The 56,947-nt window shown below is 36.0% G+C and carries 65 protein-coding genes, 1 pseudogene, 1 riboswitch and 2 other annotated features (2 of these 69 only partly in view); of the genes and pseudogenes, 18 read left to right on the top strand and 48 right to left on the bottom strand.

From position 1 onward, the window contains the following. Positions 1-386: the 3' portion of a VanZ family protein gene (locus tag MKX31_RS26130; RefSeq protein WP_340981696.1), read on the top strand. Its footprint begins 343 nt before the window's first position; only the last 386 of its 729 coding nucleotides appear in the window; the start codon falls outside the window, past its left edge; it ends in the stop codon at positions 384-386. Positions 387-630: 244 nt separating this feature from the next. Here MKX31_RS26130 and sufB read toward each other — a convergent pair whose 3' ends face one another. From sufB to MKX31_RS26045, 17 genes and pseudogenes are all read right to left on the bottom strand, one after another. Continuing rightward, entirely contained in the window at positions 631-2,028 is a 1,398-nt protein-coding gene (sufB, locus tag MKX31_RS26125; protein WP_088098276.1) for a Fe-S cluster assembly protein SufB, read from the bottom strand. Positions 2,029-2,076: 48 nt separating this feature from the next. Further along, positions 2,077-2,508, bottom strand: a complete 432-nt coding sequence (sufU, locus tag MKX31_RS26120; protein ID WP_000009525.1) for a Fe-S cluster assembly sulfur transfer protein SufU — start codon at positions 2,506-2,508, stop codon at positions 2,077-2,079. Further along, positions 2,498-3,718, bottom strand: coding sequence for a cysteine desulfurase SufS (sufS, locus tag MKX31_RS26115; protein ID WP_001020765.1), 1,221 nt, complete (start codon positions 3,716-3,718; stop codon positions 2,498-2,500). The genes sufU and sufS overlap by 11 nt, the downstream gene beginning before the upstream one ends. Continuing rightward, on the bottom strand, positions 3,718-5,010 hold the full coding sequence (gene sufD, locus MKX31_RS26110) for a Fe-S cluster assembly protein SufD (protein WP_000152177.1): 1,293 nt from the start codon (positions 5,008-5,010) through the stop codon (positions 3,718-3,720). Before sufD ends, sufS begins: the two co-directional genes overlap by 1 nt. 15 nt (positions 5,011-5,025) lie before the next feature. Continuing rightward, positions 5,026-5,811, bottom strand: a complete 786-nt coding sequence (sufC, locus tag MKX31_RS26105) for a Fe-S cluster assembly ATPase SufC (RefSeq protein WP_000929161.1) — start codon at positions 5,809-5,811, stop codon at positions 5,026-5,028. A gap of 238 nt (positions 5,812-6,049) precedes the next feature. After that, positions 6,050-6,856, bottom strand: a complete 807-nt coding sequence (gene metQ, locus MKX31_RS26100) for a methionine ABC transporter substrate-binding lipoprotein MetQ (RefSeq protein WP_087986017.1) — start codon at positions 6,854-6,856, stop codon at positions 6,050-6,052. Positions 6,857-6,928: 72 nt separating this feature from the next. Beyond that, positions 6,929-7,741 (bottom strand): methionine ABC transporter substrate-binding lipoprotein MetQ, encoded by an 813-nt coding sequence (gene metQ, locus MKX31_RS26095; RefSeq protein WP_340981694.1) that lies wholly within the window; start codon positions 7,739-7,741, stop codon positions 6,929-6,931. Between the two features lie 23 nt (positions 7,742-7,764). After that, positions 7,765-8,430 carry a methionine ABC transporter permease gene (locus MKX31_RS26090; RefSeq protein ID WP_000359328.1) on the bottom strand — a complete coding sequence of 222 codons (666 nt, stop codon included), beginning with the start codon at positions 8,428-8,430 and terminating at the stop codon, positions 7,765-7,767. Further along, positions 8,423-9,448 carry a methionine ABC transporter ATP-binding protein gene (locus MKX31_RS26085; protein WP_000601755.1) on the bottom strand — a complete coding sequence of 342 codons (1,026 nt, stop codon included), beginning with the start codon at positions 9,446-9,448 and terminating at the stop codon, positions 8,423-8,425. The genes MKX31_RS26090 and MKX31_RS26085 overlap by 8 nt, the downstream gene beginning before the upstream one ends. Positions 9,449-9,649: 201 nt before the next feature. Continuing rightward, a riboswitch (SAM riboswitch) is annotated at positions 9,650-9,757 on the bottom strand. Between the two features lie 125 nt (positions 9,758-9,882). After that, on the bottom strand, positions 9,883-10,227 hold the full coding sequence (locus tag MKX31_RS26080; RefSeq protein WP_064476281.1) for a hypothetical protein: 345 nt from the start codon (positions 10,225-10,227) through the stop codon (positions 9,883-9,885). Positions 10,228-10,381: 154 nt separating this feature from the next. Next, positions 10,382-10,690, bottom strand: a complete 309-nt coding sequence (locus tag MKX31_RS26075) for a thioredoxin family protein (RefSeq protein ID WP_081257354.1) — start codon at positions 10,688-10,690, stop codon at positions 10,382-10,384. 3 nt (positions 10,691-10,693) lie between these two features. Further along, complete coding sequence (locus MKX31_RS26070) at positions 10,694-11,038, bottom strand: toprim domain-containing protein (RefSeq protein WP_000640866.1); 345 nt, start codon at positions 11,036-11,038, stop codon at positions 10,694-10,696. Positions 11,039-11,294: 256 nt separating this feature from the next. Beyond that, a complete protein-coding gene (gcvH, locus tag MKX31_RS26065) occupies positions 11,295-11,678 on the bottom strand; it encodes a glycine cleavage system protein GcvH (RefSeq protein ID WP_088046856.1) in 384 nt (127 codons plus the stop codon). A 41-nt stretch (positions 11,679-11,719) separates the two neighbouring features. Next, a complete protein-coding gene (locus tag MKX31_RS26060; RefSeq protein WP_002129756.1) occupies positions 11,720-12,085 on the bottom strand; it encodes an arsenate reductase family protein in 366 nt (121 codons plus the stop codon). Positions 12,086-12,613: 528 nt separating this feature from the next. Then, positions 12,614-12,856, bottom strand: coding sequence for a DUF3937 family protein (locus MKX31_RS26055; RefSeq protein ID WP_141525236.1), 243 nt, complete (start codon positions 12,854-12,856; stop codon positions 12,614-12,616). Between the two features lie 120 nt (positions 12,857-12,976). Then, positions 12,977-13,186, bottom strand: a pseudogene (locus MKX31_RS26050) (hypothetical protein); the annotation flags it as partial. A 290-nt stretch (positions 13,187-13,476) separates the two neighbouring features. Beyond that, on the bottom strand, positions 13,477-13,866 hold the full coding sequence (locus MKX31_RS26045; RefSeq protein WP_141530027.1) for a hypothetical protein: 390 nt from the start codon (positions 13,864-13,866) through the stop codon (positions 13,477-13,479). Between the two features lie 152 nt (positions 13,867-14,018). On the opposite strand from MKX31_RS26045, the gene MKX31_RS26040 reads away from it, so the two are divergent. Then, positions 14,019-14,408 carry a hypothetical protein gene (locus tag MKX31_RS26040; protein ID WP_340981693.1) on the top strand — a complete coding sequence of 130 codons (390 nt, stop codon included), beginning with the start codon at positions 14,019-14,021 and terminating at the stop codon, positions 14,406-14,408. Positions 14,409-14,681: 273 nt separating this feature from the next. On the opposite strand, the gene MKX31_RS26035 is transcribed toward MKX31_RS26040, so the two are convergent. Both MKX31_RS26035 and MKX31_RS26030 read right to left on the bottom strand, forming a co-directional pair. Beyond that, entirely contained in the window at positions 14,682-14,834 is a 153-nt protein-coding gene (locus MKX31_RS26035) for a hypothetical protein (RefSeq protein ID WP_002034624.1), read from the bottom strand. Between the two features lie 55 nt (positions 14,835-14,889). Then, positions 14,890-15,417 (bottom strand): hypothetical protein, encoded by a 528-nt coding sequence (locus MKX31_RS26030; RefSeq protein WP_064476276.1) that lies wholly within the window; start codon positions 15,415-15,417, stop codon positions 14,890-14,892. A gap of 143 nt (positions 15,418-15,560) precedes the next feature. Here MKX31_RS26030 and MKX31_RS26025 point away from each other — a divergent pair, with 143 nt between their 5' ends. Then, a complete protein-coding gene (locus tag MKX31_RS26025; protein WP_064476275.1) occupies positions 15,561-16,208 on the top strand; it encodes a phosphatase PAP2 family protein in 648 nt (215 codons plus the stop codon). A 43-nt stretch (positions 16,209-16,251) separates the two neighbouring features. Here the strand turns inward: MKX31_RS26025 and MKX31_RS26020 are convergent, their stop codons facing one another. From MKX31_RS26020 to MKX31_RS25965, 12 genes are all read right to left on the bottom strand, one after another. Beyond that, positions 16,252-17,265: a PTS transporter subunit IIC gene (locus MKX31_RS26020; protein WP_064476274.1), complete on the bottom strand. Its 1,014-nt coding sequence runs from the start codon at positions 17,263-17,265 to the stop codon at positions 16,252-16,254. A 22-nt stretch (positions 17,266-17,287) separates the two neighbouring features. Beyond that, complete coding sequence (locus MKX31_RS26015; protein WP_064476273.1) at positions 17,288-18,238, bottom strand: L-lactate dehydrogenase; 951 nt, start codon at positions 18,236-18,238, stop codon at positions 17,288-17,290. A gap of 292 nt (positions 18,239-18,530) precedes the next feature. Continuing rightward, positions 18,531-18,779, bottom strand: a complete 249-nt coding sequence (locus MKX31_RS26010) for a spore coat protein (protein ID WP_001002991.1) — start codon at positions 18,777-18,779, stop codon at positions 18,531-18,533. A gap of 13 nt (positions 18,780-18,792) precedes the next feature. Then, positions 18,793-18,978: a hypothetical protein gene (locus MKX31_RS26005; RefSeq protein ID WP_001180550.1), complete on the bottom strand. Its 186-nt coding sequence runs from the start codon at positions 18,976-18,978 to the stop codon at positions 18,793-18,795. Positions 18,979-19,124: 146 nt separating this feature from the next. Beyond that, entirely contained in the window at positions 19,125-19,838 is a 714-nt protein-coding gene (locus MKX31_RS26000) for a CPBP family intramembrane glutamic endopeptidase (RefSeq protein WP_103655021.1), read from the bottom strand. Positions 19,839-20,255: 417 nt separating this feature from the next. Further along, complete coding sequence (locus MKX31_RS25995) at positions 20,256-20,543, bottom strand: DUF2178 domain-containing protein (RefSeq protein WP_064476271.1); 288 nt, start codon at positions 20,541-20,543, stop codon at positions 20,256-20,258. Beyond that, a complete protein-coding gene (locus tag MKX31_RS25990; RefSeq protein ID WP_064476270.1) occupies positions 20,540-20,767 on the bottom strand; it encodes a helix-turn-helix transcriptional regulator in 228 nt (75 codons plus the stop codon). Before MKX31_RS25990 ends, MKX31_RS25995 begins: the two co-directional genes overlap by 4 nt. Before the next feature lie 175 nt (positions 20,768-20,942). Then, positions 20,943-21,500, bottom strand: a complete 558-nt coding sequence (locus tag MKX31_RS25985; RefSeq protein ID WP_064476269.1) for a TetR/AcrR family transcriptional regulator — start codon at positions 21,498-21,500, stop codon at positions 20,943-20,945. A gap of 3 nt (positions 21,501-21,503) precedes the next feature. Next, the gene (locus tag MKX31_RS25980; RefSeq protein WP_064476268.1) at positions 21,504-22,226 is read right to left on the bottom strand and encodes an MBL fold metallo-hydrolase; all 723 of its coding nucleotides are present in this window, start codon (positions 22,224-22,226) and stop codon (positions 21,504-21,506) included. A 146-nt stretch (positions 22,227-22,372) separates the two neighbouring features. Next, the gene (locus MKX31_RS25975; protein ID WP_000416287.1) at positions 22,373-24,157 is read right to left on the bottom strand and encodes an acyl-CoA dehydrogenase family protein; all 1,785 of its coding nucleotides are present in this window, start codon (positions 24,155-24,157) and stop codon (positions 22,373-22,375) included. 217 nt (positions 24,158-24,374) lie between these two features. Then, a complete protein-coding gene (locus tag MKX31_RS25970; protein ID WP_064476267.1) occupies positions 24,375-25,547 on the bottom strand; it encodes an acetyl-CoA C-acetyltransferase in 1,173 nt (390 codons plus the stop codon). A 21-nt stretch (positions 25,548-25,568) separates the two neighbouring features. Further along, positions 25,569-27,950, bottom strand: coding sequence for a 3-hydroxyacyl-CoA dehydrogenase/enoyl-CoA hydratase family protein (locus MKX31_RS25965; protein ID WP_064476266.1), 2,382 nt, complete (start codon positions 27,948-27,950; stop codon positions 25,569-25,571). Between the two features lie 237 nt (positions 27,951-28,187). On the opposite strand from MKX31_RS25965, the gene MKX31_RS25960 reads away from it, so the two are divergent. Next, positions 28,188-28,334 (top strand): YuzL family protein, encoded by a 147-nt coding sequence (locus tag MKX31_RS25960; RefSeq protein WP_001096344.1) that lies wholly within the window; start codon positions 28,188-28,190, stop codon positions 28,332-28,334. A gap of 97 nt (positions 28,335-28,431) precedes the next feature. After that, positions 28,432-29,271 carry a D-alanyl-D-alanine carboxypeptidase family protein gene (locus tag MKX31_RS25955; RefSeq protein WP_064476265.1) on the top strand — a complete coding sequence of 280 codons (840 nt, stop codon included), beginning with the start codon at positions 28,432-28,434 and terminating at the stop codon, positions 29,269-29,271. 22 nt (positions 29,272-29,293) lie between these two features. Here MKX31_RS25955 and MKX31_RS25950 read toward each other — a convergent pair whose 3' ends face one another. The 4 genes from MKX31_RS25950 to MKX31_RS25935 all read right to left on the bottom strand — a co-directional run bounded on the left by MKX31_RS25950 (position 29,294) and on the right by MKX31_RS25935 (position 33,196). After that, entirely contained in the window at positions 29,294-30,211 is a 918-nt protein-coding gene (locus tag MKX31_RS25950; protein WP_000436767.1) for a proline dehydrogenase family protein, read from the bottom strand. 310 nt (positions 30,212-30,521) lie between these two features. Continuing rightward, positions 30,522-30,767, bottom strand: coding sequence for a YusU family protein (locus tag MKX31_RS25945; protein ID WP_001290592.1), 246 nt, complete (start codon positions 30,765-30,767; stop codon positions 30,522-30,524). Between the two features lie 48 nt (positions 30,768-30,815). Next, positions 30,816-31,118, bottom strand: a complete 303-nt coding sequence (locus MKX31_RS25940; RefSeq protein ID WP_001018862.1) for an MTH1187 family thiamine-binding protein — start codon at positions 31,116-31,118, stop codon at positions 30,816-30,818. Positions 31,119-31,195: 77 nt separating this feature from the next. Beyond that, entirely contained in the window at positions 31,196-33,196 is a 2,001-nt protein-coding gene (locus MKX31_RS25935) for a methyl-accepting chemotaxis protein (protein WP_103655026.1), read from the bottom strand. A 188-nt stretch (positions 33,197-33,384) separates the two neighbouring features. Between MKX31_RS25935 and MKX31_RS25930 the strand changes: the two genes are divergently transcribed. Beyond that, positions 33,385-34,143: a TrmB family transcriptional regulator gene (locus MKX31_RS25930; RefSeq protein WP_097817422.1), complete on the top strand. Its 759-nt coding sequence runs from the start codon at positions 33,385-33,387 to the stop codon at positions 34,141-34,143. Between the two features lie 27 nt (positions 34,144-34,170). Here MKX31_RS25930 and MKX31_RS25925 read toward each other — a convergent pair whose 3' ends face one another. The 3 genes from MKX31_RS25925 to MKX31_RS25915 form a co-directional block, all read right to left on the bottom strand. Beyond that, entirely contained in the window at positions 34,171-34,353 is a 183-nt protein-coding gene (locus MKX31_RS25925) for a hypothetical protein (RefSeq protein WP_340981691.1), read from the bottom strand. A gap of 82 nt (positions 34,354-34,435) precedes the next feature. Beyond that, entirely contained in the window at positions 34,436-35,620 is a 1,185-nt protein-coding gene (locus MKX31_RS25920) for an MFS transporter (RefSeq protein WP_098103575.1), read from the bottom strand. A 105-nt stretch (positions 35,621-35,725) separates the two neighbouring features. After that, positions 35,726-37,042, bottom strand: a complete 1,317-nt coding sequence (locus MKX31_RS25915; protein WP_098103571.1) for an APC family permease — start codon at positions 37,040-37,042, stop codon at positions 35,726-35,728. A 65-nt stretch (positions 37,043-37,107) separates the two neighbouring features. Then, positions 37,108-37,344: a binding site (T-box leader), on the bottom strand. Between the two features lie 166 nt (positions 37,345-37,510). Here MKX31_RS25915 and MKX31_RS25910 point away from each other — a divergent pair. Next, positions 37,511-37,738 carry a hypothetical protein gene (locus tag MKX31_RS25910; protein ID WP_064476261.1) on the top strand — a complete coding sequence of 76 codons (228 nt, stop codon included), beginning with the start codon at positions 37,511-37,513 and terminating at the stop codon, positions 37,736-37,738. Positions 37,739-37,819: 81 nt separating this feature from the next. Here MKX31_RS25910 and MKX31_RS25905 read toward each other — a convergent pair whose 3' ends face one another. The 3 genes from MKX31_RS25905 to MKX31_RS25895 all read right to left on the bottom strand — a co-directional run bounded on the left by MKX31_RS25905 (position 37,820) and on the right by MKX31_RS25895 (position 39,860). Further along, the gene (locus MKX31_RS25905) at positions 37,820-38,635 is read right to left on the bottom strand and encodes a hypothetical protein (protein WP_088047830.1); all 816 of its coding nucleotides are present in this window, start codon (positions 38,633-38,635) and stop codon (positions 37,820-37,822) included. Positions 38,636-38,764: 129 nt separating this feature from the next. Continuing rightward, positions 38,765-39,547: a membrane protein insertase YidC gene (yidC, locus tag MKX31_RS25900; protein WP_064476259.1), complete on the bottom strand. Its 783-nt coding sequence runs from the start codon at positions 39,545-39,547 to the stop codon at positions 38,765-38,767. A 28-nt stretch (positions 39,548-39,575) separates the two neighbouring features. Continuing rightward, positions 39,576-39,860: a hypothetical protein gene (locus tag MKX31_RS25895; RefSeq protein WP_000394931.1), complete on the bottom strand. Its 285-nt coding sequence runs from the start codon at positions 39,858-39,860 to the stop codon at positions 39,576-39,578. A gap of 276 nt (positions 39,861-40,136) precedes the next feature. Here MKX31_RS25895 and MKX31_RS25890 point away from each other — a divergent pair, with 276 nt between their 5' ends. Further along, the gene (locus tag MKX31_RS25890; protein WP_000530035.1) at positions 40,137-41,030 is read left to right on the top strand and encodes a YitT family protein; all 894 of its coding nucleotides are present in this window, start codon (positions 40,137-40,139) and stop codon (positions 41,028-41,030) included. A 110-nt stretch (positions 41,031-41,140) separates the two neighbouring features. Here MKX31_RS25890 and MKX31_RS25885 read toward each other — a convergent pair whose 3' ends face one another. Beyond that, positions 41,141-41,662: a GNAT family N-acetyltransferase gene (locus MKX31_RS25885; protein WP_064476258.1), complete on the bottom strand. Its 522-nt coding sequence runs from the start codon at positions 41,660-41,662 to the stop codon at positions 41,141-41,143. 461 nt (positions 41,663-42,123) lie between these two features. On the opposite strand from MKX31_RS25885, the gene MKX31_RS25880 reads away from it, so the two are divergent. Then, positions 42,124-42,510, top strand: a complete 387-nt coding sequence (locus MKX31_RS25880) for a DUF3938 domain-containing protein (protein ID WP_001077775.1) — start codon at positions 42,124-42,126, stop codon at positions 42,508-42,510. A 246-nt stretch (positions 42,511-42,756) separates the two neighbouring features. Here MKX31_RS25880 and MKX31_RS25875 read toward each other — a convergent pair whose 3' ends face one another. From MKX31_RS25875 to MKX31_RS25860, 4 genes are all read right to left on the bottom strand, one after another. After that, the gene (locus MKX31_RS25875) at positions 42,757-42,897 is read right to left on the bottom strand and encodes a DUF3985 family protein (protein WP_000404783.1); all 141 of its coding nucleotides are present in this window, start codon (positions 42,895-42,897) and stop codon (positions 42,757-42,759) included. Between the two features lie 96 nt (positions 42,898-42,993). Beyond that, positions 42,994-44,046, bottom strand: coding sequence for a site-2 protease family protein (locus MKX31_RS25870; protein WP_064476333.1), 1,053 nt, complete (start codon positions 44,044-44,046; stop codon positions 42,994-42,996). A 42-nt stretch (positions 44,047-44,088) separates the two neighbouring features. After that, on the bottom strand, positions 44,089-44,796 hold the full coding sequence (locus MKX31_RS25865; protein ID WP_142289384.1) for a DUF3169 family protein: 708 nt from the start codon (positions 44,794-44,796) through the stop codon (positions 44,089-44,091). Further along, positions 44,786-45,007 (bottom strand): helix-turn-helix transcriptional regulator, encoded by a 222-nt coding sequence (locus tag MKX31_RS25860; RefSeq protein ID WP_088047828.1) that lies wholly within the window; start codon positions 45,005-45,007, stop codon positions 44,786-44,788. The genes MKX31_RS25865 and MKX31_RS25860 overlap by 11 nt, the downstream gene beginning before the upstream one ends. 164 nt (positions 45,008-45,171) lie before the next feature. Here MKX31_RS25860 and MKX31_RS25855 point away from each other — a divergent pair, with 164 nt between their 5' ends. Continuing rightward, positions 45,172-45,963, top strand: coding sequence for a hypothetical protein (locus MKX31_RS25855; RefSeq protein ID WP_149173747.1), 792 nt, complete (start codon positions 45,172-45,174; stop codon positions 45,961-45,963). A gap of 55 nt (positions 45,964-46,018) precedes the next feature. Here MKX31_RS25855 and MKX31_RS25850 read toward each other — a convergent pair whose 3' ends face one another. Further along, positions 46,019-46,633, bottom strand: coding sequence for a DedA family protein (locus MKX31_RS25850; RefSeq protein ID WP_088047827.1), 615 nt, complete (start codon positions 46,631-46,633; stop codon positions 46,019-46,021). A 413-nt stretch (positions 46,634-47,046) separates the two neighbouring features. Between MKX31_RS25850 and MKX31_RS25845 the strand changes: the two genes are divergently transcribed. From MKX31_RS25845 to MKX31_RS25825, 5 genes are all read left to right on the top strand, one after another. Further along, complete coding sequence (locus MKX31_RS25845) at positions 47,047-47,490, top strand: DUF3978 family protein (protein ID WP_000388758.1); 444 nt, start codon at positions 47,047-47,049, stop codon at positions 47,488-47,490. 30 nt (positions 47,491-47,520) lie between these two features. Next, positions 47,521-47,982, top strand: a complete 462-nt coding sequence (locus MKX31_RS25840) for a L,D-transpeptidase (protein WP_000735052.1) — start codon at positions 47,521-47,523, stop codon at positions 47,980-47,982. Positions 47,983-48,347: 365 nt separating this feature from the next. Then, positions 48,348-49,013: a response regulator transcription factor gene (locus tag MKX31_RS25835; protein ID WP_000148838.1), complete on the top strand. Its 666-nt coding sequence runs from the start codon at positions 48,348-48,350 to the stop codon at positions 49,011-49,013. Further along, positions 48,991-50,433 carry a sensor histidine kinase gene (locus MKX31_RS25830; RefSeq protein ID WP_000201984.1) on the top strand — a complete coding sequence of 481 codons (1,443 nt, stop codon included), beginning with the start codon at positions 48,991-48,993 and terminating at the stop codon, positions 50,431-50,433. Before MKX31_RS25835 ends, MKX31_RS25830 begins: the two co-directional genes overlap by 23 nt. A 139-nt stretch (positions 50,434-50,572) precedes the next feature. Next, positions 50,573-51,475, top strand: a complete 903-nt coding sequence (locus tag MKX31_RS25825; protein ID WP_064476256.1) for an EamA family transporter — start codon at positions 50,573-50,575, stop codon at positions 51,473-51,475. A 41-nt stretch (positions 51,476-51,516) separates the two neighbouring features. On the opposite strand, the gene metG is transcribed toward MKX31_RS25825, so the two are convergent. Then, positions 51,517-53,151: a methionine--tRNA ligase gene (metG, locus tag MKX31_RS25820; RefSeq protein WP_064476255.1), complete on the bottom strand. Its 1,635-nt coding sequence runs from the start codon at positions 53,149-53,151 to the stop codon at positions 51,517-51,519. A gap of 50 nt (positions 53,152-53,201) precedes the next feature. After that, positions 53,202-53,472 (bottom strand) — a binding site (T-box leader). A gap of 114 nt (positions 53,473-53,586) precedes the next feature. Between metG and MKX31_RS25815 the strand changes: the two genes are divergently transcribed. The 3 genes from MKX31_RS25815 to MKX31_RS25805 form a co-directional block, all read left to right on the top strand. Beyond that, the gene (locus MKX31_RS25815; RefSeq protein WP_340981685.1) at positions 53,587-54,405 is read left to right on the top strand and encodes a class I SAM-dependent methyltransferase; all 819 of its coding nucleotides are present in this window, start codon (positions 53,587-53,589) and stop codon (positions 54,403-54,405) included. A 412-nt stretch (positions 54,406-54,817) separates the two neighbouring features. Further along, positions 54,818-56,512 carry a methyl-accepting chemotaxis protein gene (locus MKX31_RS25810; protein WP_064476254.1) on the top strand — a complete coding sequence of 565 codons (1,695 nt, stop codon included), beginning with the start codon at positions 54,818-54,820 and terminating at the stop codon, positions 56,510-56,512. 225 nt (positions 56,513-56,737) lie between these two features. Further along, positions 56,738-56,947 carry the 5' portion of a methyl-accepting chemotaxis protein gene (locus tag MKX31_RS25805; protein ID WP_064476253.1) on the top strand. Its footprint extends 1,482 nt past the window's final position, so the window shows 210 of its 1,692 coding nt (coding positions 1-210); the start codon lies at positions 56,738-56,740; its stop codon lies beyond the right edge, outside the window.

Here is a 56,947-nt window from a genome sequence, read left to right as displayed (position 1 = left end):
AAACAGGTGACTGGCATTCTATACACGGTGGGTTAATAAACTTAGTTCCTTTCAGAAGTACAATCCGCTATTTAACTGAATTTGATTCTTATAATCTAGACATCGTACTTATGAATACATTAGGAAACGTCATCATATTTATCCCATTCGGATTCCTTCTACCTTTATTATTTAAACAAATATACAATGTAAAAATGGCATCCAAAATTTTCATTAAGTTTATTTTATTAATTGAATCGTTACAACTCCTTACTTTTACCGGTGTTTTCGATATTGATGACATCATATTGAATATGTTAGGTGCTTTAATTGGATATGGTTCTTTTGTTGGGATGAAGTATATTTGGGGCCGCGTTAAGTCTGTGGATAAAGTGGATACGATTTAGGTTCGGGGTATACGGCCTGTTCTTCCTGTCGTAATTTGTTGATAAGTCGATATATTCCGAGTTATGATCGATATATTTGAAAAATCGCTGATATATTTAACTGAACACCCGCCTATGTATCCTAGCCTGAACTGAATCGACCTAAGCACAACACAAAAAAGCGCCCTGCATAGCAGGGCGCTTTCTTCATACATATATTATCCAGTTCCAGCGGCTAGAATGTTCGGTGGCTTCACTTTAAATATTAACCAATAGAACCTTCCATCTCAAACTTGATTAGGCGGTTCATTTCAACTGCGTATTCCATTGGAAGTTCGCGAGTGAATGGCTCGATGAAGCCCATTACGATCATTTCTGTAGCTTCTTGCTCAGAAATACCGCGGCTCATTAGATAGAATAATTGTTCTTCTGATACTTTCGATACTTTCGCTTCGTGTTCAAGTGAAACGTAATCGTTTTTGATTTCGTTGTAAGGAATTGTATCAGATGTAGATTGGTTATCCATGATTAACGTGTCACACTCGATGTTAGAGCGAGAGTTTTTCGCTTTTGGTCCAAAGTGTACGATACCACGATAAGTTACTTTACCACCATGCTTCGCAATCGATTTAGAAACGATTGTTGAAGACGTGTTTGGTGCTAAGTGAATCATTTTCGCACCAGCATCTTGGTGTTGGCCTTTACCAGCAATCGCGATAGATAATGTTAAACCACGAGCGCCTTCGCCTTTTAAGATAACTGCAGGGTATTTCATCGTTAATTTAGATCCGATGTTACCGTCAATCCATTCCATCGTTGCGTTTTCTTCACAAACCGCACGTTTTGTAACTAGGTTGTATACGTTGTTCGCCCAGTTTTGGATTGTTGTATAACGGCAATATGCATCTTTCTTAATGATGATTTCTACTACCGCACTGTGAAGTGAGTTAGTCGTGTAAACAGGTGCTGTACAACCTTCTACGTAGTGTACGTGTGCGCCTTCGTCTACGATGATAAGCGTACGCTCGAATTGTCCCATATTTTCAGAGTTAATACGGAAGTACGCTTGAAGTGGTGTATCCACTTTAATACCTTTTGGAACGTAGATGAATGATCCACCAGACCAAACTGCAGAGTTTAATGCAGAGAATTTGTTGTCTGTTGGTGGGATTACTTTTCCGAAATGCTCACGGAAAATATCTTCGTTCTCTTTTAATGCGCTATCTGTATCTTTGAAGACGATTCCTAGAGCTTCTAGGTCTTCTTTCATGTTGTGGTATACAACTTCAGATTCGTACTGTGCAGATACACCAGCTAAATATTTTTGCTCCGCTTCAGGAATACCTAATTTATCAAATGTCGCTTTAATTTCCTCAGGTACTTCATCCCAAGACTTCTCAGATTTCTCAGATGGTTTTACGTAGTACGTAATTTCATCGAAATCTAAGTCGTTTAAGTCGCCGCCCCATTGTGGCATTGGCATTTCATAGAACTTATCCAGTGATTTTAAACGGAAGTCTAACATCCACTGTGGTTCTTCTTTCATACGTGAAATCTCTTCAACGATTTCTTTTGTTAAACCGCGTCCAGCACGGAAAATCGAAACGTCTTTGTCTTTGAAACCATATTTATAATCGCCGATATCTGGCAGTTGCTTCGCCATGTTGGTGTGTCCCTCCTTAGATAACCTCGTTTTTAGGAACCTTTAACATTACTTATCTTCGTTTAAGCCCTTTTCTAACGCTTTCCACGCTAATGTTGCACATTTAATACGTGCAGGGAACTTGCATACGCCTTGTAATGCTTCAATATCTCCTAAATCAATGCTGTCATCGTACTCTTTTCCTAGCATCATGTCAGAGAAAATTTTAGAAAGCTGAAGTGCCTCTTCAATTTTCTTACCTTTTACTGCTTGTGTCATCATCGAAGCTGAAGACATTGAGATAGAACATCCTTCTCCTTCAAACTTCGCCTCTTGCACAATACCTTCTTCTACTTTCATCGTAAGTTGAATACGATCGCCGCAAGTTGGATTGTTCAAGTTAACAGTAACACTATCTTCTAACACGCCATTGTTACGAGGATTCTTATAATGATCCATAATAACTTGACGGTATAACGTATCTAAATTATTAAATGACATTTGTGAAATACTCCTTTGTCTTGATTAGCGATTCAACAAATGTATCAATTTCTTCTTTTGTATTATATAAATAGAAGCTCGCACGTGCTGTAGAAGAAGCTTTCAGCCACTTCATAAGCGGTTGTGCACAGTGGTGTCCTGCGCGAACCGCAATGCCTTCTACATCTAATACAGTTGCTACATCATGAGGATGTACGTCTTCAATATTAAATGTAACAAGACCAGCGCGATGCTTTGGACCATAAATTGTAACGCCATCTACTTCTGATAGTCTTTCTAAAGCATATTGCGCTAATTCATGTTCATGCTTTTCAATATTATGAAGACCGATTTCTTCTAGGAAATCAATTGCCGCACCAAGTCCGATTGCATTACCGATAATCGGTGTACCTGCTTCAAACTTCCACGGAAGCTCTTTCCAAGTAGATTCTTGTAAATCTACGAAATCAATCATTTCACCGCCAAATTCAATTGGCTCCATATTGTTCAGCAATTCTTTTTTACCATATAATACGCCGATACCTGTAGGTCCGCACATCTTATGAGCAGATAATGCGTAGAAATCACAGTTTAAATCTTGTACATCCACTTTCATATGAGGTGCACTTTGTGCTCCATCAACGATCATGATTGCACCGTTTTCGTGTGCGATTGCTCCGATTTCTTTTACAGGGTTAATCGTTCCAAGTACGTTTGATACTTGCATAATAGAAACGATTTTTGTATTCGGTGTAACTGTTTGACGAACATCTTCTAAAGAAATTGTACCGTCTGGTTGAAGCGGAAGGTATTTTAAAGTTGCACCAGTTTTCTTCGCAACTTGTTGCCACGGAATGATGTTACTATGGTGCTCCATGTAAGAAATAACGATTTCATCGCCTTCTTTTACATTTTCAAGACCATAGCTAGCCGCTACTGTATTTAATGCAGTTGTCGTTCCGCGCGTGAAAATAATCTCTTCCATTGATTTCGCGTTAATAAACTTGCGAACTTTCTCGCGTGCACCTTCATACGCGTCGGTAGCTTTCGTACCGAGCGTATGAACACCGCGATGCACGTTAGAATTATATTCTTTATAGTAACGTTCTAACGTTTCAATTACTTGAATTGGTTTTTGAGAAGTTGCTGCACTATCGAAATATACAAGTTGTTTGCCGTTCACTTTTTGATCAAGAATTGGAAACTGTTTGCGTATTTCATGAATATTCATTAGCGAACTTTCCTTTCAATTACCTCAACAAGCTGTGCTTTTACTCCTTCAATTGGAAGCTCATTTACTACAGGTGCTAAAAATCCATGGATGACTAAACGTTCTGCTTCGCGTTTTGGAATACCACGGCTCATCAAGTAGTATAATTGGTACGGATCTACGCGGCCTACTGAAGCTGCGTGACCTGCCATTACATCATCTTCGTCGATTAAAAGAATTGGGTTTGCATCACCGCGAGCTTTTTCATCTAACATAAGAACGCGAGAAGATTGTTGTGCATTTGATTTAGATGCACCGTGTTCAATCTTACCAATTCCGTTAAAGATAGATGTTGCACTATCTTTTTGTACACCGTGTTTTAAAATCCAACCTTCAGAGTGTTTACCGAAGTGAACAACTTTAGTTGTAAAGTTTTGCGTTTGGTTACCACGGCCAATTGTTACTGTTTTCGTATCAGCATATGAACCGTCGCCCATTAAGTTCGTAACGTTCTCTGAAATTGTGTTTCCGTCATTCATAAGGCCTAGAGCCCAATCAATGCGGCCGTCGCGTCCAACTACACCGCGGCGGTTAACGTAAGTTGTTACATCTTTTGCTAATAGATCAACCGCACCGAACTTCACTTGTGCGCCTTGTTCCACGATTACTTCTGCTACGATATTTGCAATACCTTTAGCATTTTCATTTGCAACGTAGTTTTCTACATAAGTTGCAGTACTGTTCGCATCAGCCACGAATAATACGTGGTTATATACGTTAGCTTCTTCGCCGTCTACTAAGAATACAGCTTGAAGTGGAGTTTCAAGAACAACGTTTTTCGGAACATATACAAATGCACCGCCGTTGATTAATGCAGCATGAAGTGCAGTTAAACGATGCTCGTCTACCTTCACGCCGTCTTTCATTAAATACTTTTGTAATAATTCAGCATGCTCTGTTGCAGCTGTTACGATGTCTGTAAAAATAACACCTTTTTCTTTTGCTTCGTCTGCTAAAGAAACGAATGCAGTTGTACCAGTACGTTGTACTAATACGCTGTTATTTTCATCGATTAAGTTTTTCACTGCTTCTGGAAGCTCTGTTAAAGAACTTACAGGCTCTTGCTTAGCAGCGTCGCCTTTTCCGATAAAGTCCCATTTTTCAATTTTCGTTTTATCAGGCGTTGGCATTGGAAGTTCAGTTGCTTGTGCAAGAGCTTGTAAGCGGAACTCAGTCAACCAAGCAGCTTCGTTTACTTCGCTTGCGCGCTGACGGATTGTTTCTTGATCGAAAGGTAATGTACCGATTGTCATGTTTATGCTCCTCTCTTACGCTTCTTGCTCTGCTGTTTCGTCTTCAATACCTAATTCTTTTTTAATCCAGTCGTAACCTTCAGCTTCTAGACGTTGTGCAAGCTCAGGGCCACCAGATTTAACGATACGACCGTTCATCATAACGTGAACGAAGTCTGGAGTGATGTAGTTTAATAAACGTTGGTAATGCGTAATCATTAGGCAACCGAAATCTTCGCCGCGCATTTGGTTAATACCTTTAGATACAACTTTTAATGCATCGATATCAAGACCTGAGTCGATTTCATCTAAGATTGCGATTTTTGGCTCAATCATCATTAATTGAAGAATTTCGTTACGTTTTTTCTCTCCACCAGAGAAACCTTCGTTTAAGTAACGTTGTGCCATTTCTGGATCCATTTCTAGGAATTCCATGTTTTTATCTAATGTACGGATAAATTTCATAAGAGAAATTTCATCGCCCTCTTCACGACGTGCATTAATTGCAGAACGTAAGAAGTCAGCGTTTGTTACTCCGCTAATTTCACTTGGATATTGCATTGCTAGGAATAGACCTGCTTGTGCGCGCTCGTCTACTTCCATTTCTAATACATCTTCACCGTCGATGATGATGCTACCTTCTGTTACTTCATACTTTGGGTGACCCATAATCGCAGAAGATAAAGTTGATTTACCTGTTCCGTTAGGTCCCATAATTGCGTGGATTTCTCCACCTTTTACTTCAAGGTTTACACCTTTTAAAATTTCTTTGCCATCAATTGATACGTGTAAGTCTTTAACCGTTAATGTAGAACCAGCCATCTCAATACCTCCATTAATCCTATATATACATTTTAAAAATTCCTAAAACGTTCATATTCTCATTTTATTCTCATTCTAATCTTATATCAAATAAAATGATATCGCAAACGACGAAAAAAAGTAACAATTTTTTCACAAATGTATATAAGTATTTCCCTTGCATCCTTATATGATACACCTTTCTTCTTATTTATATAAAGAAAAAAGGACTGGGAATTTTCCAGTCCTTTCCTTGTGTTTATTCACTTACCGGAAGTACAGCACCTTTATATTCTTTATTAATAAAGTCTTGGATTTCTTTTGAATGCAGTACTTCTACTAATTCTTTAATTTCTTTTTTCTTCTCGTCACCTTTACGAACTGCAATAATATTTGCGTACGGAGAGTCTGATCCTTCAATCGCAATTGCATCCTTTGTTGGATTTAACTTCGCATCAATTGCATAGTTTGAATTAATGAATAAAGCATCACCTTCATTATTTTCATACAGCTTTGGTGACAATCCAGGCTCTACATCTGTTTTAAACTTTAAGTTTTTCGGATTTTCTACAACATCTTTTACTGTTGCTTTAACAACATCTACACCGTCTTTTAATTTAATAACGCCGCCTTTTTGTAACAATGCGAGCATACGGCCACGCTCCGCTACGTTGTTACTCATAATAACTGTTCCGCCATCTGGAAGTTCTTTTAAACTTTTATATTTCTTAGAATAAATGCCCATTGGCTCTAAATGGATTTTTCCTGCGTTTACAATTTTATATCCCTTTTCTTGAATTTCTTTATCTAAGTAAGGAATGTGCTGGAAGTAGTTTGCATCAATTTCCTTATCCGCTAATGCTTTATTCGGCAGAACATAATCTTGGAATTTTTTAATTTCTAATTTAATACCCTTTTTCTCTAATATCGGCTGTGCCTTTTCTAAAATAACGGCGTGCGGCACGTTAGAAGCTCCTACAACAAGCTTATTCTCATCTTTCCCTCCGCAAGCAGCTAATGTAAATACAGACAGCGCTGTAACAACTGACAGTAGAATCTTTTTCATATGATGTCCCCTTCTCCCTTATAGTTATGTAGTTATAAAAAAGGGCCGGCATACACCAGCCCTTTTCAGCAATTATTCTTTTACAGGAACAACCGCTCCTTTATATTCTTTAGTAATAAAGTCTTCGATTTCTTTAGAATCCAATACTTCTACAAGCTCTTTAATCGCTTTTTTATCTTTATCACCTTTACGAACCACTAATACGTTTGCGTATGGAGAATCATCACCTTCAATTGCCATTGCATCTTTTTCTGGGTTTAATTTCGCATCAATTGCATAGTTCGAGTTAATTAAAACAGCGTCGCCTTCTTTATTGTTATACACTTGTGGTAATAAACCAGGCTCAATATCCGTTTTGAACTTTAAGTTTTTCGGATTATCTGCAATATCTTTTTGAGTTGCACTAACTGGATCTACTCCGTCTTTAATTTTTAAAATGCCTTCTTTTTGTAAAATCGCTAAACCACGTCCATGGTCAGTAACGGAATTACTCATAATAATTGTCGCCCCGTCTGGAAGTTCTTTTAAGCTCTTATATTTTTGAGAATATACACCGATTGGCTCTAAATGAATTTTCCCTGCTATTTCAAAATCATATTTTTTATCTTTCATTTCTTTTTCTAAATACGGAATGTGCTGGAAGTAGTTTGCATCTAAATCCTTATCCGCTAACGATTTATTTGGTAACACGTAATCTTGGAACTTTTTCACTTCTAATTCAATTCCTTTTTTCTCAAGTAACGGTTTCGCCTTTTCTAAAATTTCAGCGTGCGGTACGTTAGAAGCACCAACAACAAGTTTCTTTTCATCTTTATCTTTCCCGCCACAAGCAGCTAACCCAAAAATTGAAGTTGAAATAAGTGCTGTAAGTAATAATTTTTTCATTTGAAATATCCTCCCATTTTTTATTATCGTTTATCTATTCGAGTCGTTAAACTATCACCAATCCACTGAATGAAAAATACAACTAATAATACACAAATTGTCGCAACGATTGTTACATCGTTATTTCCTCGTTGGAATCCTTCTAAATAAGCAAGCGTTCCAAGGCCACCAGCACCAACAACTCCCGCCATTGCTGTATAGCCTACTAAAGCAATTGTCGTAACCGTGATACCAGATACTAATGCTGGTAACGATTCTGGAATTAACACTTTCAAAATAATTGTGCTTGTTTTTGCTCCCATTGCTTTCGAAGCTTCAATTACACCTTTATCAATTTCACGAAGCGCAATTTCAACCATTCTTGCGTAAAATGGTGCCGCTCCAATAATTAAAGCTGGAAGTGCTGCACTCGCTCCAAGAATTGTTCCAAGCAGAATCTTTGTGAATGGGATTAATAAAATGATTAAAATGATGAACGGTATCGAGCGGAAAATGTTTACGAACGCTCCAATCCCCGTGTTAACCGCTTTGTTTTCCCATAAATTATCTTTCGCTGTCATAAAGAGTAACAATCCTAAAATTAGTCCTAATACAAATGTGGCAAGAGCTGCGATTGCCGTCATATATAACGTTTCACCAGTTGCTTCTAACATTTGATTCCAATCAACATTTGCAATTAACTTATCCATGTGCAATCACCTCCAGCTCTACTTGATCTTGATGTATTCCCTCTATTGCTTGCTGAATCGCTGTTTCCTCACCATTTAAATGAACAACTAAACTACCGTAAGAGCCGTTATTCGTTTGTGCGATGTTTCCTTGCAAAATGCTAACTTCTATATCACTGCGTTGCATTAATCTTTGAAGTACTGGTCTTTCTACAGCTTCACCGATAAACTGCAAACGAATTACTTTACCATCTGGATACTTTTCAATTAAACTTTCAATCGTTTCATTTGTATCTTCAGAATCCGTTAACTGCTGTACAAATCGCTTTGTAATGTCTTTCTGCGGATTGCGGAATACATCAAGTACTGGACCCGTTTCTACAATCTTTCCTTTCTCCATTACCGCCACTCGATTACAAATCTTTCGAATCACGTGCATCTCGTGTGTAATGAGTACAATTGTTAAACCGAGACGCTTATTAATATCTAATAATAAATCTAAAATTTGATCTGTCGTTTCTGGATCAAGAGCTGATGTCGCTTCATCACATAAAAGCACTTGTGGGTTGTTAGCTAATGCTCTTGCAATACCAACGCGTTGCTTTTGTCCTCCGCTTAGCTGAGATGGATACGCGTCTCCTCTTCCTTCTAATCCAACAAGATGAATTAACTCATCTACGCGTTTTCTTCTCTTCGCCTTATCGACACCTGCAATTTCAAGTGGGAACTCGATATTTTCGCGTACAGTTCGTGACCAAAGTAAGTTGAAGTGCTGAAAAATCATTCCGATTTCTTGCCTTGCCTTACGAAGTTCACTCCCTGTAATTGCTGAAATCACACGATTTGCAATTGTAATTTGGCCAGAAGTTGGTTTCTCTAACTGATTGAATAATCTAATTAACGAACTTTTCCCAGCGCCACTATATCCGATAACACCAAAGATTTCACCTTTGTCTATTTTTAAATTGGCATTATCTACAGCAGTGACATCACCGCTTTTTGCTTTATATATTTTCTTTACATTTTCTAACAAGATCATGATGTTCACCCCTTTTTTTGTTCTAGCCGCTGAAGCTAGATTTTTGGTCGACTCCGCAATTTTTTATTTTTAATGCGTGTAGTCCACCGTTATCACTACTTTTATTATTTGAATGTCCTCCACATTCAAACAACAAAAAAACCTTTCCGCTTTTAGAGAAGCAGAAAGGTTTATATGCGTATATAACAACATTATCCCTCTCTCTCATCTCTCAAAGCATTTGCTTTGCAGGAATTGGCACCATTTCAACATAAGTTGACGGTTGCCGGGCTTCACAGGGCACAGTCCCTCCACCTCTCTTGATAAGAGAAATCAGATTACATTTTCGTCTGATTTGTAATTTATGAAATTGTCTATATTTTATGAATTGAATTGTATCAATATCCATACGCCATGTCAACAGAAATTTTCGTAAAAAAAGAAACTTCAGACTTTTAAGCACCCACTGACATCGGCTTACATATATGAAACATCGATTCAACTAATAGCATCGTTCGATACGTGCCCGAATATTGTACACGTCCATCGTTCATTAACATTTGCAATCGTACATTTCCGTTCACCAATTGTTTTACATCTTCCTCATCTACACAAACGATTTGCTCCGTTCCTCGTTCCTCATGTAGCAGCTCTATATAATCTCTTGAAATTTGTAACGAACAACTTTCATCTCCAAAGCGGAAATTAACAGTTCTTTCTCCTTGTCTTAAAAGCGGCTCTAAATGATATTGACCATTAGCGTAATTTACAAATGATTGCAGCAAAGAATATAATTTCACCCTAAATCACATCCTTCATATCACTTTCTATTACACATACCATTCCCTCTCACTAAAGAGCAATCCTGTTACTTTCGCTCGACAAATACTGTAGCCACCCTGCATCTCGACATATTTCCCGAGAAATATGTCGAGGCGGCAAAAACTTTGCCGCCTACTTTAATTCCGTATATAAATATTCAACCGAATGAAATGCATATATCTTCTTCATGAGTGTCCCATTTTCAAAAACAAGTAAACACGGTACACTTTCTATCCCATACTCTTTCGCTAAATGCGGGGCATAATTTAAATCTAACATTCCAATTTTCAAATCTTCAATTGTCATCTCAACGACCGTTAACATCTTCTTTGCCAATTGGCATGTTCCACACATTGGTGTATACACATATAACACTGTTTTTTCTTCATTTCCTATTAGGGCTGTAGCTTCGGCACCTGTCCAATCAATCACTTCTATCATTCCTTACCGTAAATATTCTGTATAAACGTCAATGTCAGCTCCCCATAATACATTTGCTAAGTGTGAAGATGGCGCAGTTGCCACTTCTCGGTACGAGCGATCAATATAAATATGCTCTGCTTGCGGAAATTCTTTTCGAAACTGTTTCCTTAACTTTTCTCCAGCATCATCAGCATCCACTAGTACATACACTTCCTTATCAAAAAACTGATCAATGAGCTCATCCATTTTCGATAAACCAATTGTACCATTTGTACAAACAATTTCCACCGGTTCACGAATAATAGATTCAATCTTTCTTCTATCTGATTTACCTTCTACAATAATGACTTTTTCCACATAAATCATATGTCATCACCCGATCACCATATACTATACAACCTTTAACTTAGTATATAGTATATTCGTTATTTTCATGTTGTTTCCTGTTTATTTTTGCAAAAGAAAAGCGCAAGCGGCTCGTTCAGATTACGAAGCCACATGAAACCTTACCGAAAAACGTTCATTCCCATAATAGCTTATTCATTTACACTCGATTTTAAATGTATTATGTAACACAAAATAAAAAAGGACAGCACAAAGGCTGTCCTTTAGTCGACTATAATTAGTCTTGGTTTGTCATTTCTGCATATTTTTCTGCAGTTAATAACTTCTCAACTTGGCTTGCATCAGAAAGTTCAACTTTAACCATCCATGCACCCTCGTATGGAGATTCGTTAACTAGTTCTGGTTGGTCACTTAATTCTTCGTTTACTGCTACAACTTTACCACTTACAGGTGCGTATAATTCAGAAACTGTTTTAACAGATTCTACGCTTCCGAATGGCTCGTCAGCTTCGATTGTTGCACCTACTTCAGGAAGTTCAACGAATACGATATCGCCTAACTCACCTTGCGCAAAATGAGTAATACCGATAACAACCGCATTACCTTCTGTTTTTACCCATTCGTGTTCTTCAGAGTAACGTAAATTATTTGGAATGCTCATGACTGTACCTCCAGTGAATGTATTAATTATGTAAAAATACCTTATTGGTACTTTTTCCACACACTTTCAAACTGCTCTTCGTTAAAACCAAGTGTTACACTCGTTCCATCTGTTACAATTGGACGTTTAATTAACATGCCATCAGATGCTAAAAGCTCATACATTTCGTCTTCGCTTGCATCCTTTAACTTATCTTTTAAACCAAGTTCGCGGTAACGCATTCCACTTGTATTAAAGAATTTTTTTAATGGTAATTCACTTTTCTCATGTAAATTACGTAAATCTTCTTTTGACGGTGGATTTTCAACAATATGAATCATCTCATATGCTACATCGTTTGCCTCAAACCATTTCTTTGCTTTTTGACATGTGCCACACTTTGGATATGAATAAAATGTTACTGTCATAAATTCACCTACTTTTTTACTAACCTTTACCTTTATCATATAGAAAACGTTTTATTATTTCAAACGATTATTCGCTAAACTTTTACTTATTTCGTGATAATTTTTAATAATCCTGCAAATTTTTCTTATTTTTCCGCCATTTATTAAGAAAAAATAAATATATAATTTTTTTAAATTTTTTTCTCATCCCACGCCGAACATATATCTTAAACAAACGTTTGATTAACTCCCTATTTTTCTTTGTTAACCCTTGAATTGCATCGGTTTCTTTCTACCGAACATACACCTTAAACAAACGTTTGATTAATTTCCTACTTTTCTTTGTTAACCTTTGAGTTGCATCGGTTTCTTTCTACCGAACATACATCTTAAACAAACGTTTATTTAACCATTTCAGCCTATAATCACAGAACCCGGAAACACTTTAAATGACAAAGGCGTACAGATAAAAGGAACTAACGATTTTGGCCGTAATAGTGAGAGTATTCCATGATGTTGAAGAAATTACTGCAAAGAAAAAAGACGCATTTAAATGGATGCGTCTTTTGGAGATGTTTCTTTTGTGAAATCATATAAAGCAATTGCGCCTAAAATAACCAATATACTTTCAGGGGCATCTAACAAAATAGTTCTCCAAGTTTCTGAGACTACCCATTTAATACCTGCCGCTGATTCGAGATATGCTTGAAAATAACTGATTGTAAAATCAATTACACATAAACATACAAGTAATGTTAGACCAAATCGAATTAATTTCTTGTTTTTAAACATATAACACCTCTCAAAATTCATTGGATATTTCTGATTTTAGTTCGTTATATACAAAAATCCCTATATTTAATTTTAACATAGAAAATATCCAAATAAATACAATATGCACATTTGCATATTTCATGAATATTGAGGAACTACTTTTAATAAAAAAGCCCTACTAGTGTAGGACAAAATAGCTTTAGCAATCCCAACAAGTAATCGCATAAATAACAGAATCAGTTGAACCACCATATAGACAATCCCAGCTCTTGAAATAAGGGAAAATCCCTGTTCCTGGCCACCAACCATAATGAATAACCCGCCGCATAACGCTACAACGGATGCAATAGCACCGACAGGTAAGAAATTACTGCAAAGAAAAAGCCATGTATACACATGACTTTCATAGCATAATCACTTCTATATTCAATACAAATTAAAGTGAATTATATTTCTTTACTTTTAAAGGAATAGATATTACATATAAATCTATAGCATAAGTAATAATCAAAATCCCTTTTCCTTCATCAGCAAATTTTGCTTGCAGAAACTTTTCTGAAACTTTCCTTTTTCTCCATCTCTTTGGAAGGTATTCGAATCCTAAGAACATAATAATAGCCCGATACTCATTAACTTAACTACTTTTCTTTTTTCCATGATATTTCAAATTCTCCACCATGTTCTTCTGTTATAATTTTAACTTTATATGTATCATCTTTAGACACTTTAATATTATTTTTACTGTTTCCACTATTAACTTCCAGTATTGTATTATCATTTGAATCTAAAACATAAGCCTTTATGGTTCCTTGCTTCGTTTTATCATCAAAGATAAATATCCAGCTTTCACCTTTTTTTACATCCATATCTTGAGTTGCAAAACCTGTGAAACTTTTATACTTTCCATCTATACTATTTGAACCTCCATGAACCTTACCACCAACAATCGTTCCCTCTCTTGTAAAACAACCACTAAGAACTACCAAACATAGAACAAATAATAATGTATTTTTAATAGTTTTCAACATCATTCCCCCCTTATCCTCACAATACATATCCTCTTATTTACATTTTTTCTTTCATAAAGAAAAATGGATCTTTGTCCCCGTAAATAACGTAATGAATGTTGACAATCCCCTTGTTAGAGTACCATATTAAAAATAAAAAGGAGTAATAAGCAATGGATATTAAAATAGTGGATATATCAGAAAAATTATTAGATGGATATAAAGTTTTAGTTCAAGTAGATAGCAATCCATTTATCACTGAGTGTGATGGGGATAAGCCAGAAAAAAACGAAAACTATAATGTAGAAATACATATAGATGATGAATTTATATGGAATACAAATATAACCTTTTCAGATAAAAATGCAAATGCAATAATTCAGAATAGTAAAGGCTTTAAAGTAATTGCTAAGCTAGATTATAACAGTGAGGATAACTTAGCAACACTAAATATCTACGATAGTATCATACTAATTGATTTAGAAGGAATTGAGCAAGATATAACAAATGAATGGGTAGAAATGCAGTGCACTTCAATTAAGATATTTAATACTAATTTTTAACAGAAATCCATTACATAACTATGGCATAGTCGTTATGATGTAGTGAGGTATAGAAAGAGTAAGCGAGTATATAAATAAACATGTTTATATGCATATGAATATCCTACTGCAATTCCTGCTCAAGCAGACGCCACTAACCATACCTTAGCCACTCATAACCGCAAGTCCAGTCTCAACAGGAACGCTTATTGGCCATAATGAAGCTAAAGCTGCTTGCATACTTGCCCACAAACCAATACCAATCGCAAGGGGGGAGATGTGGAACTAACATTATCATCCCTTGATAAAACGAGCTAATACTCGATGCGCTTTATTAAATTTTATAATTAAATCTGCAATAGCTGATATAAAATTATAAATCGGTATCATTACAGCCGCGAATGCATCTGGCATACGTTGTAAAGCTTGCGTGAGCTTCTCAATCACATTGTTATATGCTTCTACATAAAAAAATAAGAAGCCTCGTTTACAGGCTCCTTCATCATCTATTCAAATAATCTGCAATTGTTTGAAATACTACGATATACATATTATGAATACTTTCTTCTGTATTTCCACCATTCGATAAACCAACTGCCCATTGTTGTCCTTCACCACTTCCGATATTTGCAAAACCTTGCGTATACATAGCATTTACATCTTTTCGTGCACTGTTATACTCTATCCCTTTTGTAATAAAAGTTGAATATGATTTATCTTGTAAACCAATAAAAAACACTGGTTTCTTTAGCGATGAAAATACATCTTTATACTGCTCTGTTGAGGCTTCTTGAAAGTGATCTTTCATTATTAGAAAACCATCCACTTCCTTAGATTTCTTTTCCAATTCCTCTAACTTCACATTTTCAAACTTTATATTTCTAAACGTATCTTTCGGCTTTTCTCCAATAACTCCAATTACGAGTGCTCTCCCGTTATATTCTAATTTCTCTCCTTCTTTATCCTTTGCACACCCAGCACTCACTAGGCATATCAATATAAAAAATAAGAAATACGATAAACGCTTCATTTAGCACCCTCCCCTTCTTTTAAGTCAAGTGACGAAAACGTAAGGTTAATTCAAGAAAATGTAAGTAAAATCGATAGCTCAAATGACATTTCTATATTATAATCAATTGAATTTACTTACATTACTAAACATAGGAGATTATCATGAAGAAATTTAAACTTTCATCTTTTCTTCCGTTAAGTTATATACTTCTACTCGTACTCGTAAGTCCCCTTTACGATGTATTAAATAAATCTACTGTACACGCAGTAGATGTCACAACTGTAGTAGATGATTGGATTCCATTTGTGAAAGCATTTATTATTCCTTATTTACTTTGGTTTCCTTACTTATACGGCGCACTTATTTATTATTGCTTTGCAGATCGAAAACAATATTATGTCACTTTAAGTAGTATAATTTTTGGAAAACTTGCTTGTTTTTCTATTTATTATTTTTGGCAAACAACTGTACCACGTCCAACAGTCGTTGGATCAGACGTATTTTCCGAACTAGTCCGCTATATTTATAGTATCGATCAGCCGGTAAACTGTTTCCCTAGCATTCACGTTCTTACTACCTTTGTGATTATGCTAGCTGCCTTTAAACGTAGAGAACAACATGCTTTTGAATATTATATTCTTACCTTCTTCGGTACGCTTATTATTTTATCAACGCTATTTACGAAGCAACACGCATTTGTAGACGCCATTTCTGGAATGACGCTTGCAAGCATACTTTACTTCGGCGTTCAGCTTTTATTAGCAAAAGAAACTGTACGTGTTCCAGTAAAACAAAATCACAAAATGTAAAAAGCAGACTGTGGCTTCCAGTCTGCTTTTCTCTATATAAAATTTAAGATTGCGGTACAGTCATATCACCAGAATGAATACGACCTGCTTTTTTAAGAGCAATGTAAAGTATATAAGAAACAGCTACTGGAATGATGATATAAGTGATTACCATCGCTGGGACAACTTCCCATCCTTCGCTAGAAATTAAATTAATTGGTGCGATAAGAGAACTTAATCCAAGACCTGCAATTTCTTTTCCTGCTTCCAGTTGGAAAATTAATGCAGATACTGGACCAACTATAGCACTGGCGACGACAGTTGGGACGAGAATCATTGGATTTTTAGTGATATTTGGCAACTGTACTTTCGGAGTACAAAGCGCTTGAGCTAATATACCGCCTAAATTATTTTCTTTCGCTGAGATTACAGAGAATCCGATAAACTGAGCAACGCAGCCTGCAAGAGCAGCACCACCTGCAACACCGTCTAAGCTAAGTGCGATCGCTAACGCAGCTGATGAAGCTGGAGAGATAAGTAATAGTCCCCAAACGACTGCAATAACAATAGAAGCGATGAACGGGCTACCAGCTGAACTATCTTTAATGAATGCTCCAACTGTATTTAACACAGGAGTAATATTATGAGATAACCATATACCGACTAAACCAGAACCTAATATTGCTGCAAATGGAACGAGCATCATATCTAACGCAGTTTTTCCGCTTAAACGTTTACCAATATATACAGCTAAAGTTGCTGTTAATAATGCACCGATTGGTTCACCTGTTTTAATGATTAGACCCGCTTCAGTAATGGAAATGGATCCGGCACCAATCGCTCCAGCTACCATAGCCGAGAAAATTACAAGACCATTTGCACCGAGCATAAAGGCAATTCCGGCACCAATGGCTGGTGCCATAAGTGATTTTGCAACAACCCCGATTGTAATAAGCATTGGAATATCAACAATTCTTCCTATATTTTCGATTAGTAAACCAATTCCAAGGGATACGAAAATACCTTGTGCGATTCCAGCTGATGCTTTAAATACACGAGACATTATATATTCCTTCATTTGTTTCACCTTCTCCTATAAGTTAGTAACCAATTGTTTTCATATAATCACGTAAAATATCGTTTGATTTTGCGAATCGAGATTCTTCATCCTCTGTTAAATTTAGTTCTACAATTTCTTTCATACCATCTCTAGTAATAATAGCTGGCACTCCTGTACAAATATCATATTCACCATACTCACCATCTAAAATGGCTGATACAGCAATTACACGGTGATCATCATTAAAGATTGAGCTCGCAATATACGCTAGAGAATTTCCGATTCCGTAATAAGTAGTACCTTTTCGTTTATAAATTTCCCATCCAGCTTTTGCAGTCTTCTCAACAATTTCATCTAAATCTATTTCACCAAATTGGTCTTTTTTCTCTTCTAAAATTTGTAGAATCGGCTTTCCACCAACCGCTACGTGAGACCAAGCAACCATTTGAGAATCACCATGTTCTCCTAGAGAATACCCATGAATACTACGAGGATCTACATGTAACATTTCAGATAAAATTGTTCTTAAGCGAGAAGAATCTAATGATGTACCAGTACCGATCACACGATTTCTAGGTAATCCAGATAATTTCCACACTTGATATGTAATAATATCAACTGGGTTCGATGCAAGTAAGAAAATACCATCAAATCCACTTTCCATTACGCCTCCAACAATACTTTCCATAATCTTCGCACTCGCTCCTAAAGTATCTAAGCGACTTTGTCCAGGTTTTGGTGCTGGTCCTGCTGTAATAATAACGATGTCCATATCTTTGCAGTCTTCATAGCTTCCTGCATATACTTTTGTTCTTGTATTTGTAAAATTAATGCAGTGTGATAAATCCATCGCTTCCCCAACTGCACGTTCATGATTTATATCAATTAATAATAGTTCTTCGCAAATGCCTTGATTTACAATGGAATATGCACAACTTGATCCAACTAATCCAGTACCGATAATTGCAATTTTTCTTGTATTTCTTTTCATAGCAATCTCTCCTAATTGATCATATAATCTATTTCTTTTGTTCTTTACACTCCTCATTATATAGATTCCCACGATATAAACCATGGATACTTTGTGAATCATTGAGCAAACTTTTTGTCTTTTTTGTGAATTGTTATATTACATTTTCGTCATATTTGTTACAACTGGAAAAATATTTATTATATATTTATTGACATATATAAAGTGAAACCTTAATCACCCTTCACCAATTGTACTTTTACGGGACAAAACAAAAAAACGAGCGACTTCATTCGCCCGTTTTTTCATCCCATTATTCTGCACTTAATTGGCCTTTTAATTGCTGTACAATCATTGGGTTAGCAGGTGCAGCTGGCTTATAATAACTCTTTTGCTTTGCGTACTCATACATATTACGTTGACGCATCTCATCTTGATTACGAATTTGGATTAACGTTTGATGTAACTGTTCATTATCAGACTGAGAAATATAATTTGCATAACTTGTTAAACTTGCATTTAATCCTGCTAAATAATCGTTTACCATATCTTTTTCATTCATCTGTCGTTTCCTCCTATCCTAGGAAAGTCATTAATTGCTGTTTCGTATTTCGTGCATCTTGCGCATCCTTTTGTAACATTTGTTTCAGTTGTGGATCTGTACAAGCCTGTGCATACTGGTCTAACTTATTAATAATTGTTGCATGTCCACCAATTAAATGGCGTAAGTTTTCTACTTCAAGCTCTGTTAAATTTTGCATAGAATACTCCTACCTTTCTTTATTCGTTCACTGTTAGTATTTAGCTCTTTTTTGATTGTATACATGAATTAACTTTTTCACGTGCATACAAAATAAAAGATGAATAGCTAAGCCATTCATCTTTTATACTGGTTATGTATTTATTTTTATAGAGACACAATCATACTTATACTCACAAGTAAGTTCCATACAATGTGTAAAACAATACTAGGTATAATAGATTGCGTCTTTTTGTATAACATTGCAAATACCATTCCCATAATCGTTGCCGTAATCAGAAGACCTCCATGAAGAATTCCAAAAATGAAGGAAGAAATAATGATACCAACTAAAAAATTATATTTCTTTTCTAAAAATCGATATAAAATACCTCGAAATAGAATTTCTTCTTTAATCGGTGTAATTATAGCAACACTTAACACATATATAATACTTTGTATGCTATTTTGAATCCCTAAGCTCCCTAATTGTTCCTTCTGTTCTTCTGCACTTTCAAAACTAAACACATGTAACATTAAATATTGTGATAACGCAATGACTATAAAACCAATTAATAGATATAAATATGTCTTCCCATTCTTCAAAACGGATACATCCCAAATAGATTTAATAAAATGAAGAACTGGTTTATAAGCTAGTAAAACGATAGCAACAACAGCTGCATCTATTAAAAGGAAATAGTACCCCTCTAAATTATCACGCAACGCTTCCTCACCATAAATCCCCAAAGCCAAACCAAGGAATAATCCTCCCAGAAGTAAGAATCCTAAAATGGTTGCTATCATTACAAATAGATTTTTATATGTTATATTCTCTATTTTTCTTTCCGCACTATACGCTTCTAACCCTGTTTTACTCATAATATTCCTCCATTTGTTTTCATTTCCCTCAACAAAAATCCTTTAATGTAAATATAAAGATAATATAGCGAATCTTTCAAAAGAATAATATGCAATTTTACATATTATGAAAACTTTGTATTCTATAGTTTTAGGAATCAGATTGCTATACAATAATTATTATATGAAGTTTCAAAAAACTTTCTATCCACCATACCCCTCGCATCATATAAAACTTATTAGTTAAAGGAGCAATGACTATGAAAACCCATGAATTCCTTACAGAAATTCAGAAAGGCTCTGAACCTAGTCCCTATCAAGATCCTATCGCATTCAGTTTCGTTTGCTTTTTCTTAGCGATATATACATTTTTCAAACCTGCAAAATAATATCATTTAATAAGAAAGAGCCTCTAAACCATTAGAGACTCTTTTCCATCTAATATCTTCTTTTCAAAACTACAATAGTTAAAGCATACGAACAAAGTACTCCAGCTAATAAAAATGCATTTGCTAACTTATACTCTTCGCCTGTCAATGAATATAGATTCCCGATTAAAAAGATAACTAAATATAGAAATAAAAATACAAATAATGAAATTTTAGCTGCATTCCCTGTAATATGCTCGCCTCTTTCATCTTCCCCTTCATTCTTCTGAAAACGTGTTGAATATAAAACACCTATTATTCCTGCTACTGAGATTATGATCCCTATTACAACACTCATTCCGTTTCCCCCTCTATCTTATATTGAAAAACTTCATGAAACTCCTTACCGAAAATATGTGCAATTTCAAAAGCTAAAATTAAAGATGGATTGTAACGATTCGCTTCAATTGAGGCGATCGTTTGTCTACTTACCCCAGCTTTGTTCGCTAAATCTGTTTGTGACCAGCGCTTTTCTGCTCTAAGTACAACGAGATTATTTTGTAAATTTCCACTCTGTTTCATAACCCCTCCTCTTTTTACATTATTTTCTATATTTTAGTTGTAATTTATTTTTAACATCATGTAAACTATTTTTAACACCAAATGAAACTTTTATCCATCTACCGTTCTTTTGAAATCATATATACTAAAAAACCTTAGAATCGCTTCTAAGGTTTCGGGTTGTCTCGCTTCCTATTCAACCTCTCATTACATGTAATCCTTTAATAAATGTTTCCAATAATACATGTAAACTTGTATCTAAATCTAGCGGCAAACCAAATCCACCCTGCTGTTCAATCGACGCAAATCCATGGCAAATACTTCTGAATCCACGTGTCGCATGAAGTGCATTCTCTCCTTCTAAGCCGTACTGCTGTAAAACCTGAAGACAAAGCTTTACAATTCCGTCACCTGCTTTTCTTACTTCTTCATCTCGTAAAAAGGTTGCTTCATACAGTCCAGGGTGTTTGCGGACGAATGCTACATACGCTTCTCCTAAAGCATGAATTGCTTCATCCATACGTTTACCCTCAGCCGATTCTTCCAGTCTGTTATGCAGCTGTTTTATTCCGTACATACCGAGATTTTTCCGTACATCTTGTAAACCTTTCACATGATTATATAGCGAGGGTGAACGTACCCCTAATGTTTGCGCTAATGAGGCTAACGTTACTTCTTGTATTCCATTTATATCTGCAATTTCTGCTGCTGTTTCTACAATTTTTTGCAATGTAAGTCCGATTCTCGGTGACATAAATTAACCTTCTTTCCTACTTTCTATATTCCGCTTAGCTTCCTTAATAGCAAGTTTTATGACAGTGCCTGGATCCTTTATCATTTTCCCATGTCCTGCCGCAAGCAAGGAAGGCTCATATTCGCTTAACTTCTCTGCACTTTGTAGTGATATTTCTTTGCTCCACGTTGCCATCGCAGGAAACGGAAACCAAAATTTCATTTGTCCCGAAACAGCCATACCTCCTCTTGTTTGGAAGGCATCCCCGACAATAAGAGCTTTATTTCTTACATCAAGGAACGACATGGATCCTGGCGTATGTCCCGGTGTCATAATCGCAAGAAGCGATCCAACTCGGTCGCCATCTTCCAATAAAACATCAGGTACCGTTTTTATCTTTTTAGGTACACCGCCTTTTATCGGCATATTCGGTTCATCCTTTTGTAACTTCGTATCTCCTTCTAAAAGCTTTGCGTCCCGCTTAGAAATATAGACTGGAACATTAGGAAGCACTTCCTTTAATGCGTCTAATGCACCAATATGATCATCATGCGCATGTGTTAATACAATCTTAGTAATTGGCTTCCCTATTTTCTCAGCCACCTGTAAAATTCCTTTCGCGCTATATGGCAAAGCCGCATCAATTAAAGTTAAACCATCTTCTTCCTCGACAAAGTAACAATTCACAGGAAACACTCTTGGCAAAAATGACAATTGGTATACCGTTTTTTCATGTATCACTCTCATATTTCCAGCTCCCTTTCTGAATAAAACTAATGCTATTAGTTTTATTATACTAATGGTATTAGTTTTATGACACTAAAATTTTCATTTTTGCAAAAAAAAAAAAAAAGAACAGTAGCCGTTTATACGACTACTGTTCTTTACACCTATTAAACTGTGTAACGCTCATCTTCTAAAATTTTCGCAGCAATTTCACGCTTCTTCGGAATTACGTTAAGTGGTGTGTGGCGAGTTAATTTACGTAATGATGATAACATCATGCGCAGCATGTCGCCGTTTTCAACTGCGATAAGTGTTTCTTTCGCATCTGCTTCGATTTCGTTGAATGCTTCTTGACAGAATACTTCAGTGTATAACACTTTTTGTTTATTCTTTTCAAGACCAGTTGTTTTAATTGCTTTTTCTGTACGAAGAACAGCTGACTCCATTGCGTAAAGGTTGCTTACGATATCAGCGATATTCACAAGAATTTCTTGCTCTTTATCTAATGCTTTACCGTATTTTTGAGCAGCTAATCCAGCTACCATTAAGCCGATTTTCTTCGCGTTAGTTACTAAATATTTTTGAAGTGCTAATGGCTCATCGCCTACTTCTTCTGGCATCATCATCATTAACTCTTCTTGTAATTTTTGTGCTTTTTGAAGAAGTGGTAATTCACCTTTCATCGCTTTACGTAAGAACGTACCTGGTACGATTAGGCGGTTAATTTCGTTCGTTCCTTCGAAAATACGGTTAATACGAGAATCGCGGTACATTCTTTCAATCTCGTACTCTGCCATAAATCCGTAACCACCGTGAATTTGAACACCTTCATCTACTGTATAATCTAGTACTTCAGAACCGAATACTTTATTTAAAGAGCACTCGATTGCATATTCAGCGATAGAAGCTGCTACTGCTTTACCGTCCTTTACTTCCTCTTCAGATAATGTGCTCATGCGGCTTTCGAATAAACCTACTGTACGGTATACAGAGCTTTCAGCTGCATATGTTTTCGCTGCCATGTTCGCAAGTTTCTCTTGAATTAATGGGAAGCGAGCGATTGGTTGTTTGAACTGTTGACGTTGGTTTGCATATTGTGCTGAAATTTCTACTGCACGTTTCGCAGATCCAACTGTACCAACACCTAATTTATAACGGCCGATATTTAAAATGTTGAACGCGATAATATGACCTTTACCGATTTCACCAAGTAAGTTTTCTTTCGGTACTAATGCATCTTCTAAAATTAACGTACGAGTTGAAGAACATTTAATACCCATTTTCTTTTCTTCTGGGCTTGTAGATACGCCAGCATATTCTTTCTCTACGATAAATGCAGAGAAGTGCTCTCCATCAATTTTTGCGTATACGATAAATACGTCAGCGAATGCAGAGTTTGTAATCCATTGTTTTTCACCATTTAATACGTAATGTGTACCTTCTGCATTTAAACGTGCAGTTGTTTTCGCACCTAATGCATCAGACCCTGAACCTGGCTCTGTTAATGCGTATGCCGCTAATTTTTCACCAGTTGCAAGTAATGGTAAATACTTTTTCTTTTGCTCTTCGTTACCAAATAAAACGATTGGTAAAGATCCGATACCTACGTGAGCACCGTGAGTAATTGCAAAACCACCAGCGCGAGAGAATTTCTCTGCGATTAACGCTGAGCTTACTTTATCAAGGCCAATTCCGCCGTACTCTTCTGGTACGTCAGCGCCTAATAAACCAAGTTCCCCAGCTTCTTTTAAAAGGCGAACAGAACGATCAAACTCGTGTTGCTCTAAATATTCAAGCTCTGGAAGAACTTCATTTACGATAAAGTCCTCTGTCGTTTTTGCAATCATTTTATGCTCAGATGAAAAATCCTCTGGCGTAAACACTTGATCAATCGTAATCTCATCAACTAAAAAGCTACCGCCTTTAACCGCATTTCCTACTGTTTTTTCCATGAAAATTTCCTCCTTCATATTTTCATAAGCCGCTCCTTTCTTTTTGAAAGAAGCTGGCTCTCAATTTTATTTTTTATAAACCTTTGTTGCTTCCATTCTTTGCATGGGCGTCTCGTTCTGAACGAGCCACTTCCACTTTTTATAATCTAGTTCCAGCGGCTAGAATGTTCGGTGGCTTCGCTTCTTCCTCACATTCTGAACGAGCCGCTTCCACTTTTTATAGTAATTCAAACACTCCCGCTGCTCCCATTCCGCCACCGATACACATTGTTACGATACCGAATTGTTGGTTGCGGCGTTTCATTTCGTGAATAAGAGATAGTGTTAGTTTTGCTCCTGTACAGCCAAGTGGATGTCCAAGTGCGATTGCACCGCCGTTTACGTTTACTTTTTCTTCATCTAAACCAAGCTCACGAATAACTTGGATCGATTGAGAAGCGAATGCTTCATTTAGTTCGAATAAGCCAATATCAGATAGCTCTAAACCAGCTAATTTTAACGCTTTTGGAATTGCAGCAATTGGGCCGATTCCCATTACTTCTGGTGGTACGCCAGCTACTGCAAATGAACGGAATTTCGCAAGTGGTTTCATGCCATCACTCACTGCTTTTTCACGATCCATTAATAGTACAGATGCTGCACCGTCACTCATTTGTGAAGAGTTACCAGCTGTTACAGAACCGCGAACGTTAAATGCTGGACGTAATTTACCTAAAATGTCTAGCGACGTTTCTGCTCTTACACCTTCGTCTTGTGCGAAAATGATTGTTTCTTCTTGCAGTTTATTGTTTGATCCAACAGTACGTAACGTTACATCTACAGATACTGTTTCATCAGCAAAGTTCCCTGCAGCTAATGCATTCGCAGCACGTTGATGACTTCTTACTGCAAATGCATCTTGTTCTTCACGAGAAATTCCATATTTCACAGCAACTTGCTCTGCTGTATGTCCCATACCCATATAATATTCTGGAGCTGCTTCAACAAGGCGACTATTTGGACGAACAACGTGTCCCATCATCGGAACTAAACTCATTGATTCCGCTCCGCCTGATAATACTGCTTCCGAGTGACCAAGCATAATACGCTCCGCTCCGTAAGCAATACTTTGTAACCCTGAAGAACAGTAACGGTTAATTGTAATAGCTGGAACATCGTAAGAAAGTCCTGCTAGTCCGCCGATATTACGAGCCATATTTAAACCTTGCTCTGCTTCTGGCATTGCACAACCGAAAATTAAATCGTCGATTGGTCCTTCATAATTCGCACGCTTTAACGTTTCCTTTACTACTAACGCCCCTAGATCGTCAGGACGAACTGTTTTTAATGAACCCCTCTTTGCTTTTCCAATTGGTGTTCTTGCTCCCGCAACAATGACAGCTTCTCTCATGAACGATATCTCCCCTCGTTATTAGTTACGTAATGGCTTTCCTTTTACAAGCATGTGCTGCATTCTTGCTTGTGATTTCATCTCACTTACTAAGCTAATAAATGCTTCACGTTCTACATCTAATAAATACTGCTCATCAACTTCTGTTCCGTACGGCACTTTTCCGCCCGCAATGACATATGCAAGTTTCTTCGCAATGTGAAGATCATGTTCAGAAATGTAACCTGATAAATGCATTGCTTCTGCACCAAGTACAAGTGTTGCATATCCTGTTTCACCAACAACTGGTATCTTTTTGCGAATCGGCGCTTTATAACCTGCTTCATATAAAGAAAGTGCTTTTTGTTTCGCATCATATAGTAAGTGATCACCATTCACACTAATACCGTCTTTATCGCCTAAGAAGTTGTTCGATACAGCTTCTTGTGCTGATGTAGAAACTTTCGCCATCGCTACAGATTCGAATACTTTATTCGCAACTTTTTGCAGATCAAACTCTACACCGTTTGGCATTTTATTTAAGTGTTTAATGTATAGCTCTTTATTACCGCCTCCGCCAGGGATTAAGCCAACACCAACTTCTACTAAGCCCATATACGTTTCGCTAGAAGCTTGAATGCTAGCTGCTGGTAAACAAACTTCTGTACCTCCGCCAAGCGTCATACCGTATGGTGCTGCTACAACCGGCTTAGAAGAGTATTTAATTTTCGTCATTGCATCTTGGAAGTTTTTCACAACCCACTCAATTTCAAAGTAGTTGTCATCTTGTGCTTCCATTAAGATCATTGCTAGGTTCGCACCAACGCAGAAGTTCTTCGATTGGTTACCGATAACAAGACCTTTATAATTCTTTTCTACTTCATCAACAGCGTAGTTAATCATTTGCGTAATATCCATACCAATTGCATTACTCTTCGAATGGAATTCTAAGCAAAGGATGCCGTCACCTAAATCAATTAAGCTCGCTCCGCTATTTTTCTTTAATACGCCATTTTTCGCTTTTAATTGTTTAAGAGAAATTGCCTTTTTATTACGTTCGATTAGCTTATATTCGCCATTATCGTAATAGTAGCTATCTCCGTTATCATGTTTGTAGAAAGTAGTGAAACCTTTCTCTACCATTTCTTTCACCCAAGTCGGAACAACTGCACCGTTTTCTTCCATCTTTTGAACGGACTTTTCAACGCCAATTGCATCCCAAACTTCAAATGGTCCTTGCTCCCAGCCGAAGCCCCACTTCATCGCTTGGTCAATTGCAACGATATCGTCAGCAATTTCTTTATGAAGTTTTGCAGAGTATAAAAGAGTCGGTGTAATGATGTTCCATAACAACTCTCCTGCACGGTCTTTCGCGTATACAAGCGCTTTCAATTTATTCGATAAACCTTTTTCTTGTTTACTTAACTCGATAGATGCAGCTTTTAATTTTTTGCGAGCTTCGTACTCCATCGTTTCAGGGTTCAATTCTAAAATTTCTTTTCCTTGTTTTAAGAAGAAGCCTTGACCTGTTTTGCTTCCAAGCCATTTTTTATCAAGCATGTCATGCATGAAAGCTGGTACTTTAAATACATCACGCTCTTCTTCTTGTACGTTTTCATATACGTTATTTGCAACGTGTACGAATGTATCTAAACCGACAACATCTAATGTACGGAATGTTGCACTCTTCGGACGACCAATAAGTGGGCCTGTTACAGAATCAACTTCCCCAATGCTATAGCCGCGTTTTATCATCTCTTGAAGAGTTACTAATAAACCGTACGTACCGATGCGGTTTCCAATAAAGTTTGGTGTGTCTTTTGCGATAACAACGCCTTTTCCAAGAACGTCTTCGCCAAATAGTTTCATGAAGCTTAATACTTGTGGATCTGTTTCTTTCGTCGGTATTACCTCTAGAAGTTTTAAATATCGTGGTGGGTTAAAAAAGTGTGTGCCTAAGAAGTGCTTCTGGAAGTCGTCTGAACGACCTTCTGCCATTTTTTCTACTGAAATGCCTGACGTATTCGAGCTTACAATAGAACCCGTTTTACGAACAGCATCTACTTTTTCAAATAGTTTCTTTTTAATATCTAAGTTTTCAACTACTACTTCAATAATCCAATCAACATCAGCTAGACGCTCAAGATCATCTTCTAAGTTACCTGCTTCGATCAGTGCTAGATTTCCTTTCACTGTCAGAGGAGCTGGTTTTTGCTTTAGTAGTTTTTGCACAGCCGTATTACTAAAACGATTTCTCACACTTTTATGTTCTAATGTAAGTCCCTTCGCTTCCTCTTCTTTTGTTAGCGCAGGTGGTACAATATCAAGCAATAATGTCGGAATACCAATATTAGCTAAGTGTGCCGCAATCCCTGAACCCATTACGCCTGAACCTAGAACAGCAGCCTTTTTAATTTGGAACATCCAATTCTCCCCCTATTCTTGAATGAATGCTCATTCAATTTTTCGACATAAGTCGCAATCAATGAGTGAGCCTCTACTAATAAATATATGATACAGTTTGAATTTTCGCAATATATTTATTGATAAAATTTTCTGAAATAAATATTTTTCTTTTATTTGTCCATGCTATATATATGTATTTTCTTCACTCAAATACACTTTTCCTTTTTATAATCTGACGAAAATGGAGGAATATATATGGCAAAACTTAAGAAGAACCCTTCAAAGGCTGGAATTAGCGCAGCAAGCGTAACGGGAAATGCAGGTCCGCATAATCACGGTGTGGAAAAGGGCCGTCAAGGTAATAACCAACAATATAAGAAGCATAATATGGGCGAAAAATAACGGTATATTTTTGGGCAGAAAACGTGGCATAATGGGTAATGGCTGCTTTTTCTGCCCAATTTATTTGTACATATGGAAAACAAAAGAGGGAACGATGATGAAACGAACAATAGTTATGATTGTAATGATTGCTACACTATTTACAGGGATGATTTTCTTCTCTTATGCACAAAGGCAACAAGCTGTAAGAGCGGATCAACCTAACATTACTGGGCAATACGGCATTACAATCGATGCAGACACAGGTGAAATTTTGTATGGAAAACGGGAAGACGAACGCTCTTATCCCGCTAGTATAGGGAAAATGATGACTACCTTACTCTTACTAGAGAATGTAAAAGAAGATGAAGAAATTACGGTTACAGAGAACGCAATTAAAACGGAAAGTCAAAGTAAGAAGATTAAACTTCGTGCTGGGGAAAAGTTAAAGCGTGATGAGGCATTAAAACTTATGCTTATCATTAGTGCAGACCCAATCGCTGAATCTATCGCAGAACATATCGCAGGATCAAAAAATGAATTTGTAAAAATGATGAATGCAAGAGCGAAGGAACTTGGTACAAAGCATGCGACTTTCAAAAATGCAAGTGGTGCTGATGCACTCGGAAATAAAGTATCACCATATGATATTGCTATGATTACGAAAGAAGCATTAAAGTACCCAGTTGTTTTAGAATATATGAATTCAACACGTACAACTCTACATACTTCAGAACGCTCTCCAAACATCGCAAACTATGGACGAGAAGAACTATATGACGATCCATATGCAATTGGAAGTAAAAGCGGTCTATCAGCACTCGGAAAATATACGGTCGTAACAGTGGATGAAAAAGACGGTAAACGCGTCATTAATGTTGTATTATCTTCTACTCGCACACAACTATATCCTGATACGAAAAAAATGGCACATTACGCATTTCAGCAATTAAAATAACCAAGGAGTATTTTCTCCTTGGTTATTTTTTAACCATACCTTTTAATACGAACGCAACGTTTGCTGGACGCTCTGCTAGACGACGCATGAAGTAGCCATACCAGTCGTTTCCATAAGGTACGTAAACACGCATTTTGTAACCTTCTTTTACTAGCTCAAGTTGACGCTCATTACGAATACCATATAACATCTGGAATTCAAATTGGTCTCTTGGAATGTTGTGTTCTTCGGCAAGTTTTTTCGTATATTCAATAATCGCTTCGTCATGTGAAGCAATTGCAGTATAATTTCCATTTAATAAGTGCATTTTAATAATTTTTTTATAGTTATCATCTACATCTTTCTTATCCGGGAACGCTACCTCTTCAGGCTCTTTATAAGCTCCTTTTACAAGACGTAAATTAGGACTATAAGCATTTAATTCTTCCATATCTTTTTCTGTACGATATAGGTAAGCTTGAATAACTGTACCAATATTATCGTATTCAGATTTTAATTGTTTAAAGATCTCAATTGTTTTCCCGCAGCGCGTATAGTCTTCCATATCAATTGTAATAAACACACCATTTTCTTTTCCAGCTTCTAAAATACGGCGCATATTGTTCATTACGATTTCATCAGAGATATCTAATCCCATAGAAGTCATCTTTAAAGAAAGCTGCGAATTAAGACCTTCTCTTCCAATTGCACGAATCGCTTCAATCGATTCGCTAGCCATTTCATTTGCTTCCGCTTCGTTATCAACGAATTCACCTAAATAATCGATTGTTACACAAAGACCTTGCTTATTTAATGCTTTAATTGCAGCTGTCGCTAATTCAATCGTCTCCCCTGCGACGAAGCGACCTGCACCAAAGCGCAAACCATACTTTTTAGCCAGTTTTGTTAGCGCTTTATTTTTTGACAAGAAAAGAAACGAATTTCGCATTAATTGTTCCATGTAATTCACCCCTATGACTGTGATTTATCTGTTTTTTACCCCTCTTCAAAATTATATCACTGTTTAAAATTATTGGATACAAATAATTATTTAGATAATTTATAAAATACTATAAAAACATTTAAAACCCTATATTTCCGCTTATAAATATGCAGGGAATATTTTTCGACATTTAGAAAAAACGAATTTACTAGGCACAAAATAAGCATGTCGAAAATATTCGACATGCTTATAAAACCCTTTATATTCCATGTAAATTATATAAGGATATTAATACTGAAAACTTGAGATTATATTTACCTCAAGTTTTTTATTGCTCATTTCTCTTCTCTTCATTCAGCTTTTTAATATCTGTAATTAACTGTACCATCTCTTCTTTTGCATCGGGATATGTCTCATTCCAGTGCTTCACTAAAGCTGGCATCGTCTTTGCAATATAAGAATACAGGGCCCACTTCTGTACCTGTTCTTTTCTCTCTTCATTGCTCTCTCCCAGTAATAACTCCGTGTATTTCTCTAGTAATCCGTCAAATTGCTCGTTAAACTTTTCACTCATTTTATTTACCTCCTATATGAAAAAAGCAGCGAAAATCGCTGCTTTTTCTTATAATTTTGATCGAACAGAGTTTAATTTCTTCTCCATTGTGCTTACTTTATCACGACGATCATCGATACGAATTGTTGTTGCAACGCGCTGTGCACCTTTCGTATATGGAACTTCATGCATTTGTTGAATTACTTCTAGAATGACAGGAAGATCTCCTTCAATTACTGTATTCATTGGTGTTAATTGATACTTCACGCGATCTGCATTTTTCTCTAGCACCTTTTGTACTTCTGCTACATATTCACTAACACTTGGATTACCCGTTCCTACTGGAATAATCGATACGTCAACAATTGCCATAGTAGTCTTCCTCCTATAATTGCTTCTTATATATCCATTGTCTATTTTACCGAAATACTCATCATTTTACTAATTTGTTATTCCTCTATTTTAAACTGCTCAACCAATCTTTCTAAGTCTCTCATATGCTCCGTCAAACTTTCCATCGTATGAGCTACCTTTTCTAGATGACTCACTTGAGATTCAGTTGCAGCATTTACTTCTTCCGAAACAGCTGCGCTTTCTTGACTCGTACTAGCAATTGTATGCATTACCGTTGTAATTTCTCCTTGCTCATAACCGATGTTATGTACCTCTTCTACAATTTGTTCGACTGAAGTACTAATCGTATTTACAACTGACATAATTGTGCGGAATTCCGTTTCTGCCTCTGTCGTAACTTTATTTTGTATATCTGCAATATCTTTTAATTTACTTACAACTTCTACAACCCGTCTTACCTCTACTTGTACATCGCCAATCATCGTTGCGATTTCTCCTGTCGCCTCTTTAGATTGTTCCGCTAACTTTCGAACTTCTTCGGCCACAACAGCAAAGCCTTTACCTTGTTCCCCTGCACGTGCCGCCTCAATTGAAGCATTTAAAGCAAGTAAATTCGTTTGATCCGAAATACCTTTTATAAGCTCTACAACATTTTGAATCGATCCAACTCTTTGCTCTAACTTTCCGGATGCTTCCTCTGTATGAACAACAATCGATGATGATTGGCCCCTCGTACGAACTAAATTACGCATCGTATTTAATCCTTGCTTAGATGCCTCTTCAGCTTTGCCAGCCACACCTTTTATTTCACCAACGGAGTGATTCATTTGTTCCACTGACTGCGCCATATTCTCGAGCTGTTCTGAAACTTCATCTACACTATTAGCAAGAGTGGACGCTCCTCCGCTCACATCATCCATTGCACCTGATACTTCTCTACTAGCTGCTACAGTTTCATTCGCTAAATAATGTAGATTATTCGTTGATTGTTGCACTGTTGATACACTATTTTTAATTTTACTTACCATTTCATTCATTTGCTCAACCATATGATTAAAGTGGTTCGTCAGTTCTCCAACTTCATCCTTACTTGTCACTTTCATTTGCAACGTTAAATCACCTTCTGCTACTTTTTGAACGTGATTCGTTAATAGTTGCAATGGTCTTGCTAATCTTCTTGAGAACAAGTATGAAGCTGCGATTCCAACTAATAAGCTAATACAAGCCATTATAATGACTGTATTTCTCGTACTATTTAATAGCCCATCAATCGTTTCTTTCGGATAAAAAATTCCTATTTTCCATTTCATCAAATCAAATGACTGGCTATAAACAACTACATCTTCACCTTTTAATGTAGTGACAGCATATTTTGTTACCTCTTTATTTAAACTCTTCACAAGTGGCTCTTTCGAAACATCTTTCCCTATTTTCTCTGGGTAAACAAGAGCCATACTTTTATCATTTATAATAAACATTTCTCCGCCATTATTGTATTGAATATTATGAAGTAATTTCTGAATTGTTCCAAGTGATACATCCATCGCAACAACACCTAATACAGATCCATCTTGAGCTGTAATTGCTTTAGAAACTCCCACGCTTAGCTTACCTGTTGCAATTTCATACATAGGTTGTCCCCAGTGAACCTTTTTCACATCAGCTTCTGAGTCTTTATACCATGATCTTGTCGTTGGATCATATCCTTCTGGCACTTGTCCACCTTCAGCAAGATTGGCACTTAATGTTTTTTTATCTTTCGTACCAATATATAAGTCTAAAATGCCAGGATGATTCTTTTTGTACTCCGAAAACTCTTTCGTCAAAAAGGCTTCTTCTTCTGGAGTAACACCGTCTTGAAGTATATTACGAACCATCTCACTGTTCGCATAATATCCCATATCTTCATCCGTTCTTTGAACAAATGTCGTAAGTTGCTCTGTCACAAGATCCATCGTATTTTGAGAATACTGGTCTAAGGAGCGCACTTCCTTCTCTTTCTGTAATTGATACATTGCTGTACCTAATATTACAAACATCATAGAAATAAGCACCGAAAATACTACCGCAATTTTTAAACGTAAACTTCTTAACATCTTCCCCCAAGCATCCCCTTCTCGTTGTATTGTAATCATATTAATCACTATATTAAGTATAATGGATAAAATTAAAAAATTGAAATTAATTCTCATCTCAATTTGAGTAGACAACCTACTACCACTTGTGCAAAAACAAATAGTTCATTATCCTTAAGCTATATAATCTCATTCGTTCGGAGGGAACTATGTTACAAAAATTCGGTTTCTCACAATATGAAAGCCAAGCTTATGAAGTTGTCGTATCAAGCAACGAACCACTAGATGCTACAACGATTGTGAAGCACTCTGGTGTTCCAAAAGCAAAAATATATGAAGTGCTAGCACGCCTGATCGATAAAGGGATGGTAATGGATTCTGTTTCAGAAAAGAAAAAGCTGTATACAGCTTTACCACTCAAGCTAGCAATTGAAAAATTAACAACAGAATTCCAATCAAATATTAAAGAATTGGAAACAAATATATCGAAAAAATCATTTACAGATGACCGTGTGTGGAGCTTAAAAATGCAATCTTCTATTCGAGTGCAAAGTAAGGAACTCATCGAAAGTGCAAAAGAATCGATTCGCATTTCAGCTTGGAATGATACTCTTTTAGAATACCTTCCTTCATTAGAAGAAAAAGCAAAACAAGGCGTCAAACTCGAGTCCCTTATAGTTGGACAAGTAGAAACAGACTTAGAAAACATGCATTTTCTAATCCCAACTGAAGAACCTAATGCATTAGAACGCTACTTGCTGCTAATCGTTGACGACCGCGAAATTTTATTTGCTGGTGTAGAGCAAGAGTCATGGCAAGCGATGAAAACAATGTCACAACCTTTCGTAAAGTTCTTTACAGAATTCTTCTATCACGACGTTGCACTTGCAAAAATTACAGAGAAGCATCTGGATCTCTTCATGCAAGATGAGGAAATTAAAAGTTTGTTGCGGAAGTTGCGGTATTAATTGCATACAAAAAAGGAGTCTAGTTCTTCAGCTAGACTCCTTTTTATTTTGCTCCTTTATCTCCATCAACAGCTCAATAATTTTCTCATTTTGCTCCACTTGTTTCTCTGAATTTTGATAGATGACACGAATCCACCCTAATACAAAAACAACTACAACTATCGGCAATAGTGCAAGTATTATACCGAATATCGAGAAATTAAACATCATTTACCCATCACCTCGCTGCATACAACTTTCTCCATATACCTACTAAAACCTGCAATTTTTTACAAATAAAAAAAAGAACCTATCAAACGATAGATTCTTCCTTCGCAAACTGAGCAGAACGTCCTCTCGTAATAGAGAAAATCGCACAAAGCAGCGCTAATATAATAAAGCCGCCTCCTACCCAAGCGTTATATATAACAGATGATTTTTCAATAACAACTCCGCCTACTGTTGAACCGAGTGCAATTCCTAAGTGAAGGGCAGAATTATTTAAACTTTGCTGAATACCAGCTGATTCTGGCGCAATTTCAATTAAATAATTTTGTTGCGCTGGCGAAATAGCCCAGCTCAGCATACTCCAAAGTCCCATCATAATAATGAACAGCGGGAATGAGAATGTCATCATTGGTAATATAAAGATTGCACATGCAAATACAATAATGATGGAAATAATACTTTTCTTCGATCCCCATTTATCAGCAAGCAAGCCCCCAAGACCGCCTCCAAGTACCGCTGCAATTCCGAAAATGAAGTAAAATACACTAATCCAATCCGCTTCCACGTGCATCACATCTTTTAAAAATGGTGTTAAATATGCATATAGTGTTAAATGCCCCGTTAAAAATAAAAATGATGTTAACTGTGCACTTACGATTTTCTTATCTTTTAACGTAGCAATTTGTTCTCTTATTGATAACACTGATGTCGGTGGTACTTTCGTTAAGAATAATGAAATACAAGCGATTGCTATAACTGTTAATACCGAAATTAATACAAATGGTGCACGCCATCCATATGCATTTCCTAGTACAAGTCCAAGTGGTACTCCAAGTACGAGCGATCCACTAATCCCCATGAAAATAATTCCAATTGCACGCGCACGAAAATGCGGTTCTACAACACTAGAAGCAAGTGTTACTGATAGTGCAATAATAAGCGAACCACTCGCTGCACAAACAACCCTTGAAAACATTAACATCCCGTAATTCACACTAAATGCTGAAATAATATTTCCGATTAAAAAAATTGATAATGCCCCAATGTATAATCTTTTTCTTTCAAATTTTCCAGTTACCGCTAATAAAACCGGACCTGATAAAGCAAACACTACTGAAAATATTGTTATAAGCTGACCAGCTGCACTAATAGATACTCCTAAATCATTGGCAACTAGATCGAGCGTTCCTCCTATAATTAGCTCAACCGTTCCGACTACGAAAGCCGCGATAGCTAAAATATACACACGAAAATTCAAGTTTTTCCCCACGCTTTCTTTTTGGTTACTACGACTATAGTAACCAAAAAAGAAATTGAAAACAAGTACAATTTTTTTACAGTAAAAAAACAGGCGTATCATACGCCTGCCTTCTAATTATGAAACACTATTTTTGTTCTTCTTATTTAAATACCAATACACCGGCAGTCCAGTAAAGACAATTCCAATTGATAAGAAACAACTTACCGGATCATTAATAATCGCACTTCCAAGTACAAACAATGATCCTGAAATCGCAACGATTGGTACAATCGGGAATAACGGTACACTGTATGCACGCTCTTTATTCTTGTTACGTTTTCTTAAAATGAAGACACCAATAAACGTCATTACATAGAAAATATAAATAATGAATACGGAAATCTCAGATAGCTTATTCGGATCACTAATAATCATTAAAATAATTCCTAAAATGATTTCAACAGTAATCGCATTTGCTGGTGTTTTAAATCTTGGACTTTCCTTTGCGATAAACTTAGAAAACGGAAGGTGTCCACGCTCTGCCATCGACATCGGAATACGTGGGAACGTTAAAATCTTTCCATTTAAACAACCGAAAATAGAAACGATAATACCGATACTAATGATTTTTCCGCCATATTCTCCAAGTAACATGCCCGCAGCTGTCGCTGTTGCATTCTCTCCAAGGTCTACAATTTTCGCTGCTGGTAATACATTTAATAACGCTAAGTTAATTAGTACGTAAGCAGCCGTTACAATTAAAATCCCAACTGTCATCGCTTTCGGTAATAACTTTGTTGGATTCTTCATTTCTCCGCCAATCGAAGCAAGTAGAATCCAGCCGTCATAAGCAAATAATGTTGCTAAAATTGCCATACCGATACTTTGATTTTCTGATATCGGCACTACTACATTAAAGATATCGCTATTCCCTTTCCAAAAACCTAGTACAACAATTAATACGATCGGAATCATTTTCCCAATTGTCGTGATTGTTTGAACGATACCTCCGTATTTTGTTCCCAGACTATTTACAACGCCAAGGAACACAACTGTTCCAATAGCAATTGGTAAATTCCATACTTTATCTAAATAGAAAAAATTAATCATTAAAGAACTAAAGTACAATCCTAATGTTCCAATAATAGCTGGTCCATAAACAATCGTTTGCATCCAGCCTGATAAATATCCCCAAAAGCTTCCGTAAATCTCCTCTAAATACGTATACAACCCACCATTTTTCGGGATTTGCGCTCCAATTTCAGCTACTGTTAAACCACTGGCTAGCGTCAATAGTCCACCAATTACCCAAGCAAGAATAGCCATATTAGAACTCCCTGAGTAATCTAATACGCTCCCTGGTTTCATAAACACACCAGATCCAATAATCGTTCCTACTACGATAGAAAGTGCTACTGTTAAACCAATTTTGTTCTTCTCATCATGATGCATGCTGCGTATCCTCCTTCCAATTCTAGTGTGATGCAAAAATGAAATAAAAAAACACTCCTCCCTAAAAAAGGGACGAGTGTTGTATTCGTGGTTCCACCCTTGTTTCAATTCGCAAAGTAACACACTTCACCAATTTCTCAAGTCTAAATAACGGTTTTTGCCGGCAAGCAATTACTAGGTATCCGTTCACTGCTGCAGTTCAGAGGTGGTAATCCAGTTTTCCGTATTAGGAAGCTCACAGCCAAAGGCTTCCCTCTCTGAGAATCGTAAAAAATTGATCATGTCCTCATCATCACTTCTTGATGTCGAATTTTGTAGTTATTGTTCATTATATTGAATTGTTAGAAAAAATCAATATATTTTTTTATATAACATAAGAAATATTTCTCTTCTTATATTATAACAGAAGTTACGACACTTCTCTAATTCCCTAAAAATGGTACAATCTATATAGGAGGTGCACCAATAATGATTGCTGTTTTTTGTATCATCGCTACGTTTCTTTCTGTTCTATTCGCTATCATGTACAGGCACAAGTATCCTGGTTATAGCATTTTAGCGGTAGCTATTATACCAGCTGCTGCCTTCTACGTATTAGGTAAATACCAATACACAGAAGTGTTTATCGGTTTTGCAATCTTCTACTGCGTCTTTGGATACATACTAACAATGAAAAAAATTTTATTGAATCATTAAAAGGGACCGATTTCTGCTAACAGAAATCGGTCCTCGCACGTACCTTCCGGTTGCCCACACGAAAGATACGACTTCACTCAATTATTTCTCATCTTTTTTCATAAAAATCTTATGATGCGGAAGATCCACATTCAACGCCTCTAATTGTTTCTTCTCATTTTCTAAAATCGCTTTTGCTTTTGTTTTCGTTGCCTCATCTAATCCCGCAAACATGTTTTCATGCTTCTCTTTCTCTGGAAGTTTCACACCTAGCTTTGTTAATTCTTCTTTTACTTGCTCATGAGTTAATTTCCCGGATTTTTCTTGTTCGAAAATAGACTTTGCTTTTTCTTTTGTTGCTTCATCTAAGTCAGCAAGCATGTCTTTATGCTTACCTTTCTCAGGGAATTTCACACCTAGCTTTGTTAATTCTTCTTTTGCTTGTTCACGTGTTAGTTTGCCGGATTTCTCTTGTTCTAAGATTGATTTCGCTTTTTCTTTTGTTGCTTCATCTAAGTTAGCAAACATATCTCCATGCTTACCCTTTTCCGGAAACTTCACGCCTAGTTTTGTTAATTCTTCTTGCGCTTGTTCACGTGTTAGTTTGCCGGATTTCTCTTGTTCTAAGATTGATTTCGCTTTTTCTTTTGTTGCTTCGTCTAAGTTAGCGAACATATCTTTCCGTTTTTCTTTCTCTGGAAGGTTTACACCTAACTCCTTCAACTGTTTCTTTGTATCGTCCATAATCGTTTTTACTTTTTGTTTTGTAGCGTCATCCAAATCTTTTTTCGCCGTTTTTGTAGACTGCTCAGCTGCTGGAGTATTCGTTGCCGCGAATGCCGGAATACCGACTCCTCCAATGATTCCGAATGATAAAGCACCTGCAATCGCTAAATACCCAACTGTTTTCTTCTTCATAGGAAATTTCCTCCTTCATATTTCTAAAGCATGTACACTATCGTATACAATGCCTATAGTAATGTTGGTTTCTTAACATTTCCTTAACGACTTAACCAAAAAACACCGCTCATCCCGAGCGGTGTTGTTCTAAGCTTTTTGTAATTGTAATTCTTCACGTTCCATTATTCTTCTTAATACAATTGTTTGTGTCATTGTAAATAAATTACCCGTTATCCAGTACAACACAAGTCCTGATGGCGCCGCAAATCCCATAAATAGAATCATTGCCGGCATCATAATTTGCTGCATTTTCAGCATCTGTACTTGTTCTCCAGGTGTAATATTAGATTGGAAAACTTTCATCTGAATAAATGTCGTTAACGCTGCGATAATCGGTAATATATGATAAGGATCTGCATGTCCTAAGTTCACCCATAAAAATGAAGATGTGCGAATCTCTTCTGTTCGGCTAATCGCATAATACAAAGCAGAGAAAATCGGCATTTGTATAAAGATTGGCCAGCAACCAGCAAGTGGATTCCAACCGCCTGATTTCATTAGTTCCGACATTTCCTTTTGATACTGCTTTTGTTTTTCAAGATCTTTACCCACATCACCGTATTTTTGTTTCAGCTTCTGCAGTTCAGGTTGCATTTTCTTCATTTTCGCTTGACTACGATATTGCGAAACAGCTAATGGAATCATGGCTGAACGAATAACGAGCGTCATAATAATGATAGCAATCCCGAAGCTAGCTCCTGGTATATGATGAGCAACAAATTGAATCATATACGAGATTGGATATACGAAATAATGATCCCAAATTCCCGTACTATGTGCATCAATTGGGGCTGCATTACTGCAACCAGATAAAACAAAAACAAGTAATAATGATAAACTAACGAGCACAGCTCGGTATGATTTTAACATGTTCATTCCTCCAATGTTTCGTAATTATTTAGCGAAACATTGGTGTATACGGACCGACCTCGTCATTCTCTTCACTGGATTCTTGTCTGCGCACAGAACGAATCATTCCATATTTATAAAAAATAGAGAAAAGCGATACATTACCAGTACCCTCTTCACACGTATTAACTAGTTTAAAAGCTCTTTGTCTACCGCTTGATGCTTGCTGACGCACAAAGCGAGAAACATTAGCAAGGAAGAAAACTTCTAATAAACAAAGTGCTGTCGTTACAAACGATATATATAGAATTGCATCCTGCAATAAAAATTCCATCGCTTCACATCCTTAATAAGGTCATTTTAGCACATTCCACAAACATTCTCTATTTCCTTTTATCGTCAAAAAAGTATTTTGCATATTTTCTCAAGAAAACTATGCTAAAAAACTAATGTATTCGCTTTCTTTAGTATATTCACACGCATCCTTGTATAGGTTTAATTTGTTAGAAATTTATAAAATTTTTGCATTATAATAAAACTATTGCCAGTTTTTGAAAAAACCTTTATTCTCTTCTTGTAATCAAAAATGAATATGGAGATGAAACATACTATGGGTCAACTAGGAGACGCCGATTACGTTCCCGACACCGCCTTTTTATCCTTCCCAGCAGCTAAAACATTCCACTTAGAATTTATCATACAGTTGGTTGTTATTTTCGTAGCCTCTATTTTGTATGCAATTTCTATGAATATGTTCTTTATCCCGCATAACATGATTAGCGGTGGATTCGCTGGTGTAGGGATGATTATCGGTTATTTAATGCACTACAATATCGGTGCACTTATCTTTTTACTAAACATTCCTCTTCTTATTTTAAGTCACTTTTACTTAGGCAAGAAGACAACCTTTTTAACAGCGTACTTTGTAGCTGTATCATCGTTAGCGATGAACATTATCCCTGTACACCAAGTTTCAGACGATATTTTACTATCTTCTGTATTCGGTGGTGTAATCTGTGGAGCAGCTTCAGGGATCATATTCCGATTTGCTTCTTCAACAGGTGGCTTTGATGTTGTTGGATTGATTGTAGCGAAACATCGAGATATTTCAATTGGAGCAATCATCTTTGGATTCAACTTAATCTTACTTGTTGCAGCAGGATTTATTTTCGGATGGGATATTACGCTTTATACGTTAATTAGCCGGTTTGTAGTCAGCAAAGTTATCGATGCTGTGCATACGAAACATATTAAATTAACGATAATGACAGTTACAGAAAAAGGCGAGGAAATAAAAAGCGCACTATTGCATCACGGCATACGCGGGGTGACAATGGTAGATGCTGTCGGCGGCTATACAAACCATAAGAAAAAAATGATTTACACTGTCGTGACTCGCTATGAGTTAGGCGAAATGAAACGTATTATCCGTCAAGTGGATAACAAAGCATTCATGAACATTACTGAAACAGTTGAAATTGTCGGCCGTTTCAAACGCATATAAAAAAGGTTAATACATGAAAGGGCATAACATATTAGTCATATATAATATGTTATGCCCTTTGTTATGCAACTAACGCACCCTTTAGCATAATAAAATCACGAAGTTTATTACTACAAATCGGAGAATAGCATTCCATATACAAAACTATCTGTCCATTCATTTTTATTCCAAAAATCTTGTATGAAATGGGCTTCCTTTCTCATACCTATTCGTTCACACAATTTTTTTGAAGCAGTATTACGTGCATCAAGGTTAGCTTGTATACGGTGTACATTAAATTCATTAAATAATTTAAATACCAAACTACTTACTGCTTCTGTTGCCAAACCTCTCCCAGCTACTTCATTTGAAAAACTATAACCAATCTCAACAGTATCTTTCATATTTGTGTACCATACGGATAAATCACCAACTACTTTAGCCTTGTATATAACTGCCAAACTTAATATTGATTCTTCAGTAAGTACACTGTTTGCTAGCTTCTTATTAAATTTTTTCTGCATGTCTTCATGAGTCCACTTATTATGTAATAGGAACTTACATGTATCATCATTATTATAAATAGCAAATACATCCTGTAAATCAGTACTCTTAAAAGGTCTAATTATTAATCTTTCTGTTGTGATCTCCAAGTTAGCTCTCCTCCCTTACATTCATGCTACAAAACATTTTTTATAGTATGTAAGCTTCCTTCTTAAATCTCACCTTGATTACATATTTCATCATAATAAATTAAAATCCTTCTTCCACTAAACTGCATTGTTAGTGGTATTTCCTTGCGATTTTTATTTTTTACACTTATTACAAAATCAGATAATTCTATTATTGTGGCCCTAAATGTGTTATAATGAAAGCAGACTCACAAAAAAAGAGTATATAGACTTGGAAGTTTCTCTTATTTTTACAAGCAAAAAGAAACGAGCAGTCAGGTATATTTCAAACACCATACACGTAACGGTTTAAAAAACCGATCATCTTAGTTATTCTTCCATGATCTTTTTATAAAAAGATACGTACAACTAAAATTCACTTCAATATACTATACCTACCTTTTTGACTTCCAAATCATCTTATTACATAAGGAGATGAACATATGAATCAATATATAAGATATACAATAGCTGTCCTGTTTGCTATTATCGGCGGAACAATCTGCTTCTGGACAAACACTCAGCTTGGAGAGAATATCATTTTTAATGGAATCGAAACGCTTGTAAGCGCTTCAATTTTAGGTGGATACATTTACTTCCTCTTCAATCCAGAAGAAAATGCACAAAAAACAATGTTATTAACAATGATCGGAATCGTTGGCGGATGTATTTCCTACTCAATGACTAACTATACATTACCACTTCAATTAAGCTCAGCTTTCTTCCACGGTCTATGGACTTGGTTCATTGCATTCTGCCTAGCAGACGTATTCAACCTTTTACAAGACAATGAAGAAGAAAACGGTCGCCAAATTGAAAGTAACTCGTAAGCTGGAAGAATATCTTCCAGCTTTTTTGTTTGTTATTCTTTCTTGTTCATACCCATTATCAAAATAAAAAGAAGCTACCCTCATGGCAACTTCTTTTCCACATACCCCACTTAGTATTCACTAAAATATATCAACGATTTTTCAAATATATCGATCATTTCTCCACTTATATCGGCGATTTTTTCATTATATCGACGCTTCGACACAACATATCGACTTACCGACATTCAAAGCGTACAATATACCCTATCCCCCAAGCAATTTACTGCCGAACTCTACGATTAAAAAGATAACTAATAGGATCGCGAGTATCTTTAATGCTACATATGCTACTTTAAAAACAGCATAAATGAGCAAGACTATTAAAATAATCGTTAAAATTTCCATCTAGAATTCCTCCAAGCTTTGCTCTTCTAATCTTATTTTACTCGCCCCAGACTTTTTATGGAACGGCAGAAGACGACATAGAAAAAAGAGGATACCTTACCCATCGTAAGATACCCTCTCTTTCAACTGCTCAAACCATTCTCTCTCTAATTGTAAATATCCCAGTTCATTCTTTTCAGCATTCTGTAATTCTTTATCGGCTTTCTTCATATACATACGGGAAGCTTCTAAATCATTCTCTGCATATGTAACAATTGCTTGTGCTCGATAATACCCATGTAGGTCTATTTTTGTAATGGCCTTCCCATGCACCTTCGCTTCTTGCAGAGAAAGACGATCCATCTCATAAAGAGCTTTATATAAAAGATACCAACTGTGAAAACTGCTAACGAAATATTTATTTTCTTTCGTTACAGGGAGCTGGGCAACTTGTTCTATATATGGTATCGCTCTTTCCATTCCCTTTTGATCCGACCGGGCAAGGAAGACAAGCATAAGTCCGCTCATGATCTCTCTTATACTTTTATGTTCTTTTATTTTATCTTCGGTAAGTTTTACTAATCTCTCGTCCCAATCTTTCGGCCTCTTATAACTAAATAACTCACTCGATACTTGAATGTTATATACATGCTGCTTCGCCTTTTCATCATCTTTAATTAAAATAAGAAATTGCATACCATCGCTCATAAGCGTTCCTTTTATCGGTACGATTGTAACCGCAAAAATGATAAAATGGAAAACAGAAAAATATAACAGATATTGATAATAACTTACCATGTATATGTAACCAAAAGTAATACCAAATAGTAAACTTGTTATCGGTCCACCTAAAGTCATCCATGCCCATTTTTTCGAAAGGTTCGGTGTTACTATAGAAGGCGGTATTAACATTGCCACGCCTCCGAAGTACGCCCATAATTTATTTTCTCGAATACGTACTTTCCCCTTCTCTTTTTGAACAGTAATAGGCCCTACTGTCATAAATTTAAATGTCAAACCACCCATTACGCCGAATATGACATGTCCTAACTCATGAATGATTACCACTAACAGAAAAATAGCCAATAATGCCCATATGTTCAGCATTGTTTCTAATTTTCCAGTTCGGATTACTCCGTATAAAATGGACAAAACTAACGCCACCGTCATAGAACCAGCTGGCCTTCTTAAAATATCCACCTTTTTCTCCCCTTAATAAATCATTTTTCTCTGCATCTCGTACATGAATTTTCCGAGATGCAATATCCAAATAAATGAGATTAAGCCAATTAATACAAAATCGATATCACTAGCCGCTGTATATATAACGGCAGCCCACCATACATATGCTAATATTGTATTCGTAAATTCATACGCTTTATATCCAGCTTCATGCACAATGTGCTTTAATCCTTCATCTGCGTTTTTCGTCCACATTTTCATAGATTCCATATATGTTACACCTTGTTCAGGATATAACTTATTATAACGATTTTTTGTTATGAGCCCGATAACCACTACAATAGTCAAACAGACAATAGCAGCTACTAAATTCCACACTGCAAATGACACATTTGTATCCTGCAACAGTGCACGTCTACATGTAATAACTGCATATACAAACCATGCCTGGGTAACTATATCACCTACACGTAAATATATACTTATAATACCTAACTTTCTGCCTTGTACGCTCTCTTCTTCATCGCGTGCCTCCGCTAACATACGTGTATTCTTCCAAGTGTAGTACATCATTAAGATTCCAAAAATAGTACATACACCTATAAATGTATTAGATGATAATTTTCTCGGTTCATCCGAGGGTAAATTTAAAGCTATATAAGATGTTAAAAAGCCACCCATCATACTTAATGCTATTTTCCCCACAAAATCAAATTGTTTTTTTCGTTTACTCTTCATCATCCTCTTCCCCCTCCACTAACGTAAATATTTCCTCCACCGGTACATTGAAAATTTGTGCGATTTTTAACGATAATACGATAGATGGTGCATAATCCCCGCGCTCAATTAAACTAATCGTTTGCCGTGATGATCCTATCGCTTTCCCTAAATCCCCTTGTGATAAACGATACTTTGCTCGCAATTCCCTCACTCGATTTTGAAGCTTCATGTCTTCCCTCTTTTTCATTTATTTAATTAAAATTGTAAATAATATCCTTATCTTTGTCAATTATAATTGTCATTACGACTATAATAATTGACAAAAATAAAGATGTATTATGATGAAAATAACTTATATAATGAATGTGAAATATTAAACAAAGGAGGTTCCATATGAAGAAAACATCTACCTTTTCTTACATTCTTACTAAGCTTACAGCAGCTTTATTATTATTATTACTTATTAGCACGCTTCTCTTAACAACTAGTCAACAAACATTATATAGTTTCTTAGCTGGATTACGAGAACTACTATATGTTCCCTTCGTTCCTATTCTTGCGGCATATGCAATTTTTTGTTCTATTTGCATCGATAAATTGAAATTAAAAACATATACAAGACTGAAGACATTATGCCTTTATATTTTTTGCGGCTATTTATTTTCTCTTCCATTCCTAATATTTAAAGAAGCTAGTCTAATACAGTTCTTGTTTCTCGGATCAATTGGAGCAGTGTGTTCTCTTTTTTTCTACTTATGTGCAGTTATAGCAACAAAATTTAAGTGGATACAATATGTCGTGCCAGGTATTATGCTTATTATATTTATCACAATCAACTTAATCGATCTAGGAAAGATTGGAACATCAAAAGAACAATGGGTCGAAACAAAAACAGAAAACTCTTTCGAAGCATCTTTTCAACATTTTAGTGGTGAACATAAAGTCCCCATTGAACTAAAACGAGGTGACATATTAGAATTTACCATTGAATCACGAGCTGAAAATCCAGATGGCTACATGGGAGCCGTAAAAATGGCTAGTGAGTTTCAAGAGGAAGAAAATTATTTAGCTTCAAACGGTCCTAATACATACCAATTTGCAGCAATTAAGACGGGAACGTATTACATTATAGTTAATGGCAATAAGTTAAAAGGAAAGTTGAGAATAGATTGGAATATAAAATAAAAAGGCAGTGCTTTTGCACTGCCTTCCTAAATTCTGACATAGAATGGATTCCATATTAACTTGCGTTTTGTAACAATACTCGTTTTAACTGTTTGCGGAAACGAACACCTAACGTAATTGCTACGATAACGATAACTCCAACAATGATTTTACCGATATGATCTTCTAGCACTCCAAAGATGTCATGTAAGTTTCCACCTAACCAATAACCACCGATTAAGAAGAATGATACCCAAAATAGAGCACCTGAGTAAATTGTAATTGCAAAACGACGGAATGGTAAGTTAATAATTCCTGCAAAATATCCTGTAAAATGACGTACACCAGGAATAAAGAAGCCGATAAAAATAAGGAAGTATCCATACTTATCAAACCACATTCTTGTTAAGTCGATTTTTCTTTGTGTTAAAAATACGTATTTCCCATACTTTTGAACAAAGGGCATACCTAATTTATTTCCTAAAAAGTATTGAATTGTCATTCCTACACTTGTCCCAATAAAGGATAAGATAATTAAAATCGGTAAACTTAAATCGCCCTTCTGTGCTAAAAACCCCGCATATGCTAACGTTGGCTCTCCCGGAAACGGAAGTGCAATATATTCTAACAGCAAACCAACAAGTACAACATAGTACCCGTACTGCTGAAATAATTCATGAACCCACTCCATGTCATCTCTCCTTTCAATCACGTACAACTTCTTACTATTATTGTATAAAAAAATTGTCGAAATAACTATCACAATAGCTTACATTTTTATTACATTTTTGTAAGGCTCACACTAAAGTTTTCTGTTCTTTATTTACTTCTATGTACGTTCATTTAAAAACAACTTAACAAATATATACCGTGAGAAACCTGGCCTTAATATACATTTTTCATCCATTTTTTAACACTTAAAAATCACCTTATTTCGTTCTCAATAAAAAACCACTACAAACTCATACTAACTTCATATTAGCTTCATATACGTATTGTAAGATTATAGCGGAATTTGTTGAAAAATTTAACTAATATATTACTAATCATTAAATTGAATAAATATAAGTCGCTTTTCGAAATTAAAAAAAGGGTGAATAAGAAATGGAAGCTTATAAAATGCACGATTTTATTAATACAAATGTTGAATCTCACCAAAATGAAACCGTTTTTAATTTACACATATGTGAAACAAGTGAATTTGACGTAAGTTTAACAAAATCTACAACACTGTCTTTTATCGTTTCAAAAAAGAACATTAAGATTGTTACGAAAAAATGGATTAATTCAAATCAAGAAAGCATGATTGGTAAAAGTTACATCATTCCAACGAAAGCTTTCCACTACTTCTTACCAATTATTTCTGAAACTGAAGATGAGCTAAATATTCAAGTTCAAAGTTTTGGACTGCATGGTGAACTTTTACTAAATGAAAGATTACTTATTGATAAAAACAACAAACAAAATCCAAAGATTACTACCTTCTTTGAAACATTAGATGAAAATGTAAATAAAGTATTACGAGGATTGCAAATTCATTGTATGTAAGACTATTACAATAGTAAAAAGGAGAATATAATGAAAAAACTATTATTAAGCGCACTATTATCATTAGGATTTTTAACTATTCCATTCACAAATGCTGAGGCAGCTACAACGAACGATCAACTGATTGTAAACACGCAGTTAAATAAAATGGATTATTATCAAAATGGAAAATTTATAAAGAGTTTTACTGTCGCTACTGGAAAAGCAGCTACTCCTACACCTAAAGGTACTTTTCAAATCGTAAATAAAATTAAAAATCGTCCTTATTATACAGGCAAAATTAAAGGCGGCGATCCACGTAATCCACTGGGTGACCGTTGGCTCGGACTAAACATGGCAGGAACTTACGGAACAACTTATGCGATTCATGGTACGAACAATAATCAGGCAATTGGCAAATGGACAACACTAGGTTGCATTCGTATGTATAACAATGATATACACTGGTTATTTGAGCGTATTCCCCAGCAGGCTACTGTCACTGTAAAATAACCTAACAACACGATTTACGTGTAGCCAAGAATTTTATATCTTGGCTTATTTTATTTCTTCATTTACAGTAGCAAAACAACTGTATTTACATATATAATAGGGATAGATTGTATTAAGTAACATCTAAACATTGATAAACATGGATATTAAAATTATACAGTTATAATATTTTATAAATTTTACAATACATACTATAATAGAATTACTGTAATTCTTAAATATTCAGTTTCACTAAAACAACTCCCCTTGCTACTTTCATGATTATTTTATGGCGGGGGCTTATTATATGTATAAACAATCTGAGTCATCGGAAAAATGATGAATTCGAATATTGCAGTAAAAAGCGTTATTTAGGAGGTGTTACTATGACGCATATACTGGTGATTGAAGACAACCCAGATATACAAGAACTAATTCGTGAATTTCTAATGGCACAAAACTTTACCGTTGATGTCGTTGGCGCTGGAACAGAAGGTATACTTCTTTTCCAAAAAAATTCATACGATCTTGTCCTCCTTGATGTGATGTTACCAGATATAGATGGCTATAGTATTTGTAAAATTATGCGAGGACAATCTGATGTACCGATTATTATGTTAACAGGCTTACATAATGAAGAAAGTGAAATTAAAGGATTTGAATTAGGTATTGATGACTATATTACGAAACCGTTTCATTACACCGTATTTATTAAACGTGTAGAAGCTGTATTAAGAAGGGCAGCAACGAAGGAAGCAGAAACCGCAACTATACTACAATTCCGTGAATTGATGTTAAATTCTACAGCATATGCCGCTTATGTTCATGGTAATCAAATTGAATTAACAACAAAGGAATTTGAAATTATTTATACTTTACTGCAAAATCGGGGAAAAGTATTATCAAGAAGTGATTTGCTGAATAAGGTATGGGGCTATGAACATTATGGTGATGTAAGAGTTATAGATACACATATTAAAAACTTAAGAAAAAAATTAGGGATTCCTTATATTAAAACGGTGAAAGGCATTGGCTACAAAATCGAATCGTAGCACAGACAACATCACCAAAAATATTTTCATCAAAACCTTATTATTTTGTATTCTTTTATCACTTTGTCTTTATCAAATTATTTACTTCCTAGCTTCAAACTACGATAAAGAACGTTTTGCAAAAGAAAATGGAGCGCTGTCTACAGAACAAGCGGATTCAGACAAACAAAACGACCAAAGTAAAACGAATCAAAATAAAGCTGTATCACAGGGAGACATTTTTAATTTCCAATCTTCTATTATAGATTATAAATCACTCTCTACAGCTATCAATCATCTTTTGCAGCCTAGCCAAACTGCAAAAGCAAAAGAACATACACAAAGTAGTACGGGGAAAAATAGCACTTCTGCTCCACTTACAGAGATGGAAAAGCAAGTCGCTACTAATGATGCCTTACATAAACAAAATGCAGCAAGTAAAACAAATGATGCACAAGATAATCCAAAATTAACAGATGTACTGCAGCAATTAGCTCCACATATTGGCGCGACAATGCTTGCATTATCTTTACTCGGATCTTTAATTTATACAAAACTAATTGCCAAACCTTTTCAATTTATGAGCGATGCTTTAAAAGATATTATGAATCTTGATTTCTCAGATAAAAAGCTACTTAACAAAAATACAGACCAAACTGATTTTAATTTACAAGTAGCTGCTTCACAGGTCCCAAATATCGTGAAGAATTTACATGCAAGCAATCAAGATTTAAGAAACGAGCTCAAGAGAGAACAACAATTAGAACAATCTCGTAAAGAATTTATGTCTATGGTATCCCATGAATTAAAAACACCAATCGCAGCCGTTATGGGACAACTAGATGGCATGATTCACGGAATTGGAGCTTATAAAGATAGAGATAAATATTTAAAACGTTCCTATGAAATGATGCAAGATATTAACATATTAACGGAAAAAATGTCGGAATTATCCAAAATACAAAACCCTCAATTTAAACCTGATTTAAAAGTTATCTCATTAACTACTATTATTGAGGATGTTATGAAGAAAGTAGATTACTTTGTATCTGTAAAGCAATTAAATGTTCAATCTAACATTAAGCAAGATGTACAAATTTTAGCTGACCCTAAATTTATTCAAACTGCTATTTTTAACATTATTTCAAATGCAATTCATTACACAATTGACCATCAGCATGTATATATAAAGCTTTATGAAAAGCCAAACGGTTACGCATTAGAAGTACTAAATACAGGTTCACAAATAGATGAAGATAAACTCGCCCATTTATTTGAACCATTCTATCGCGCAAACCCTGACAAACACGGCTTAGTACAAGGTAGTGGTCTTGGGTTATACATTGTAAAACAAATACTAGATAAGCATCAGTTTCCTTATGGGATACAAAACACACCTCAAGGTGTAAAATGCTCCATTGTATTTCCAAAAGCAATGTAAAAACCTACTACAATTTCATACCCCAAATTCATACTTCGTATGAGTGGCGGAATTTTGTAGAGTGTCTTACTCTGTTTCGTTCGCCCGTTGTCCTTATTTGGATAGCGGGCGTTTTTTATTATTTAAAAGGAGGATTTTCATGGAGAAATTTAAGTATTCATTACTTGTTTTATTCGGAGCTTGTAGCTACGGCGTACTTTCAACGATTTTCAAACTCGGATTCATTGATGGATTTTCAGCACATCAACTATTAGGAGGACAATATGTCTTCGGATGGATTGGGCTTCTTCTGCTCGTTCTTTTCGTTTCACGTCATAAAGTAACAAAAAAGCAATTCTTTTCCTTACTAACAGTTGGCACAACAATGAGTATGACTGGTATCTTCTACGCTATTTCTGTAGAAGAACTACCAGCATCTATCGCTGTTGTCCTACTCTTCCAGTTCACATGGATTGGTGTAGTTATAGAAGCAATCGCTAATCGAACATTACCAAGCCGTGAGAAAGTTATATCTATCATTATTTTATTTACTGGAACATTGTTTGCAGGCGGTGTCTTTGAAGGTCTCGGACAAAACTTTTCCACGAAAGGTATTATCTTTGGTCTATTAGCCGCTGTCTCTTTTTCATTCTATGTTTTTGCAAGCGGGCGTGTTGCTACAGAAGTTCCGCCTTATACGAAAAGCTTTCTTATGACAACAAGTGCTACTCTTATCGTATGCCTATTCTTCCCGCCAACCTTTTTAACGGATGGTGCCCTGCAAGCCGGTCTTTGGAAATACGCTTTCTTCCTCGGATTGTTCGGCGTTGTCGTACCTGTCATTTGTTTTTCAATTGGTGTACCGAAAGTAGGAACAGGACTTAGTACAATACTAGGAGCAGCTGAATTACCAACGGCCATTATCGCTTCTATTACACTTGTACATGAAGTCGTAACCTTCATGCAGTGGATTGGGATACTCTTTATACTACTTGGCATTTTTATTCCTCAGATGCTTACGGCTAGGAAAGAAAAGAAACATAGTAGCGTGCATAGTGCGTAACAAAAGACCTTTCATTGATTTGAAAGGTCTTTTTCTCTATCTCACTTTACTGCTCCATATAGCTTTTCTATCTCATGCTCGATTTGTTTTACATCAATTCGTTCAAATAGTGGTTGCACACTATCAATTCTATTCGGCAACGTATTTTGAGGCTCCCAATTTCGGTTCACAATCGATAACGTGTTTCTAACTCTTTCACTTGAAAATGGTAAAAACGGTTCAAGGAGATTTGCAAAATTAGCGATAAGATACACACAGTTATAAATCGTTTCTTCGCATGAAACTGGATCATCTTCCCTTTGTTTCCAAGGCTGCCTCTCATCAAAGTATTTATTTGCAAAACGTACGGCATCGAATATTGTTTCTAGCGCCACCTTAAATGTAGTTTGCTCAATCAACTCTCCTACATTTTTATATAATCCTTCTACTTTATCTTTCAGTTCTACATCAATACTTCCCTGCGGCACAATGCCATCATAATATTTTTCAATAAACTTTAATGTCCGGTTCACAAAGTTCCCGTATGCACCTAACAATTCACTATTATGACTGTAAATGAATTCACGCCATGAAAAATCAGTATCACGATTTTCTGGTGCATTTACTGTTAAAAAGTAACGAATAGAATCTGGATTGTAGCGTTCTAATATGTCAGGCACCCATACTGCCCAGTTTTTACTTGTAGATAACTTTCTTTTTTCAACTGTTAAATATTCATTTGAAACGATATGACGAGGAATTGCTCCTTCTCCTATTCCAAGCAATACTGCTGGCCAAATGATGGAATGAAACGGAATATTATCCTTTCCGTGCACATAATATGTTTTCGCTTCTTTATCCCAAAACTCTTGATCATCTTTCCCTGTTTCTTCAGCCCAATGTTTACTCGCCGAATAATATCCTGTCACTGCTTCAATCCATACGTAAATTTTCTTATCTTCATACCCTTCTACTGGAATTGGTACCCCGATTGGTAAATCACGTGATACGGCCCTATCTAGTAATCCTTCCTTTACATATCTCTCTGTTAGCTGAATCGCATTGTCACGCCATGTTCCTTCTTGTTTTGCGATTTCTACTGCCTCTTTAATTTGCTGCTGAAATGTATGCAATGCAAAATAAAAATGCTCTGTTTCCTGTACGGATGGCGTACTACCGCATAACTTACATTTCTTTTCTAACAAATCGAGTGGATCTAAAATAGCTGAACACGCATCACATTGATCTCCTCTTGCTGCTTCATGGCAATGTGGACAAATGCCTTCTACATAACGATCAGGTAAAAACTGCGTACACGTTTCACAATACGCTTGTTCCACTGTTTTTTTATAAATATAGCCTTCTTCCAATAAACGTAAAAAGACATTTTGCACAGTTTCATGATGGTGCTCACTATCTGTACGTGTATAGCAATCATACGTAAAACCAAGGCTACGAAAACATCGCTGGAACTCTTCATGATACTTATCAGCAATTTCCTTCGCCGTCACACCTTCTTGTTTTGCCCTAATTGCAATCGGTGTTCCATTACAGTCACTTCCCGAAACATACAACACATTCTCACCTTTTGCCCGGTAATAACGTGCTAAAATATCTCCAGGTAACAAACTCGCAATATGTCCAAGATGTAACGAACCATTTGCATACGGCCAAGCGCCTCCAATAAAAATACTCATCTTACATTCCTCCTTTTAAATATAAAAAAGCCCCGCCCTTATCTTAAAAAGATAAGGGCGGGGCTGTATAAACAGTCGCGGTACCACCTTATTTCGCCAATTACTCACATAATTAGCCTTAACAAGTACGGAGCTATATGCTCTTATACTGTGGTTTTGATAACGAGTACCAACTCTCGTCGCCGCCTACTATTATCATTTGATAAGTTCAGGACGAAGCTCAAAGGCCATTGTTCAAATGAATATTCTTGCTTCTTCTCAGCTACCGAAGCTCTCTGGACAGAATGATTTCATTCTACTTTTCCTTTTCAACGCTTTTATATATAACACGTATTTTACGACTTAATTGCAGAAAAATCAAACTTAAATTCAAAAAAAAAAGGAAATTCCCTTCTCCCGCAGAATAAATATACGTTCACAAAAGGAGTGATACGATTGAATCAAAAACAACTAAGCACGCGTAATGAAAAAAGCTGGAATGCAGCTGCTTATGAAGCTTGGACGAATCGCCACGGGGCACCAGCCGATTATGCAAAAAAGCTTATGAAAGATCCCGTGCGCGAAGTAGAACACTATTTACCTTACATACAATCTCCAAAAGGAAAACGTATTATTAACTTACTCGGGTCAAAAGGAAATAAAGCCGTTGCTCTCGCTCTTTTAGGCGCTGATGTAACAGTTGTTGATATTTCAGCAAGTAATGCAAAATATGCAAATGAACTTGCGGAAGCAGCAGGTGTCTCTATCCAGTATGTCGTTTCTGATGTACTAAATGTGCAGCTCTCCGAATCATTTGATATCGTATTACTGGAACTTGGTGTACTCCATTACTTTCTAGATTTAAAACCGCTCTTTCAAAAAATTGCTACCATGCTTAAAGGAGATGGAACGCTTATCCTTCGTGACTATCATCCTTTTTACACGAAATTATTAGGAGTAGACCACCCATCATTTCGGGCCAATGGAAATTATTTCGATGAAGAATTGATTGAAGATGATGTGGCTTATAGCATCCTTCTTACAGAAGCGCAGAAAGAATCATTGCCTAAAACAACCATCCGTCGCTGGACGCTAGGAGAAATTATTACAACACTTGCACAAGAACATTTTAAAGTTGAAAAACTAATTGAAGAACACGGGTCTCATCAAAGGTGGGTCTTCCCTCCTACTGCACCGGAAGGAATTGAAGAACATATACCAGGTCTATATACATTAATTGCGACAGCATGCAAAAAAGGATCCCTTCACGGATAGGATCCTTTTTGCATGCTCACGCATATAAGTTGAGGTTGGAGATTACCATAATTCTGTAGAATAGGACACAAGATATTTCAACATTTCGTCTCTGACTTACGTCGTCAAAAAGGGGTATGACCAACATAACGAAGAGTAATGTTCGTAGTTGATACTGATAATCGTTATCAACTAATTAGAAGTATACATGATGTTATTTCAAATTACAATAGCATTTCTCATTTTTATTTATGAATTTTTTGATATACAAATGTATACATTTTAAGAACATTTCCTCTTATCAATCTGCCATCTTCCATTATCTGCTATAATTTTCATTGAACAGATTAATAACTTCATAATGGTGTTTTTATTAATGTCGTTCTTAATATTTATAAATCATAATAAATAGTTTTTAAAGGTAGGGATAACGATGAAATATGTTAGTATTCGCAAAAAACTACTGTTCACACTCTTAAGCATTTCTTCTTTATTTAGTATTGCTCTTATTGTTATTCTTTCATTCGCTATGAACCAAGCAAGCGAAATTGAAACGTTAAAAAATGATGTATCTAAACGAGCAACAATTTTAAAAGAACGTGGTGATTGGTTCCAAGCACAAGTTGCCGGTTTACAAGAATATTTACTGTCACATGATCAAAAAGGATTGGATAAATTCAACCGAGAAGGAAAAAAACTTGCTGATACTAGAGAGAAAGTAACAAGTGATAAAAAACTCCCAGAAGGAATGAAAGAAGCGATTTTAATGGGAGCAAAATGGCGAAGCGTCATAGATAATGAAGCCCTCCCTCTCGCTCGCGAAGGAAAATGGGACGAAGCATCCAAAATCGCTTTAGCTCAAACCGATTATGTAAACGATCTTTTAAGCCGTTTTACTAAATATGCAAATGAAGAAAATGATAAACGTGACGCATTAATTGCTGACGTAGAGTCTTCTTCATCTCTTATTCAATATATTATTTTCTTCTCTCTTATTACATGTACGTTAACATCTATTTTATTAGCATGGTGGTTCTCTGGTAAACTCGTTAAACCGATACGACAAATTGATGAGAAATTAAAAGAATTAGCCTCTCAAGATGGCGATTTAACTGCTAGATTACACGTAACGAGTAAAGATGAAATTGGTGATATCGCCAATTCCTTTAATCAAATGCTCGCTAACTTACAACGTATCATAAAACAAGTGCAACAAACATCAACAAGTGTAAAAGAAGCGTCTGAAAATGTGTTTATCGAAACCACTGCTTCTATGGAGAATACAGCCAAAACCGAAGAAACTATGAATGCTCTTGCGTATAATATTCGTTCACAAGTTTCAAGTATCGAAGAAAGTTCAACTGCAATGGACGATATGACAACGAGTGTTCAGCGTATTGCAGAATCTGCCTCCTCTGTTGCTAGCCTAGCTGTTACAACTTCAGAAAAAGCAGATAGTGGGAATAAAGTCATTGAGAAATCTATTACACAAATGCATACAATTAACGAAGCTGTTAACGCTACATCACAAGTAGTAGAGCGACTCATTACACATACGAATCATATTGATACTGCACTTCAATCCATTTCTAATATCGCGGAACAAACGAATTTACTCGCTTTAAATGCTTCAATTGAAGCAGCTCGTGCTGGCGAACATGGAAAAGGATTCGCCGTTGTTGCCGATGAAGTACGAAAACTTGCTGAACAATCTCAGCTAGCAGCAACTGACATTAACCATTTACTTCATCAAATTCAAGCTGACACAAAAATAGCAAATGAAATGATGACACAAGGTCAGTCAGAGGCTTCGGAAGGAATTACAGTCATTCGTACCGCTGGATCTTCATTCTCGGAAATTGTTAACCACATTAACAAAGTCTCTACACAAATACAAGAAATGTCTGCAACTGCTGAAGAAATGGCCGCAAGTTCAGAAGAAATGAATGCAGCTTTAAATAACATCGCTTCTATTTCAAATGAAGTTGCCGCCGAAACATCACAAACAGCAACTTCGGCTGGTGACCAAGTAAACAAAATGAGTGTCGTTGCTAAAAAAGCTTCTGAAATGAAAACGACTGTACAAGAACTTGAAGTTCTCGTTTCTCATTTCAAAACAAACGTTTAAAGCGAAACTTTCATTTATACTTCTAGGACCTACAAACTATTAAAAAGAGGGATTTACAATCTCTCTTTTTTTACTTTAAAATATCTCTTTCTATCTCTCATTCCGTCTGCTATAATTCCTAAAGGAAAGAAGAAAGCTTTATTCCAGAAGGAGTAAAGCTTTCTTTCAATTTTTTACATCAATTAATTCTAATACTAAGATTTCACAGAGGAGGCTTTTTATCATATGAATTTTATTAGCATTCGAAAAAAACTAATGTTTATGATGGGAACGATTTGCGCTTTATTTGGCATTGCCTTAGCTTTTATTTTATTTTTTACTATTGATCAATCTCGTCAAGCTCAAGCATTACAAAAAGAAATTTCCCCTTTGGCAACAGAATTGAAAGAACGTGGAGATGCTTATCAAGTACAACTTTCTGCTTTAAGAGGTTAT

This window comes from Bacillus sp. FSL M8-0063, from assembly GCF_038005545.1.
Classification (GTDB): domain Bacteria; phylum Bacillota; class Bacilli; order Bacillales; family Bacillaceae_G; genus Bacillus_A; species Bacillus_A wiedmannii.
The sequence above is the reverse complement of the archived record's forward strand: the minus strand, read 5'-3'. Positions and strand labels throughout refer to the sequence as shown.

Bases quoted from the DNA above. Each gene is read 5' to 3' on its own strand.
- sufB (WP_088098276.1), bottom strand. From the start codon at position 2,028: ATGGCGAAGCAACTGCCAGATATCGGCGATTATAAATATGGTTTCAAA.
- MKX31_RS25855 (WP_149173747.1), top strand. From the start codon at position 45,172: ATGAAGAAAACATCTACCTTTTCTTACATTCTTACTAAGCTTACAGCA.
- MKX31_RS25975 (WP_000416287.1), bottom strand. From the start codon at position 24,157: ATGGAAAAAACAGTAGGAAATGCGGTTAAAGGCGGTAGCTTTTTAGTT.
- yidC (WP_064476259.1), bottom strand. From the start codon at position 39,547: ATGTTAAAATCATACCGAGCTGTGCTCGTTAGTTTATCATTATTACTT.
- MKX31_RS25825 (WP_064476256.1), top strand. From the start codon at position 50,573: ATGGAGAAATTTAAGTATTCATTACTTGTTTTATTCGGAGCTTGTAGC.
- MKX31_RS26010 (WP_001002991.1), bottom strand. From the start codon at position 18,779: ATGAATGAAAAAGATATGGTAAACGATTATTTAGCAGGATTAAATGCA.
- MKX31_RS25940 (WP_001018862.1), bottom strand. From the start codon at position 31,118: ATGGCAATTGTTGACGTATCGATTATTCCAGTAGGAACGGGTAATCCA.
- MKX31_RS25835 (WP_000148838.1), top strand. From the start codon at position 48,348: ATGACGCATATACTGGTGATTGAAGACAACCCAGATATACAAGAACTA.
- sufC (WP_000929161.1), bottom strand. From the start codon at position 5,811: ATGGCTGGTTCTACATTAACGGTTAAAGACTTACACGTATCAATTGAT.
- metQ (WP_087986017.1), bottom strand. From the start codon at position 6,856: ATGAAAAAGATTCTACTGTCAGTTGTTACAGCGCTGTCTGTATTTACA.
- MKX31_RS25970 (WP_064476267.1), bottom strand. From the start codon at position 25,547: ATGAGAGAAGCTGTCATTGTTGCGGGAGCAAGAACACCAATTGGAAAA.
- MKX31_RS25960 (WP_001096344.1), top strand. From the start codon at position 28,188: ATGGCAAAACTTAAGAAGAACCCTTCAAAGGCTGGAATTAGCGCAGCA.
- MKX31_RS26075 (WP_081257354.1), bottom strand. From the start codon at position 10,690: ATGATAGAAGTGATTGATTGGACAGGTGCCGAAGCTACAGCCCTAATA.
- sufD (WP_000152177.1), bottom strand. From the start codon at position 5,010: ATGACAATCGGTACATTACCTTTCGATCAAGAAACAATCCGTCAGCGC.
- MKX31_RS25965 (WP_064476266.1), bottom strand. From the start codon at position 27,950: ATGTTCCAAATTAAAAAGGCTGCTGTTCTAGGTTCAGGCGTAATGGGT.
- MKX31_RS25935 (WP_103655026.1), bottom strand. From the start codon at position 33,196: ATGTTAAGAAGTTTACGTTTAAAAATTGCGGTAGTATTTTCGGTGCTT.
- MKX31_RS25870 (WP_064476333.1), bottom strand. From the start codon at position 44,046: ATGACGGTGGCGTTAGTTTTGTCCATTTTATACGGAGTAATCCGAACT.
- MKX31_RS26085 (WP_000601755.1), bottom strand. From the start codon at position 9,448: ATGATCTTGTTAGAAAATGTAAAGAAAATATATAAAGCAAAAAGCGGT.
- MKX31_RS26030 (WP_064476276.1), bottom strand. From the start codon at position 15,417: ATGAAGCGTTTATCGTATTTCTTATTTTTTATATTGATATGCCTAGTG.
- MKX31_RS25810 (WP_064476254.1), top strand. From the start codon at position 54,818: ATGAAATATGTTAGTATTCGCAAAAAACTACTGTTCACACTCTTAAGC.
- MKX31_RS26020 (WP_064476274.1), bottom strand. From the start codon at position 17,265: ATGAAGGAATATATAATGTCTCGTGTATTTAAAGCATCAGCTGGAATC.
- MKX31_RS26025 (WP_064476275.1), top strand. From the start codon at position 15,561: ATGAAGAAATTTAAACTTTCATCTTTTCTTCCGTTAAGTTATATACTT.
- MKX31_RS26060 (WP_002129756.1), bottom strand. From the start codon at position 12,085: ATGACAGTAACATTTTATTCATATCCAAAGTGTGGCACATGTCAAAAA.
- MKX31_RS26070 (WP_000640866.1), bottom strand. From the start codon at position 11,038: ATGATTTATGTGGAAAAAGTCATTATTGTAGAAGGTAAATCAGATAGA.
- MKX31_RS25930 (WP_097817422.1), top strand. From the start codon at position 33,385: ATGTTACAAAAATTCGGTTTCTCACAATATGAAAGCCAAGCTTATGAA.
- MKX31_RS26040 (WP_340981693.1), top strand. From the start codon at position 14,019: ATGGATATTAAAATAGTGGATATATCAGAAAAATTATTAGATGGATAT.
- metG (WP_064476255.1), bottom strand. From the start codon at position 53,151: ATGAGTATTTTTATTGGAGGCGCTTGGCCGTATGCAAATGGTTCGTTA.
- MKX31_RS25845 (WP_000388758.1), top strand. From the start codon at position 47,047: ATGGAAGCTTATAAAATGCACGATTTTATTAATACAAATGTTGAATCT.
- MKX31_RS25880 (WP_001077775.1), top strand. From the start codon at position 42,124: ATGAATCAATATATAAGATATACAATAGCTGTCCTGTTTGCTATTATC.
- sufS (WP_001020765.1), bottom strand. From the start codon at position 3,718: ATGAATATTCATGAAATACGCAAACAGTTTCCAATTCTTGATCAAAAA.
- MKX31_RS26015 (WP_064476273.1), bottom strand. From the start codon at position 18,238: ATGAAAAGAAATACAAGAAAAATTGCAATTATCGGTACTGGATTAGTT.
- MKX31_RS25985 (WP_064476269.1), bottom strand. From the start codon at position 21,500: ATGTCACCGAGAATCGGACTTACATTGCAAAAAATTGTAGAAACAGCA.
- MKX31_RS25875 (WP_000404783.1), bottom strand. From the start codon at position 42,897: ATGGAAATTTTAACGATTATTTTAATAGTCTTGCTCATTTATGCTGTT.
- sufU (WP_000009525.1), bottom strand. From the start codon at position 2,508: ATGTCATTTAATAATTTAGATACGTTATACCGTCAAGTTATTATGGAT.
- MKX31_RS25955 (WP_064476265.1), top strand. From the start codon at position 28,432: ATGAAACGAACAATAGTTATGATTGTAATGATTGCTACACTATTTACA.
- MKX31_RS25865 (WP_142289384.1), bottom strand. From the start codon at position 44,796: ATGAAGAGTAAACGAAAAAAACAATTTGATTTTGTGGGGAAAATAGCA.
- metQ (WP_340981694.1), bottom strand. From the start codon at position 7,741: ATGAAAAAATTATTACTTACAGCACTTATTTCAACTTCAATTTTTGGG.
- MKX31_RS26005 (WP_001180550.1), bottom strand. From the start codon at position 18,978: ATGCAAAATTTAACAGAGCTTGAAGTAGAAAACTTACGCCATTTAATT.
- MKX31_RS25860 (WP_088047828.1), bottom strand. From the start codon at position 45,007: ATGAAGCTTCAAAATCGAGTGAGGGAATTGCGAGCAAAGTATCGTTTA.
- gcvH (WP_088046856.1), bottom strand. From the start codon at position 11,678: ATGAGCATTCCAAATAATTTACGTTACTCTGAAGAACACGAATGGGTA.
- MKX31_RS25925 (WP_340981691.1), bottom strand. From the start codon at position 34,353: ATGATGTTTAATTTCTCGATATTCGGTATAATACTTGCACTATTGCCG.
- MKX31_RS25890 (WP_000530035.1), top strand. From the start codon at position 40,137: ATGGGTCAACTAGGAGACGCCGATTACGTTCCCGACACCGCCTTTTTA.
- MKX31_RS25990 (WP_064476270.1), bottom strand. From the start codon at position 20,767: ATGAAACAGAGTGGAAATTTACAAAATAATCTCGTTGTACTTAGAGCA.
- MKX31_RS25915 (WP_098103571.1), bottom strand. From the start codon at position 37,042: ATGCATCATGATGAGAAGAACAAAATTGGTTTAACAGTAGCACTTTCT.
- MKX31_RS26000 (WP_103655021.1), bottom strand. From the start codon at position 19,838: ATGAGTAAAACAGGGTTAGAAGCGTATAGTGCGGAAAGAAAAATAGAG.
- MKX31_RS25995 (WP_064476271.1), bottom strand. From the start codon at position 20,543: ATGAGTGTTGTAATAGGGATCATAATCTCAGTAGCAGGAATAATAGGT.
- MKX31_RS25910 (WP_064476261.1), top strand. From the start codon at position 37,511: ATGATTGCTGTTTTTTGTATCATCGCTACGTTTCTTTCTGTTCTATTC.
- MKX31_RS25840 (WP_000735052.1), top strand. From the start codon at position 47,521: ATGAAAAAACTATTATTAAGCGCACTATTATCATTAGGATTTTTAACT.
- MKX31_RS25905 (WP_088047830.1), bottom strand. From the start codon at position 38,635: ATGAAGAAGAAAACAGTTGGGTATTTAGCGATTGCAGGTGCTTTATCA.
- MKX31_RS25850 (WP_088047827.1), bottom strand. From the start codon at position 46,633: ATGGAGTGGGTTCATGAATTATTTCAGCAGTACGGGTACTATGTTGTA.
- MKX31_RS25950 (WP_000436767.1), bottom strand. From the start codon at position 30,211: ATGGAACAATTAATGCGAAATTCGTTTCTTTTCTTGTCAAAAAATAAA.
- MKX31_RS26055 (WP_141525236.1), bottom strand. From the start codon at position 12,856: ATGTTTAAAAACAAGAAATTAATTCGATTTGGTCTAACATTACTTGTA.
- MKX31_RS25895 (WP_000394931.1), bottom strand. From the start codon at position 39,860: ATGGAATTTTTATTGCAGGATGCAATTCTATATATATCGTTTGTAACG.
- MKX31_RS25980 (WP_064476268.1), bottom strand. From the start codon at position 22,226: ATGAGAGTGATACATGAAAAAACGGTATACCAATTGTCATTTTTGCCA.
- MKX31_RS26045 (WP_141530027.1), bottom strand. From the start codon at position 13,866: ATGTTGAAAACTATTAAAAATACATTATTATTTGTTCTATGTTTGGTA.
- MKX31_RS26090 (WP_000359328.1), bottom strand. From the start codon at position 8,430: ATGGATAAGTTAATTGCAAATGTTGATTGGAATCAAATGTTAGAAGCA.
- MKX31_RS25945 (WP_001290592.1), bottom strand. From the start codon at position 30,767: ATGAGTGAAAAGTTTAACGAGCAATTTGACGGATTACTAGAGAAATAC.